45 protein-coding genes and 5 pseudogenes (1 of these 50 only partly in view) are annotated in these 42,911 nt (G+C 45.7%); 4 read left to right on the top strand and 46 right to left on the bottom strand.

Annotated features, from left to right (window positions below; translation table 11 throughout):
* Positions 1-75 precede the first annotated feature (75 nt).
* The 18 genes and pseudogenes from PGZ10_RS06770 to PGZ10_RS06685 form a co-directional block, all read right to left on the bottom strand.
* Positions 76-348, bottom strand: a pseudogene (locus tag PGZ10_RS06770) (cupin domain-containing protein); the annotation flags it as partial.
* Between the two features lie 127 nt (positions 349-475).
* Positions 476-790: pseudogene (locus PGZ10_RS06765) on the bottom strand (carboxymuconolactone decarboxylase family protein); the annotation flags it as partial.
* A gap of 25 nt (positions 791-815) precedes the next feature.
* Complete coding sequence (locus tag PGZ10_RS06760) at positions 816-1,238, bottom strand: cupin domain-containing protein (RefSeq protein ID WP_008400007.1); 423 nt, start codon at positions 1,236-1,238, stop codon at positions 816-818.
* Between the two features lie 286 nt (positions 1,239-1,524).
* Positions 1,525-1,908 (bottom strand): DUF6262 family protein, encoded by a 384-nt coding sequence (locus PGZ10_RS06755; RefSeq protein ID WP_015533403.1) that lies wholly within the window; start codon positions 1,906-1,908, stop codon positions 1,525-1,527.
* Positions 1,874-3,391: a tyrosine-type recombinase/integrase gene (locus PGZ10_RS06750; protein WP_117638859.1), complete on the bottom strand. Its 1,518-nt coding sequence runs from the start codon at positions 3,389-3,391 to the stop codon at positions 1,874-1,876. Before PGZ10_RS06750 ends, PGZ10_RS06755 begins: the two co-directional genes overlap by 35 nt.
* Positions 3,384-5,135 carry a tyrosine-type recombinase/integrase gene (locus PGZ10_RS06745; protein WP_055153009.1) on the bottom strand — a complete coding sequence of 584 codons (1,752 nt, stop codon included), beginning with the start codon at positions 5,133-5,135 and terminating at the stop codon, positions 3,384-3,386. The genes PGZ10_RS06750 and PGZ10_RS06745 overlap by 8 nt, the downstream gene beginning before the upstream one ends.
* A gap of 12 nt (positions 5,136-5,147) precedes the next feature.
* Positions 5,148-6,266 (bottom strand): tyrosine-type recombinase/integrase, encoded by a 1,119-nt coding sequence (locus PGZ10_RS06740; RefSeq protein WP_117638858.1) that lies wholly within the window; start codon positions 6,264-6,266, stop codon positions 5,148-5,150.
* A 169-nt stretch (positions 6,267-6,435) separates the two neighbouring features.
* Positions 6,436-8,412 (bottom strand): ATP-dependent DNA helicase, encoded by a 1,977-nt coding sequence (locus PGZ10_RS06735; RefSeq protein WP_117638857.1) that lies wholly within the window; start codon positions 8,410-8,412, stop codon positions 6,436-6,438.
* 21 nt (positions 8,413-8,433) lie between these two features.
* Positions 8,434-9,159, bottom strand: coding sequence for a DUF4240 domain-containing protein (locus PGZ10_RS06730; RefSeq protein ID WP_055057434.1), 726 nt, complete (start codon positions 9,157-9,159; stop codon positions 8,434-8,436).
* A gap of 524 nt (positions 9,160-9,683) precedes the next feature.
* Complete coding sequence (locus PGZ10_RS06725; protein WP_025577040.1) at positions 9,684-10,184, bottom strand: DUF3846 domain-containing protein; 501 nt, start codon at positions 10,182-10,184, stop codon at positions 9,684-9,686.
* A 56-nt stretch (positions 10,185-10,240) separates the two neighbouring features.
* A complete protein-coding gene (locus PGZ10_RS06720; protein ID WP_055057436.1) occupies positions 10,241-10,681 on the bottom strand; it encodes an ECF-type sigma factor in 441 nt (146 codons plus the stop codon).
* A 272-nt stretch (positions 10,682-10,953) separates the two neighbouring features.
* On the bottom strand, positions 10,954-11,208 hold the full coding sequence (locus PGZ10_RS16800; RefSeq protein ID WP_227231715.1) for a winged helix-turn-helix domain-containing protein: 255 nt from the start codon (positions 11,206-11,208) through the stop codon (positions 10,954-10,956).
* The gene (locus tag PGZ10_RS06710; protein WP_015533395.1) at positions 11,159-11,395 is read right to left on the bottom strand and encodes a helix-turn-helix domain-containing protein; all 237 of its coding nucleotides are present in this window, start codon (positions 11,393-11,395) and stop codon (positions 11,159-11,161) included. The genes PGZ10_RS16800 and PGZ10_RS06710 overlap by 50 nt, the downstream gene beginning before the upstream one ends.
* A 685-nt stretch (positions 11,396-12,080) precedes the next feature.
* Positions 12,081-12,995 carry a sensor histidine kinase gene (locus PGZ10_RS06705; protein WP_014081148.1) on the bottom strand — a complete coding sequence of 305 codons (915 nt, stop codon included), beginning with the start codon at positions 12,993-12,995 and terminating at the stop codon, positions 12,081-12,083.
* A 14-nt stretch (positions 12,996-13,009) separates the two neighbouring features.
* On the bottom strand, positions 13,010-13,816 hold the full coding sequence (locus PGZ10_RS06700) for an ABC transporter permease (RefSeq protein WP_055057437.1): 807 nt from the start codon (positions 13,814-13,816) through the stop codon (positions 13,010-13,012).
* The gene (locus PGZ10_RS06695; protein ID WP_117638856.1) at positions 13,809-14,729 is read right to left on the bottom strand and encodes an ATP-binding cassette domain-containing protein; all 921 of its coding nucleotides are present in this window, start codon (positions 14,727-14,729) and stop codon (positions 13,809-13,811) included. The genes PGZ10_RS06700 and PGZ10_RS06695 overlap by 8 nt, the downstream gene beginning before the upstream one ends.
* Before the next feature lie 84 nt (positions 14,730-14,813).
* Complete coding sequence (locus PGZ10_RS06690; RefSeq protein ID WP_014081151.1) at positions 14,814-15,479, bottom strand: response regulator transcription factor; 666 nt, start codon at positions 15,477-15,479, stop codon at positions 14,814-14,816.
* The gene (locus PGZ10_RS06685) at positions 15,472-15,651 is read right to left on the bottom strand and encodes a helix-turn-helix domain-containing protein (protein WP_015533991.1); all 180 of its coding nucleotides are present in this window, start codon (positions 15,649-15,651) and stop codon (positions 15,472-15,474) included. Before PGZ10_RS06685 ends, PGZ10_RS06690 begins: the two co-directional genes overlap by 8 nt.
* Positions 15,652-15,811: 160 nt before the next feature.
* Between PGZ10_RS06685 and PGZ10_RS06680 the strand changes: the two genes are divergently transcribed.
* The 3 genes and pseudogenes from PGZ10_RS06680 to PGZ10_RS06670 all read left to right on the top strand — a co-directional run.
* Positions 15,812-16,165: a helix-turn-helix domain-containing protein gene (locus PGZ10_RS06680; RefSeq protein WP_055057438.1), complete on the top strand. Its 354-nt coding sequence runs from the start codon at positions 15,812-15,814 to the stop codon at positions 16,163-16,165.
* Positions 16,166-16,367: 202 nt separating this feature from the next.
* A pseudogene (locus PGZ10_RS06675) lies at positions 16,368-16,538 on the top strand (plasmid mobilization protein); the annotation flags it as partial.
* A 33-nt stretch (positions 16,539-16,571) separates the two neighbouring features.
* Positions 16,572-16,769: pseudogene (locus PGZ10_RS06670) on the top strand (relaxase/mobilization nuclease); the annotation flags it as partial.
* Here the strand turns inward: PGZ10_RS06670 and PGZ10_RS06665 are convergent.
* The 11 genes and pseudogenes from PGZ10_RS06665 to PGZ10_RS06615 form a co-directional block, all read right to left on the bottom strand.
* A pseudogene (locus PGZ10_RS06665) lies at positions 16,746-17,159 on the bottom strand (PcfB family protein); the annotation flags it as partial. The pseudogenes PGZ10_RS06670 and PGZ10_RS06665 overlap by 24 nt on opposite strands.
* A 71-nt stretch (positions 17,160-17,230) precedes the next feature.
* Positions 17,231-17,455, bottom strand: a complete 225-nt coding sequence (locus PGZ10_RS06660) for a DUF5348 domain-containing protein (protein ID WP_002584988.1) — start codon at positions 17,453-17,455, stop codon at positions 17,231-17,233.
* Positions 17,456-17,469: 14 nt separating this feature from the next.
* Positions 17,470-18,375: a DUF6017 domain-containing protein gene (locus tag PGZ10_RS06655; RefSeq protein ID WP_055057439.1), complete on the bottom strand. Its 906-nt coding sequence runs from the start codon at positions 18,373-18,375 to the stop codon at positions 17,470-17,472.
* A gap of 210 nt (positions 18,376-18,585) precedes the next feature.
* Positions 18,586-18,948: a hypothetical protein gene (locus tag PGZ10_RS06650; protein WP_002584990.1), complete on the bottom strand. Its 363-nt coding sequence runs from the start codon at positions 18,946-18,948 to the stop codon at positions 18,586-18,588.
* A 167-nt stretch (positions 18,949-19,115) separates the two neighbouring features.
* On the bottom strand, positions 19,116-19,619 hold the full coding sequence (locus PGZ10_RS06645; protein ID WP_243000663.1) for a hypothetical protein: 504 nt from the start codon (positions 19,617-19,619) through the stop codon (positions 19,116-19,118).
* A gap of 145 nt (positions 19,620-19,764) precedes the next feature.
* Positions 19,765-21,501, bottom strand: coding sequence for an ABC transporter ATP-binding protein (locus tag PGZ10_RS06640; protein WP_181975148.1), 1,737 nt, complete (start codon positions 21,499-21,501; stop codon positions 19,765-19,767).
* Positions 21,498-23,237 carry an ABC transporter ATP-binding protein gene (locus PGZ10_RS06635; protein WP_117638854.1) on the bottom strand — a complete coding sequence of 580 codons (1,740 nt, stop codon included), beginning with the start codon at positions 23,235-23,237 and terminating at the stop codon, positions 21,498-21,500. Before PGZ10_RS06635 ends, PGZ10_RS06640 begins: the two co-directional genes overlap by 4 nt.
* A complete protein-coding gene (locus PGZ10_RS06630) occupies positions 23,230-23,883 on the bottom strand; it encodes a hypothetical protein (RefSeq protein WP_117638853.1) in 654 nt (217 codons plus the stop codon). The genes PGZ10_RS06635 and PGZ10_RS06630 overlap by 8 nt, the downstream gene beginning before the upstream one ends.
* Positions 23,873-25,366, bottom strand: coding sequence for an ABC transporter ATP-binding protein (locus PGZ10_RS06625; protein WP_117638852.1), 1,494 nt, complete (start codon positions 25,364-25,366; stop codon positions 23,873-23,875). The genes PGZ10_RS06630 and PGZ10_RS06625 overlap by 11 nt, the downstream gene beginning before the upstream one ends.
* Positions 25,366-26,106, bottom strand: a complete 741-nt coding sequence (locus PGZ10_RS06620) for an energy-coupling factor transporter transmembrane component T (protein ID WP_117638851.1) — start codon at positions 26,104-26,106, stop codon at positions 25,366-25,368. The genes PGZ10_RS06625 and PGZ10_RS06620 overlap by 1 nt, the downstream gene beginning before the upstream one ends.
* A complete protein-coding gene (locus PGZ10_RS06615) occupies positions 26,106-26,711 on the bottom strand; it encodes an MptD family putative ECF transporter S component (protein WP_015533385.1) in 606 nt (201 codons plus the stop codon). Before PGZ10_RS06615 ends, PGZ10_RS06620 begins: the two co-directional genes overlap by 1 nt.
* 294 nt (positions 26,712-27,005) lie before the next feature.
* On the opposite strand from PGZ10_RS06615, the gene PGZ10_RS06610 reads away from it, so the two are divergent.
* Complete coding sequence (locus PGZ10_RS06610; RefSeq protein WP_117638850.1) at positions 27,006-28,004, top strand: helix-turn-helix transcriptional regulator; 999 nt, start codon at positions 27,006-27,008, stop codon at positions 28,002-28,004.
* A gap of 163 nt (positions 28,005-28,167) precedes the next feature.
* On the opposite strand, the gene PGZ10_RS06605 is transcribed toward PGZ10_RS06610, so the two are convergent.
* From PGZ10_RS06605 to PGZ10_RS06525, 17 genes are all read right to left on the bottom strand, one after another.
* Positions 28,168-30,099, bottom strand: a complete 1,932-nt coding sequence (locus PGZ10_RS06605; protein ID WP_270540968.1) for a lysozyme family protein — start codon at positions 30,097-30,099, stop codon at positions 28,168-28,170.
* 31 nt (positions 30,100-30,130) lie between these two features.
* On the bottom strand, positions 30,131-32,461 hold the full coding sequence (locus PGZ10_RS06600) for a VirB4-like conjugal transfer ATPase, CD1110 family (protein WP_330366308.1): 2,331 nt from the start codon (positions 32,459-32,461) through the stop codon (positions 30,131-30,133).
* Positions 32,454-32,888, bottom strand: coding sequence for a PrgI family protein (locus PGZ10_RS06595; RefSeq protein ID WP_117638847.1), 435 nt, complete (start codon positions 32,886-32,888; stop codon positions 32,454-32,456). The genes PGZ10_RS06600 and PGZ10_RS06595 overlap by 8 nt, the downstream gene beginning before the upstream one ends.
* 8 nt (positions 32,889-32,896) lie before the next feature.
* The gene (locus tag PGZ10_RS06590; RefSeq protein WP_015513380.1) at positions 32,897-33,334 is read right to left on the bottom strand and encodes a DUF4313 domain-containing protein; all 438 of its coding nucleotides are present in this window, start codon (positions 33,332-33,334) and stop codon (positions 32,897-32,899) included.
* 12 nt (positions 33,335-33,346) lie between these two features.
* The gene (locus PGZ10_RS06585; RefSeq protein ID WP_270540967.1) at positions 33,347-34,186 is read right to left on the bottom strand and encodes a hypothetical protein; all 840 of its coding nucleotides are present in this window, start codon (positions 34,184-34,186) and stop codon (positions 33,347-33,349) included.
* Positions 34,187-34,261: 75 nt separating this feature from the next.
* A complete protein-coding gene (locus PGZ10_RS06580) occupies positions 34,262-34,636 on the bottom strand; it encodes a hypothetical protein (protein ID WP_015533374.1) in 375 nt (124 codons plus the stop codon).
* Positions 34,636-36,366 carry a VirD4-like conjugal transfer protein, CD1115 family gene (locus PGZ10_RS06575; protein ID WP_431834994.1) on the bottom strand — a complete coding sequence of 577 codons (1,731 nt, stop codon included), beginning with the start codon at positions 36,364-36,366 and terminating at the stop codon, positions 34,636-34,638. The genes PGZ10_RS06580 and PGZ10_RS06575 overlap by 1 nt, the downstream gene beginning before the upstream one ends.
* A 26-nt stretch (positions 36,367-36,392) precedes the next feature.
* Positions 36,393-36,665: a DUF4314 domain-containing protein gene (locus PGZ10_RS06570; RefSeq protein WP_330371039.1), complete on the bottom strand. Its 273-nt coding sequence runs from the start codon at positions 36,663-36,665 to the stop codon at positions 36,393-36,395.
* A gap of 9 nt (positions 36,666-36,674) precedes the next feature.
* Positions 36,675-36,989, bottom strand: coding sequence for a hypothetical protein (locus PGZ10_RS06565; protein WP_015513376.1), 315 nt, complete (start codon positions 36,987-36,989; stop codon positions 36,675-36,677).
* A 96-nt stretch (positions 36,990-37,085) separates the two neighbouring features.
* Positions 37,086-38,024, bottom strand: coding sequence for an ArdC-like ssDNA-binding domain-containing protein (locus PGZ10_RS06560; protein WP_008400043.1), 939 nt, complete (start codon positions 38,022-38,024; stop codon positions 37,086-37,088).
* 3 nt (positions 38,025-38,027) lie between these two features.
* Positions 38,028-38,864: a PcfB family protein gene (locus tag PGZ10_RS06555; protein ID WP_117638845.1), complete on the bottom strand. Its 837-nt coding sequence runs from the start codon at positions 38,862-38,864 to the stop codon at positions 38,028-38,030.
* Positions 38,865-38,869: 5 nt separating this feature from the next.
* A complete protein-coding gene (locus tag PGZ10_RS06550) occupies positions 38,870-40,168 on the bottom strand; it encodes a relaxase/mobilization nuclease domain-containing protein (RefSeq protein WP_117638844.1) in 1,299 nt (432 codons plus the stop codon).
* Positions 40,169-40,171: 3 nt separating this feature from the next.
* Complete coding sequence (locus PGZ10_RS06545) at positions 40,172-40,480, bottom strand: plasmid mobilization protein (protein ID WP_055149041.1); 309 nt, start codon at positions 40,478-40,480, stop codon at positions 40,172-40,174.
* A 126-nt stretch (positions 40,481-40,606) separates the two neighbouring features.
* Entirely contained in the window at positions 40,607-40,984 is a 378-nt protein-coding gene (locus PGZ10_RS06540) for a DUF3789 domain-containing protein (protein WP_117638843.1), read from the bottom strand.
* 142 nt (positions 40,985-41,126) lie between these two features.
* Positions 41,127-41,450 (bottom strand): DUF7768 domain-containing protein, encoded by a 324-nt coding sequence (locus tag PGZ10_RS06535; RefSeq protein ID WP_019162195.1) that lies wholly within the window; start codon positions 41,448-41,450, stop codon positions 41,127-41,129.
* A 145-nt stretch (positions 41,451-41,595) separates the two neighbouring features.
* Positions 41,596-42,408, bottom strand: coding sequence for a DNA-methyltransferase (locus tag PGZ10_RS06530; RefSeq protein WP_242993077.1), 813 nt, complete (start codon positions 42,406-42,408; stop codon positions 41,596-41,598).
* A gap of 66 nt (positions 42,409-42,474) precedes the next feature.
* A protein-coding gene (locus PGZ10_RS06525) for a hypothetical protein (protein WP_227617220.1) crosses the window boundary here: on the bottom strand, positions 42,475-42,911 show its 3' portion. 337 nt of this gene lie beyond the right edge of the window; 437 of the gene's 774 nt are visible here — the last part of the coding sequence; the start codon falls outside the window, past its right edge; the stop codon is at positions 42,475-42,477.

The following is a 42,911-nucleotide window of genomic DNA, read 5'->3' as shown; positions in this document are numbered from 1 at the left end:
GGACTTTTATATTTCATTGTCCTATATGAAGGTAGCATATCAAATTGTCTTGTAAATATACTTTTTTCAACCTTCCTATTTTAGTTTTCTATATTCTTCATCACTTACCGGTTCAAGCCATTCATTAGAACCATTTTCGCCCGGAACCTCTATTGCCAGATGAGAAAACCATTCATCCGGTGCAGCACCATGCCAGTGTTTAACACCTGTAGGAATATTGATGCAGTCACCTGGCTTCATTTCTATAGCTTCTTTACCTTCTTCCTGATAATATCCTCTTCCGGCAACGCATACCAAAATCTGCCCGCCTCCACTTTTTGCATGATGGATATGCCAGTTATTTCTGCATAAAACTGGACTACCCCTCCGCAATCCCTTATAGTTACGGGCTTTAACGGCATACACGTCTGTGTTTTGTGCGACCCTTTCATGACGAGCAGTTTCTGCCAGGTTATTTCTCTGCTTCGTCCTCATTCCAAACCTCTTTTGCAAGATTAAAGACTGCCCAGCCTTTTGGCCAGCCTGCATAGAATGCTACGTGAGTGATGATTGCTGCGATCTCTTTCTGTGTTACCCCATGATCCTTTGCATTCTGTAAATGGAATTTCAAAGAGGAATCTGTGATTCCCTGTGCCATCAGTGCTACAACTGTGATGATACTTCTTGTTTTTAAATCAATATCTTCGTTATTCCAGTTCTCTCCGAAAAGAATGTCATCGTTAAAATGTGCAAAATCTGGTGCAAATGTTCCCAGAGCATTTCTTCCTGCTATCTGTGTGATCTTTGCCATGATATCAAACCTCCATCTTTCTTATTTATGGTAATTTGTTATACTCTTCTTCCGGTAAAAACTCCAGCCATTCGTTGGAAGCTCCCTCTGCTGGAACTTCAACAGCCAGATGCTGGAACCAGCTGTCTTTCGCTGCCCCGTGCCAGTGTTTTACTTCTGGTGAAATATTTACTACATCTCCAGCTTTCAATTCACGAGCTGGTTTTCCTTCTTCCTGGTACCATCCTCTTCCACCAGTAACCAGAAGGATCTGTCCACCTTTATGATGGATGTGGTATGCATTGATTGTTCCCGGAGCGAAAGTAACCAGACCAACTGGTACTCTCTCTGTTGTAAGCATATTCAAATAGCATTCACCTGTAAAATACTTTGCGAATGCTACGTTTTCTTCACCGATTGGAAATACGTTACCTCCACCTAAGTCTTTTTTCATCTGTTCGATATCCATAAAAAATTCCTCCTTGCTCTTTTTATTTTATGATACAACCTGAAGTAAGCTCTAGGTCAATAGATTTTGCAACTTTTTACATAAAGTTCATAATTTTTCTGTGACAGTTTGCATTTCAGGTACACTCTATTTCTTATCGGTATCATCATACTCCCATATTGCTTTCTATGTCCAATACCTATTATTATGGGTTGCTTAATGCCTTTTAAGCATAATCTGTTTCTATATCACAATGCAAAACAGATCTGCTGTATTCTGGCAGACCTACTTTGCATTATGATATAGCTTAAATCTGTTTGATAAGATTCAACTCTTTCTTGGATAATGCTTTTTTTAACTTCTGGTTTTCCTTTATTAGATTCTCATTTTCGCTTTTCAGTTTCTGTAGCTGTTGCCGGAGCAGATTCATTTCCGCTTCCATCGCCTGACTGATAATGTTTCTCCTTGGATCCACCATACCAGCCTGCTGTTCCATTGCTGCATCAATCTCACCTCTTACAATCGGATTCTTGTAAAAGAATCCTCTAGATAAACCAGTCTTTTGCATCAGTGCTGGTACGGACACCTTTTCTCTCTCCAACACCATTGTCCGTATTGTCAGGACTGCCCGTTCCACTTTTTCTTCGCTCTTTCTTTTATTCAATTCCAGCATCTTGTCGTATTTGCTCATATTCTTCTCCCCATCCGTCCAGACTTGCCAGTATAATCTGTGACATAGAATTTCTAACTTCTCTTGTTTCATCTGCCATCCGCTGATTGCTCATTTTTCGGTAATATTGGACACTTCGTACTCCCTTATGTCCCAGGAGCTTCGCTATCGTCCAGTCATCCACATGGAGTTCCGTTAATTTTACCCCATAGCAGTGCCGGAACATATGCGTTCCAAATCCGAATAAGTTTCCGCTGTCATCCCGGATATCTTTTTCATAAATCATTCGAAGCACTTTATCCTGCAAGGTTTGGTAACTGATTGGTCTCTCCGGTTTGTTCTCGTCCGCAAAGATATAAATGCTTTCAGGATAATGCTCATTTGCATAACTGACTGCCTTTCCAATCAGCTGTGCCAGCTCCCGGCTGATCGGTTTTTCATATCTTCTTGTTTTCGGCTGGTATATGATAATCATATCCTGACGGTCATGTTTATAAAGGCAGTCTTTCCGCAAGGTCAGCGTGTCGGAAATTCTGGTTCCAAGCATCTGGTGGATGATCATTGCCCTTGCTATCTGCTCTTCCATTTTTACAATCTGGGCATTCAGTCTTTTCAGCTCACTGTCCGAATAAGATTTGAATTCTGCTTTCCGTTCTGGCGGAAAATCAGATTTTAAAAACAGTTTTGTAAGATGTGGAAAATCATAAATTTTTCCGATTGTTTCCAGCACATTTCGAAGCTTTAGCAGGTCATCCCGGATGCCATTCCCTCCGTTTGATTCTACCTTGATGTTGATTAAAAATTGTTCTATGATCTCCCGGTCAATCTCTTCGCAGGTGCTGATCTTGGAATGCTTTTCATCCAAATACTTTGAAAATTTATTCATTGCGGACAGTTCACGTTTTATACTGCCAAGGGCTTCGGTTTTCAGATGATGGTAAATTGCTTTTTTTACTTCTTCCCGAATATCTGGTTGCCGGATTCCTCTGAAATTTAGTGTCTTATGGTTGACAATCGGATTTGTCCGCAGGATAAGCGGAAGCCTTTCCAGATGCCAGATATCCTTTGCCAGCTCATTGGTTTCTGATCGGTCCAGTGTAAATTCCAGAAGGCTTTCAAAATACCGGATCAGGGCAGCTTTTTCCACCGATTCAGTCTGAATGTTCGTCACTTTATGCTTCGTCAAAGCCCTACCGTTTTGTATCATCCACATTTTCAACTGCTTTATCCAGAAGTCTTTTTCTCTGTCAAGCAGGCTGTTTTCCTGATGGGATGACTTCTGAAAAAATTCACATAAGCTGTTAAAATAATGCCTTTCCCTTTTTATGGTCAGGATGGATACCTGCGTTCCACGGTAGTAAATGTATTCGACAAATTCTGTCTGAAGCTGGTTTTCCGGCAGTTTATCCAGATCAAAATATTGTTCCTTATTCAGCTTTTCCTTTTGCTCATCGGTAGCCAGCTTATAACATTCCAGTTGTTGGAATTTCAGTTTATTATCCATGCTTCTCTCCTTTCTGCATACAGGCAAGCAGGCTGTTTTCCTCTTCCTCAAAGTATGCGTCATTTTCTTTAGCAATTTTTCTTGGCATATAATCTATATACTGCATGGTCATTTCCTCAAACGTATGTCCCAGATAGTCCCGGATGCTTTGGATTGATACGCCATGCTCATAAAAATTGGTTGCTACGGTATGTCGGTAATCATGAGACTTAAAAATATATTCTCCATTCTGTATGCCTATCTGGGAGCAGTATTTTTTCATCTGCCCCATGAAGGTGCTTTTGGAAAATGCTCCACCTTTCCGATTCCGAAAAATGTATGCTTCTTTTTTGGTAGGGTGCTTTTTCAGATAAACCTGCATCAGACGATACAATGTTACCGGAATGGGAACCCTTTTATAATTTTTCATTTTCACCTGGTAGACCTTCATCCAGCAGTCACCATTCTGGATATAATACGCATCCCCTTTTAAGGTGCAGACCTCACTGATCCGGAGTCCCACACACCAGAGATGTAAAAACATCATTCTCAGGTGTTCAGGAAACTGTGAGAGGTTTTGGATAATTTCCATATACACATCCTCTTCCACACTTCTGTCATGGTGGACTGGGATCTGTTTTTCCAAGTAATACGATGCATAAAACGGAACCTTTTTTATATACCCCTTTACTTCCAGAAATTTCATAAAAAACTGTATTCCCGAAACATTGGTATTAAATGTCTTTGCTCCCATAGCACCATTCTGCAAATTCTTTAAATATACATCAATCAGGCTGGCATCACACTTGGTAACTTCCAGTTCGCTGATCTCCTGCAAAAAATTTCGAATGGTTCGGAATCTTTCGTACACCGTGCTGAGCGCCAGTTCTCCGATTCCAATTTCGTACTTCATATATTCCTGAAGCAGCAATCGATTCTTGGGCTGTAGAACTTCCTGAAATGATATTTTTTCTATACTGTCACTCTGGTTTATTCTTTCTTTGGCAATACGAAACCGCTCTAAATACCAGATGGTAGCATCCCATCTTGTTTCATCAGTTTCTATAAAAATCACTTTACGGGCAGTTTCCACAATGCTCTTCAGTCGTTTTCGCCGTTGCTCTTTCTCGACTTTCTGCTTCAGGTAGTCCTGAAATGCTGTTTCCTGTTCCAGCTCCAGAAGCTGGATATCTGTAATCTGCTCCCGGATGCAAAATTCGTAAAAAAGCTGTAGCCCGGTCAGTTTATATTCCCTCAGTCTGGAAATTTCATAATTCTTCAGAATATATTCCAGCACGGTAAAAATCTGACGTTTCAGTTTCTCACTGGCTGCCGCTTTAAAATTCCAGACCATGTTGCTCCGACACCGTACCGTTTCCACACTCTTTACGATTACAGGATCTGAGTGGTATGGAACAAAAAGTATTTCATTTTTATATTTCCATTCACATTCCCTCTGTCCAGCCGGAGTTTTCATCCGTTCCCGGATGTACGCCTGCCGTATCCGGTCGAACGTTCCGGTATATCGGTAAATGTAATTTCGCTTTATCAGCGGTGTTATGTATAATTCAAATTTCATTCGCAGTTCATAATCTATTTCCGAAAGATGTTCTACCATCTCATCTGCCAGAAACAGCAGAATCTGTTCTGTAATGGAACTTCCTGCTTCCTCTTTTGCAAACTCCCGGATTTCTTTTCGTAGCTGCTCAATCCGCCTGCTCCGTTCTTGTTCTGCCTCTATAAAAGACTGTAAAAACGCAGGCATAAAAACCACCTCCTATAGCAATTCCTCAATCCCATACAGGGAGGAGTGTTTCTCGTAGAATTCCTGGCTGGCATCCAGCAGTTCATCATCCACAATGTCCAGATAATTGATGGTTGTCTGGATGTGGCGGTGTCCATAGGCCAGCTGTATCAGTTCCAGCGACCATCCTGCTTTTCTCCGCTCATTTCCAAAGTAATGCCGGAGCATATGAGGCGTGATCTTAATCCCTGTTTTCTTATCCATTCTTTTTAGCATGGAGTATACTGCTTCCACGTTCATTGGTTTTCCGATATTATCCCCGGAAATATTCACAAACAGGCTTGTCTGGTGCTGAAGTAGTTTTCGGTACTCTGTGATATACAGATTTAAAAAGCCGAAGGTATCTTTGCTGATCTTCGCACTTCGGTATTCTGCATTCTTTGCTCTCGCTCCATTTTCATTGTCCTCACGGAAATATACCCGGATTATGTGGTTCTGATAATCAATGTCCTTACTGTAATCAATTCCTAAGATCTCACCGATTCGGTAGCCTGTCTCTGCCAGAAGCAGCATGAGAAGCCGATCTCTTATATTGGTACACGCTTTCAAGATTTCCACAATTTCATCTTTCTTTGCTGCTCTCGCCTTATGCTCTTCCTCTTTTAAATAGCCTTTGAAACTCTTTGATCGTATGCTTTTCTTTACGCCTACTGCATCCACGGCTACAAAATAATTATAGGACAGGACTTTCAGCTCCCCGAACTGCTGGTACTCTTCTTCTATAAAAAGATAGAACCTGAACACATCTCTTAAGTATGCGTTGCAGGTTCCATTGTTTGGAGATCTGTGATTTTTATCTCTGGTATGCTTCCCGGCTTTCAGCCAGTATAAAAATTCCACAAAGTGATTTGTCTGTTCAACATAAGGCATTTGATATACGTCTGTCAATTCCTTTTTCTTTTCATGGATGTATTCCAGATAGTACAGGATTGCAAGTGCGGAGCGCCGCACCGTATTCGGTGAACATTTACTCCGTATCTTGTGCATCAGATATTTGGTTGGAAGCAGGACGATATCCAGTGTTTCCACATCTCTGATAAAGAAATAAACGGTGGAACCCTCTCTTTCTTTTTCCAGTTCATATCGTCTCATTCCTGCTCACTTCCTTTCCTCTAACGCTATACACAGTATACCCAACTCATGCCGATAAAGCTATCACAAATACCACCAATTCGGTCAAAACCGCTCCTGAAATACCACTAAACTTTTTGTCTTATTTTCTGTCCAGATCTGGGCAGAACCAACAACACCACGGATGTTATCAGCTGTAGTAACGCTCCACTTTCCGGCTTCGGATAAAGTCCTCTACTTCATCGATTTTTTCTGCCATCTGGCACTTTGGCAGGGCGTCCAGAACATCTCCCCGGTACTTTCCTTTCTTTGCCGCTCGGTGGTCTAAAATGGACACTACACAGGTGTCCTGCTCCGTCCGGATCGCCCGTCCGAATCCCTGGCGCAGTTTCTTCTGCATATCTGGAACAACAACATTTTGAATGTAGGATTCCAGTGATCGGTATTGTTCCCTTTGTGCTTCATGGATGGGGTCCGGTACAGCAAACGGCAATTTTACAATGATCAGGGACGATACCATATCCCCCGGAAAATCCACACCTTCCCAACAGGAGCCGGCTGCAAACAGAACGGCATTTTCCATCTTCTTAAACCGTGCGATTTCTTCCTGTGAGTTTCTCCATACCTGCACCATCGGGAACGGGATCTGATCCCGCAGGAGCTGCTGCACATTTCCCATCAGGGTATAAGATGTAAACAGTACCAGTGTATGCCCGTAAGTGGAACACACCAGATCACGGATCTGGCCTGCAAGTTGCTCGGCCTCTTCCCGGCTTCCCTTGAGCGTCGCTTTTAAATTCTCAGGAATATAAAGCAGACAGTTCTCTCTGTAACAAAATGGGGATTCTGCTACACACTCCCGGACTCTGCTTTTCTTTTCCAGCCCGGTCATCTGTCTGGTCCTTACAAACCCATTTCCGGCTTTTAAAGTTCCACTGGTGAGAATCGAGGGAAATCCCCTGTCCCATAAGGAATCATGGAGAAACCTTGGAATCTCTCTGCTAACAGCCATAAACACAGGATCTCCCCTGCCGTCTGGCTGAAGAAATAAAACGTATCTGGTATCCTTCTTCAGAAACCAGCCGAACAGCTCTTCCATCTCTTCCAGCCGCCGGAAGATCCAGTAAGGGACATTTCCAGCAAGTCTTTTAAGCATAAGACTGAGATTCCCCCTTACCTGCTCCAGAGAAGATCGGCACTTTGCCGGAAAATAGAAATTTTCTTTTCCAGCTATGTCATCTCCCATCCCGGCCTGATCCTTACGGATTTCCATTGAAAGTGTATTAAACCAATCCTGTAGTCTCTTACCTTCCGAACTTTTATGCTCCCTGTTTAAGAAATACGAGATTTCCTGCACATCCTCTCTTCCAATACTTCTCCCATCCATCTGGCTGGCAGCTTCTGGGAGCTTATGTGCTTCATCTACTACCAATGCTCTGTAATCTGCCAGCAGAGGCCGGTATTCATTCATCCGGTGCATGGCGTCTGCCAGAAGATAATTGTGATTGCATATCTGTATAAAAACTTCCTCTTTTTTGGAAACATCCAAATATTTCTGATAACGGCATCCTGCTTTCCCCGGACACTCCCTGGGGCAGAATTTCGGTACGCACACCAGCCTGCGGTCAAAACCGCTCAGGTTATGTACGGAATCTAAATCAAAGTTATGCCGGAGGGACTTCAATGCCTCCATCTGTGCCTGATTTTTATTCTTATCCCGGACTGCCTCCAGTCTTTGGGCCAGCCTGTAATCGCACACAAAATGTTCCTTTCCCTTGCGGACAACTGCCTTTAATTCTCCCTGAAGCAGATCTGCTTTTAACAGTACATCCGATAAAAAAGGAACATATTCCTCTATGATGGCTTTCTGTAAGGCGATACTGGAAGTGGATACCACTACAGACCGCCTGTCACATCCCGAATAACCGGAATGCAGTACACTATATTTCCGCATCAGGATGCAGGCTGTCAGATAGGCATAGGTCTTTCCGATGCCGACTCCTGCATCACAGAGCGTGATTTCGTTTTTCATAAGGGCATCCAGCATTTCATGGCAGAGACGGATCTGTTCTTCCCTTACATGAAGCCCGGCTTCCGGGAGAAGCTCCCGAAAGATCTGTTCCACTTCGCCATGTGCCCTTTTCTGATATTCATTTTTATAACACATTACTTCTCCTTGCCAGAAAGCTTATCTTACCGTACCCTTACGGACGAGTCTGGTCGCTTCCGGTGTATTCTGTCCCTGTTCCTGCATTTTCTTTATGGCAGCATTCCCTCTTGCCATCATCCTTCGGATATCCGTCCGGGAAACATTCCATGTCCTTACTTTCTGAGGAGCTTTCCTTACCTGCTCGGACAAATGGCATTCACAGAGTTTCGGATATACCACCATTGCTTCCGGTAATTCCAGCGGATACTCGATCATGGGATGGTACACAATATCCCGGATCACCTGCTCATAACATTCCATCTGCATTCTTGCCGTACTGTCCTGATAGATATTTTTCCCTTTCATGGCACTGTAGACCTGCGATGAGATGTATCCCAACGCTTCAAAACTACAGTACCCATACGGAGTCACGCCGGAAAGGGAATCCGGATCTTTTAAGGCATTCAGATAAACTTCTTTTCCCTGGGCGATCAGCCACATCCGAAAATCGGAAAAACTGTCATCACTGCACCCTGCTTCCATCATAATACCTGCCGCTGTCCATAAGCCGTACTTATAAGCCGCATCCCGGTAACTGTAAACAAGATTGTGGAATTGGAGGACATCCTCCGGTGTCATATAGAAGAGCTGCTGCTTGATCCACACTGCCGAAGCATCCAGATCGGTGCCGCACACTTCCTTTGCTTTTTCAATCAGATTCCAGAATTGATCCTTGCTCATTCCACTTCTTTTTGTTTCTTCCATCTGTTCTCTCCCCTTGATGTGACGTTAATACCACAAGAATACGGCTGTAGTCTCCCACAGCCGCATGGTATCTGATATCAACGACACACTTCTTCATTGATTTCTTTTTATCTTGCTGTTCCGCATTTGACCTCGCACCCCCGGAACCATCCCTGTTTTTCTTCTGGGAAAGGGGACACTACAGGCGGGCGGCTGGCCTGCCGCCGCTCACAGATGTCCTGGGGGTCTTTCTGATTACAACCCGGAGTCCATCTTCCGCTCTCTGGCTGGTAACGTGTATCATTATCCCCCATCCGTGATCCTGGCGAAAGGCTGCCACCGCCTTATTCACAGCTATGCTTTCTCGCTCCAAGTCTAAGAATCTTTACCCTATACTTAATCATGGCGCTCATACTGTCACGCTTCTACGGTTGGGAACGTACCTGTAGTGCCGATATTCACTTGCCAAAGAACAGCCGAGGGATGTCCCTCTGCTTACTAGCCGATGGCAGTGTATTTTTTTATTCACTTCACAGAAAAATTTTTTATCGTGCTTCCCCGGATCTGTTTTTCTTTTTTCCTTTTGCCGGATTCTTCTGCTGTGCATCCTTCTTCCGACTTTCCTTCTGCTCTTTTTGTTCCTGCGGTGGCATCTTCATCACATGAAGTTCCCCGTTAAACAGGGTGAAAACTTCCGGTGACTGATATTTTTCTTTAAACTTTTCAATCTGCTCCGGTGTCAGCGAAGTAAAATCATCTTCTGTCAGTCCTACCACAAGGAATGTTCCGGCAATGGCATCATAGACCTGTCCTCGGTCATCGTACAATGCCCGATTTAACGGCAACCCCTCAAATTTTCCATTGCCGTTTAAAAGAATTCCAACCTCATCCTCAAACGGATAAGTCATCTCAATGTCACCGCCTACTGCCTGCTGCAGATCTTCCAGCTCATTGGGGATGCTTTTGACATAGGGTGCTTTCATCGGCTCGACTACCAGTACCGTCATCATTTCTTCCTGCATTTCGGACACTTCTTTCTCATCCATCGTATCAATCCTCCTGTCTATTCGTTCTGATAATCAGCCGATGAGAGCCTTTTGTTTTATTCAAATTTCATGGACTTTTTGATTTTCTCCCGTAACCTCCGCAGTCTTGTATAAACAGTCTGCTCCGGCAGTTCCATGTGATGGCTGATCTCCTTTGGTGCATATCCCATCATCTTCAGAACAACCATCTGAAGAGTTTTCTTGTCAGTCGATAACAGGATCTGGAGCAATTCCTCATTCTCCACGGTATCGAGCAGGGCTTCCACACTCTCTGGCTGAGACTCTCCTGATTCTTTTTCTTCCAGAAGCAGTTCCATACAGTCCAGAAGTGAGGTCTGATGTTCCCGGAATCTCCGCTCTGCGTTAAAATCGTTCCAGTCATACTCCCGGAGCTTCTGGATCGTCTCTTCATCCACACCCTGCTCACGCAGGATCTTCTCTTCCTCTGCTTTCCACTGGTTCCATCTATATTCTTCTTTTGCTTTGTTATAAGCCACTTATCTTTTCCTCCGATCTGAATTTTTGTGAAATCAAATCGGAGTGTGGCGGTGATCTGGCTCGTTCTTCCTGTCCACAGGAATGGCCGGCATCTCTGCTGTTTCCCTGCAAACACGGATCTCCTTTGTAATCATATCTTTACAAAAGCACAGTGTATCGGATGCACCTGTCAGTTAACGGTCAGAAACCTGTCAATTGACGGTCAATTTTTATCACCTTCTTTCCAGCACAAATAAAATAAGACGAACAATCTTTTTACGGATTATTCGCCTTACTGCTGTTCGTTTTCATTATTCAATTCAAATTTGTAACCTATATCCCTGACACTGACAATGCAATTCCCGGCACCGTCTTCAACGACATTCAACTTTTTTCTCAATCGCTTTACCAGACACCAGATGATATTTTTAATATCACCAACAGAATAATCTTTCCATACAAGCTGGTAAATCTGTTCAAATGTGTATAGCCATAGCTTAACCTCCCTGTCGTGCTGGGGGCTTCGCTGTCGTCTTTGCCCTGTGATACCAGTCCCAGATTGCAGCGTCAGCTATCAAACGGCGGTTTCCATTCTGTATATATTCAAGCTCGCCGCTATCCATAAGCTCGCGCAGCTTATTTTCCCCGATACCGCTAATCTTGCTCATTTGCTCAACGGTCTTTAACATAGGGAATACAGGGATAGCGGGGCTTGTTGTTTCCTTTTTTGCCATAGGAAAATACCCCCTTTCATAAATGGCTAAAAAGTCAAGTTACAAAAAGTGGGCTTTAACCGGGCGGCTGTTAGCACACCCTCGCGGGAATTGCACCCCTGCTCATTTAAGGCAGCTTTACCCATTGCCTGCGACGCTCTGAACGCTCGGACTGTGGATGTAAAGGCTTATCTTCCCTCAATGCGTGTCGTCGCCCGCAAGCTGCTAACTTGCTTCCCGTCGCGGTGTTTTTCGCTCGGCTTTTCCCGATAAGGAAATAGCGTCATGGCGCACCCTCTGTATGGCTCGGCGCAAAAAGGACGTACCCGGTTTGCCCTATACTGCGTCGCCGTTATCTTGCGTCGCTTTCTTTGTCAAGGAACATACGGGGCTGCTGCGGATTGATACGAAACGGAAAAGGGGTTAGATGATTTGACAGTTCATATATGAGGGTAGAAGTGTCCCCGGCGGTGGACGAGCTTTTTTTGATAAGCTGAAATGTGCCGTACTTTGTCGATACGCTCTATATATCATGGCGGCTACCTCCATTAGCCGCCGTTTTTACGGTGTTAGGGTCGTCGTAGACTTGCCGATAGGCAAAAAGAAGCGGCGGCTCTGAAAATCAAAGCCGCCGTAATTTAGAAATGGCGCGTGAAAATACCTCTGCTTTGCGACGGCTTTTTTTCTTTTGCCGTCGTCCGGCAGATTATTTTTTTATGAGTAAGGGCGAAAAATCAATCGTAATCATAAAATTATGGTCATGTATTTCAATTATTGGATTTGTACAATTCATCATAAGTAATAGCTTTTTCACAATGTAAAGTCCTTGTCCAGACGTACCATTACTTCTTGAAACATCTGCTACATAAAAGCGTTCCAACAGTTTTGAATATTCTTCTGTAGGAATAGATGCAACAGGATTTTTAATACAGAGTTGTACAGAATCTGCAATATTAATTAGTTGAATTACAACATTATTTGTAGTGGATGTTACCGCATTGAATATAAGATTTTGTATAATGCGAATACACGCCTTTCTGTCAGCATTAAGATAGATGTCCATATTAGGTATTTCTATTTGGGGTTCAATTCCATTAACGCTGAAAATCGAATAATTGTCTAGCAGGATTTCAGTAAGCAATGAGCATAGCTCAACCTTTTCATAGTAAAATGGATATTGTCCTGCTTCTAAAAGAGAGATTTGATAAAAGTCATCTATGAGACGTTCTAATCTCAATGCTTTTCCGGATAATGCTGAAATATATTCCGCTCTTTTTTCATCAGGCGCACTTGATAGAAGTTGCAAATATCCGCGAATGGAAGTTAGTGGTGTCCGTAAATCATGAGAAAGGCAAGAAATATTCTCTTTTAATTCATTCTCCTTTTTTTGAATTTCGCCCAGATAAATATTATCTTTTGATACAATCTGATTTATGATTTCAACCAAATGCTCTAACCGCCTATCAGATAAAGACACTGTAACTAACTTTTTCGTTTTTCTATTCAGAATAGCATTTAGTTGGACGATTACTTTATATATCTGTATTTTCCAGTTAATTAAAGAAATTGAAAGGATAATGACCAATGCTATCAGAACAAGAAACATAATCGCCCAACCCATATTCTACCTCCCTTTTACTTGATTTCTTTTCTAATCATAATAAGACCGCCAACAATCAAAAGAGAAATGCACCCTATGAAATAGAATGGTAAATGCTCAATAATACCCATTGTGCGACAAGAGCTGAAATTCATCCAATAGTACATAGGATTTCCATATACAAAAAATTTTAAGGGTATTGAAACCGTCTCCATATCACTCCATAGCATTAAGTAAACAGACGCTCCACTGAATACATATAAGCAGCAAATCCCTGTTACAATCCCTGTATTTTGAATAACGACACATAAAAAAATAGAAATGCTTTCTAATGCTAATAAAACCGTTCCGCAAGCAAGAGCCCATCCCAAAAGGTTTATTACTTCACTCGCAGTTGGAATGTAACCGGATTGTATGATTTCAATAACGAAAAATGTAGCTACAAAAATCAGATACGTTATCAGAGACACCACCAATATTGTAATCGCTTTGGTGTAGTAGAGAATAGTTCGTTTAGTGCCGTATGCAACAGATAATTTGATTGTACCCGTATTATATTCTTTTGTAAAAAATATGGTTGCAAATAAAATGCCAATAATCCAGAAAAAGGCTGTATATGCAAGAGATGAGCGGGCAACAGTTTGAAACGTTGGTATTTCACTAGATAGATAACACTTAGCTTGAAATCCGATTACACTTTCTGTTCCATCTCCGGCTCCAAAAAAAGTCATGTCACCAAGTGCAAAAGAGACCATTATAACCGCCGCACATACGCCTAATATAGTTATCAATATCTTTGAGTGACGCAATTTATAAAATTCAGCTTTAAAATGGTTAATCATTTTGGCACCCTCCTATCAAATTAGTGTAATAAGTTTCAAGACTATCTCCAGATTGTGCTAACTGATAAATCGTAATATTATTTGCACTTAGCAACGCTGATACTTTTCCGGCATTTTCAACATAATCATATAGATGAATACTTTTGTCTGGCATAACAGAAAAATTTGAAGTATTCAGTTTGCTTTCCAATAAAACACTAGCAGCAGCTACATCATTCACTTGCAACAACAAATGCTTTTTGCAGCGTTTGTCTAACTCTGTAGCGGTAATTTCCTGTAAAAGTTTCCCCTCATGTAAGATACCATATTTATTTGCTAATTGATGAAGTTCCGTGAGAATGTGACTTGAAATCAAAATAGTGATTCCACGTTCTTTATTTAGTCTTTTGAGTAAGTTTCTTAATTCGATAATTCCAGTAGGGTCTAGTCCGTTAATTGGTTCATCTAGTACGAGAAATTCAGGATTCCCAAGCAAAGCGATTGCGAGAGCTAGTCTCTGCCGCATACCCAAAGAGAAATCTTTTGCTTTTTTCTTTCCGGTATCTTTCAAACCAACTAATGCTAAAGCATTATCAATGCAACCTTTTCCTGGAATACCGCGTTGCAAACGTTGTACCTCCAAATTTTCATAGGCTGTCATATCAAGATAAAGAGAAGGGCTTTCAATAATACAGCCAATGCGCTCACGCTGCTTTGCAAGTTTCTTATTGCTTTCACCGAATAAAGCAATTTTGCCAGTAGTAGGTTCTGCCAGTCCGGTTAGTAAACGAATCATTGTTGTTTTACCGGCACCGTTTTCTCCGATAAACCCATAAATATCTCCTTGCATTACAGACATAGATACTTGATTTAGGGCTAGTGTATTGCGATACTTTTTTGTGATGTTGATAGCTTCAAAAACTGTTACGTTCATTTTTTCACAGCTCCTTTCTTGTTATTTAGTATCGCAGACAATTCCTTGAATAATCTAAAGGTAAAGCTAAAGATTATCTAAAGCTCACTTTGCAAATCGGTAACCCAAGCCCCATATGGTCTTAATTCGGCAGCCTTCGCCCTTTAATTTTTTTCGTAAGTTACTTATATGTGTGTTAATGACATCATTATCCCTTGCAAATGGTTCTTGCCAAATACTTTCATAAAGATTTTGCTTAGAAAAAACTTTATCAGGATATTTCGCCAGTAGTTCTACAAGTTGATACTCTTTTGCTGTAAGCACAATAATTTCGTCTGCAACAGTAACTATTTTTGAAGATGTATTAATGGAAAGTTCTCCAAAGGTCAAACAAAGATTGGGAGTATCTTTTTGACTTCTTAGCAAATTGCGTTCAATTCGCGCTAGTAATTCGTCCAAATCAAACGGCTTTGTTAAATAGTCATCAGCACCCAAGCGTAGCAGTTCGACTTTGTTGAATGTTAAACTTTTTGCAGAAACAACAATTACAGGTACGTCTGAAAATTTTCTGATATTTCTAATTAACTCATCTCCACTGATAAAAGGAAGCATTAAATCTAAAATAATTAAATCTGGGGATAATTCTTTTATACGTTCAATCGCATTTGCACCAGTAAGTGTGAAGAAGACTTGATAATTGTACTTTTCCAGATGGTCTTTTATCATAACGCAAATTTCTTTATCATCTTCGATAATTAAAACATTATTCATGTTGAAACTCCTTTCTGCGTCTATCAGTTGGCTTTTCCACGTCTTTTGGTATCAGCCACATACTACCAAATTTTGAAACGCCCGGTATGCGCTCCCCCTCACAAAGTTTCTGCACCCGTCTTTCTGAAATGCCCCATTTGCCCGCTGCTTCTGCACAAGACATATATTCCATAAGCCACCCGTCCTTTCTTCAAAGTTTATCAGTATAATTATATACGGTATGGCGAATAATAGCAAGTGCGGAAATAGGCATTATTTAGGTTCGTTATAGGAAGTATATAGACATATCCAAGAAGAAAGGGGAACAGTAAAATGTAACTGGGTGAATGAATATGGCAAAAAGACCAGTAGAAAAGTACGACTTCAAGGCTTTTGGGCAAGCAATAAAGAACGCGCGGAAAGAGCGCAAAGAGAGCCGCAAGAAAGTAAGCGACGAAATGTATATTTCCCCGCGTTACCTTGCAAACATTGAGAACAACGGGCAGCACCCAAGTTTACAGATTTTCTTTGAGCTTATGCTGCGCTATCATATATCCGTAGACCAGTTTCTTTTAGATACGCAGCCGGAGAAAGACACAAAGCGGCGGCAGCTTGACGCGCTTCTTGATGATATGAGCGATACAGGCATACGGATTGTCACCGCAACGGCAAAAGAGATTTCCGAAGTCGAAAAAGAGGGCGAATAGGAATGTCCGGCCTAAAACTGAATAGGATTTAGGAAGCGTTGTAATCTTTTTTGAGATTGCAGCGTTTTTCTTTTGCGTAAGTTTGGCAAAACGGGGCTTTCTGTTGTAATAGGGAGTAAGAAAAAACTTTCATAGCAAGCATAGGAAGCGGGTACCCACTTCCGTATTTTCGCCCTCCTGCGCTGCGACGCGTCGGTTGAAAATGGCTTATTGGGAAGTATCCCAAACCCTCGGAATGGAAAGGAGCGAAAGCATGGACGGACGCAAAAGAACGGTACAAATCAAATTTAGAGTAACAGAAGCGGAACGGGATTTAATTCTTGAAAAAATGAAGCTCGTCCCCACCCGGAACATGGCGGCATATCTTAGGAAGATTGCCATTGACGGATACATTATCCAAGTAGACCATGAAGCTGCGGCAAAGGCACTCAAAACGGCGGGCATTACAAAGCTCCCCAATCCCGCCACGCTGCAAAAGGAATATGAAGCACTCCAAGCGCAGAAAGAAGCCCTTTACGCCGATTATGGCAAGCTGAAAAAGAAAGTCCGGGAATATGACGTTATCAAGCAGAACATAGACAGCATTTTGCAGACAGGAAAGCAGCTTGCGGATAGAGGGCTTTTTCTCCTGCGTCAGCTTCTTTGCGGAAAATTCCTTAAAAGCTGCGGTCAGCACGTCAGCGTCGCGCCCTTTGAAAAACACAAGGTAGCGGGGCGGGCTTTCCGTCGTGTCCTTTTTCAGCGCAAAGTCGATACCGTACTTTTTCGCCGTACTCTCAAAGGCTTTGATATTGCCCTCGGTAATCTCAATGTTGGAAACGCCCGCGTTCTGCTTCATAAGCTGCTTCAAAGTCTGTTTGCCCTGCGGCGTTTTGTCTTTCTGCTTCTTCATCTGTGCAAGCAGCGTTTTCATAGCCTTTTGAAGCGTCTGCGCGGTCAGTTTCCCGGTCTTGATGTAAAGGGCTATGGTCTTTTCGTTGATTTCATCTTGCATTTACCGTCCTCCTTTCGCGGTAGTCTGATAATGTTAGGGTGGTACGCCGCTGCGGTAGCCGCCCATAGGCTTTAGATACGGACGCGCAAGCCGTTCAAATCCTCGGCGCGGATACCCACAAGGTACCATTCCTGCGCCGCGCTCATTTCAATACGGGTCGGCTTCCATTTGCCGCCTGTGAATACGTCGAAACACTCCCCGCAATGCAAGCCGCCGTAATAGTCGGCAATGTCAAAGCGAATGTCGTAGCGGTCGGTCTGTTCGTCAAAAATCAAAGCTCCTGTTTTCTGTGCCATGTGGTAATCCTCCTTTAGATTTTGCCTGTCGCCATATCGTGTGCGACAAGGGCGGTATAGTAGCTGTCAATGGTATTCGGCGCATTGAACAGCACCGCTTTAAGGTACTGTTTAATGTTGCGGATTTTGGTGGTATTCTCTTTCATGCAGTCAAAGACAAATTCAATGTGGCTGCTGTTGAGCTTCATAAACTTTGCCTTGACAAGCTCTGCCGGGTAATCGTCCCCGGCGATACGGATTGTCTTTCTCTTGCTGCATACCGTTTCAAGGATAATCGAAACAATTTCGTCTAAGCGGTCTTTGTCTACCTGCCCGTAGCGTACAAAATGGTCGTACTCGATATTGTCCTTGATGATTTCCTCATAAACGCTGTATGCGTCTGTCGCTTCCTTTCGTTTCCGTTCCGGCGGCGTAGCCGCTTCCCCGTCGTAAGGCAAGGGATTTAGGGAATGGATAGGAATGGAATCGGTACTTGATAAATCCGTATTTGATTTTTCTTTTTTTGGTAAGTCAGTCTTTTGTATATCTTTATTTAATTGCGTTGGATTTTCCAACGTAGGTTTTTCCTGCGTAGGTTTTTCCAACGTTGGATTATCCAATGTAGGTAAATCCGATACAGGCGAGGTCTGCGGCTGCTCAAAGATTACATAGTCTGTGCCGCGCAAGCGTCCTTTCTCGTCGCGCTCCCTTGAACGCACGATATACCCGGCGCGTTCCAGTTCCTTAATGGCTTCCCGGATAGCGTCGATTTTCTCCCGGTTGATAAAGGACAGCCCCGCAAGGGTGTAGTCCCAATCCTCCGGCAAGGACAGCATTTGCGATAACAGCCCTTTTGCCTTTAGGGATAGCTCCTTATTGCGTAAGTGGTGGTTGCTCATAACCGTATAGCCTTTGTTGCGCTCCACTCTGAAAACTGCCATAGCTTCATCACTCCTTTGCTGCATACCTGTTACGCAATAGAAACGCGATTTTGAGGGTTTAGGTATCAATCCCTTATCCGCTGAAAACCGCGCCCGCAAAGCCGCATAAATCAAGGGCTTTTTCCTGCCTACTGCGTAACAAAGGGCATGAAAAAAGCGGCGTTCCTGTTCTTCCTTGTGGGAAGTGAGAAACGCCGCCTGTGCGGTGCGTTATTCTGCTTCTTCGGCTATGAGGTCTTGTATGACTTCGCCAAAGTCTGCCGTAAAGGAAAAAATGAAGTATTCCAAAACGGCGGGGTCTGCGTCCATAGGCTCGGCTTCCTCGGAAAAGGGCAAGCCCATAAGCCCATAGAGCATTTTTATGATTTTGAACAGCTTTCCCCGGTCGGCGGGGGTGTTCATGGTAACAAGTACGTCGGTCAAGCGGTTTACGGTTTCCATGTCGCCGCCTGTCGTTACCCATACCATTTCTGCGAATGGCTGCGTGATTGCTCCGGTTACAAGGTTTACCTTATCCTTGCTGATTTCGCCGGACGGGAGTATAATACCCTTGTCTAAAAGTACGTTTTTCATGTCGTCCTCCTATAATCTGTGGTGCCAAAATGGTGCCCGGTCTTACAAAATCATCTTATGCGGAGATACGGCAAGATAAATGACAATACGCGGAAAACCTTGATTTTAAGCCATTTTTGCAAGGTTTTATAAACACTTGCGCGGGCTTATAAGAAGATTTCCGTCTATCAAATCAATAAAAAATTATATTCTTGTCGTGTTAAATGTAACGCTACATTATTCCAAAATACTTTATGTTTCTTATGATCCATTACAAGTTTTCCCTTATTAATCATCGTTTCGGATTGCTTTTGAGTTATTTTTTGTTTATTATTTCGTCGTGCCAATGAAAAAATCTGCAGATCTACTTCTTCTATAGTGCTATTTATATCCATTACACAATCTGCACCAGCGTATATTAATTCTTTTTTCCATGACATACACAATAAAGAGGAAGCATCCGTCAAAATAATAATTGGTATCTGCGTTATTTTTCTAATAGCAGATATAATATTACTTATGTTCTCTTTATAAAGGATCACTCCTATTATAAGCACATCATAAGAAAATAAACTCAAATTATGCAGTAAAATTTGTAGATTTTCTGCATAATCTGAGTTTACCTCATTGAATAGTTTTTGATATGATTGATTGTCAAAATATGCTAATATTTTGTATTTTGTGTCTTTCATATTTCTATTTTAAAAAAGCAACACTTTCTATTTCTTCACAGGAAAATCATCAAATGCATTGTCATCTTTTGCAAAGCACACTTTCTTGCCGCATGCTCTGATATTCGCATGTGATCAGGTACAAATGTGGGGCATTCATATTGCCCTATAATTTCCAACTTTTAATGGATTTTTCTTTTTCCCACATAGTTTTATAAAGAGGCACTGATTGTAATAATTCATCATGTTTTCCGCAGCCCTGCAAAAAACCGTCAGATAAAACAAGTATCTGATCTGCATTTTGGATATAGGACAAAGTGTGTGATACAAGGAACACCGTCTTGCCCTTAATCATTTCTTCTATGCCCTTCTGTATTGCTACGGCATTTTCGGCATCCAGACTGGAAAGTGCCTCATCCAAAAGAATGATCGGAGAATCTTTCAAAATTGCCCTCGCAATAGCGACGCGCTGACGCTCACCGCCAGAAAGACTTGCGCCGCCCTCGCTGATAACCGTTTGATAGCCCTGTGGGAGCTTTTCTATAAATTCGTGACAGTGAGCCTTTTTTGCCGCCTCTATTACCTGCTCATCCGTTGTGCTCTGGTTTCCCATCCGGATATTATTCATCATGGTATCCTGAAAAAGATATACTTCCTGAAAAACGACACTCACATGACGCACCAGATCACTATGCTTTAATGCTGCCGCATCTTTCCCATTCAACAGAATCCGCCCGTTTTTCGGCGTTATAAATCCCGGAATTAAATTAAGCAGAGTGGATTTGCCGCTTCCAGAAGGGCCAACCAATGCGGTGATCGTTCCGGGTTTAGCTGAAAAACTTACATGGCTAACTGCTTCACGCTTTCCATCATAGCTAAACGATACATTTTCAAACCGTACATCGGCTTGTGTATCGGTAAACTGTGTAATTCCCTGTTTTTCATTTTCAGTCGGCAGGTTGTTGATTTCTGCTATGTTATCCAACGATGCGTTTGCAAGATTCATCATGGCAAAGGAACCCATCAGAGCTTCCAGCGGACGGTAAAAAATAATACCCATGATTGCAAAAAACAAATAGGTTGCCGGGGCTAATGAACCAGAACGAATCATTGTAATGCCAACACCCAAGCTCAAAAACAGTCCCAGATTCAGACAAATCTTATAACCCATACTCCAATTCGTCAGCGTCGATTCATATCGGTCAGAAGCCGTGCAATATCCGTCCACCTGATTCTCCATGAGCTTACCAGATTGCTCCAGCCGGTATGCCTTGATCGTTTCCATGCCCTGTACATATTCCAGCGTGGAATCAATCATTGCCACCTGTGCATTTTTCTTATGCTCTCCCAGTTGAACCATGCCCTTTTGAAACTGCTGGTAGAGGATATAGCCGGGGATGATTCCCACAAACAGAAGAAGCGCCATACGCCAGTCCACACTAAGCAGCATCAGAGCAAATACAACCGTCATTATCATGCTGGAAACGAAACCGGCAATAATCTCCATGATATTCATTTCCACGAAACTCAAATCAGTTGTAAACAAAGATGTAAGCTGGCTGATCTTGTCTTTTGTAAAGTAGTAGAGCGGAAACTGTTTGATTTTCGCCGCAATCGAAAGACGTTCATCCCGCATCATGGCATAAGATACCGGACGCTGTTTTGCAATCGTAAAGTAATAAAAAACAAAATGCAGGACAGTATAAACCAGAAACATAAGGCTATACTGTATCAGTTTTTCCCTTGTAAACGAGCCGTCCAAAATATCTTTTATCGCAAGGAACAGCATGAAATATATCGCGCCCTCACAAATTGAGGTCAACGCCTGAAACAGCCACGCAAGATAAAGCTGCTTTTTGCGCTCGCCTGCAAGGTCTAAGAATTTCCGTATCATAGCAATCATGCGTTTACACCTCCCATTTTCCATTGATCGGATTGCTCAAAGGCCGCCCACATATCCCGATACGGGGAGCAACGGTTTATCAATTCATCATGTGTGCCGCAGTCAATCACTTCGCCCTGTTCCAGAACCACAATCGAATCAGCTTCCTTGATACTGGAAAGACGGTGCGCTATTACGAGTACGGTTTTTTCCTCAGATAATTTAGCCAGCGCCTTTTGCAGTAAATCTTCATTATCGGCGTCAATGTAAGCCGTTGCCTCGTCAAGAATTACAACCGGCGCATTTTTCAGAATCGCCCTTGCCAATGTGATTCTCTGTTTTTCGCCGCCGCTCAACTTGGTTTCCTTGTCTATCACTGTGTCATAGCCCTTTGGAAGTCGCATAATAAAGTCGTGACATATGGCATCCTTGGCTGCCTGCATCATTTCTTTCTCCGTGGCCTCTGGGTTTCCCATCATAATGTTTTCCCTGATGCTCTTTTTGAACAGGAACGTATTCTGGGTCACAAAGGAAATCTGGGACATCAGATCGGATAGCGGGATCTGGTTCAGCGGTACGCCTCCCAGGCAAATCTGTCCCTCGGTTATATCCCAAAACCGACAGATCAGGCTGGCCGCTGTACTTTTGCCGCTGCCGGAAACACCGGCGAGCGCCGTTACTTTTCCGTCAGGAACAGTAAATGAGACATCTTTTAATACCAGCTGTTCTTCCCCATAGGAAAATGTAACGTGTTCAAACGCAATCGTGTGGTCGGCAAGTTCTGCCTTCGAGGCCGTATCCGCCATTTCATCCAGCTTCAGAATTTCGTCTATCTTTTTCGCAACAGAAGCGTTCATACCGATATAATCAAAGTTATTAGAAACGGTTTCCAGCGGGATCAGCATGGCAAGCCCCATGAACAGATACATAATGTAGCTGGCCGCTGTCACGCTGCCGGAGAGATACATCAAACCGGCAAGCGGAAACAGGAACACAAGGTTGCTGTTTAAGTCGGCATGATTGAACGCAACATATTTCAGGCAGCTTTGGAACCACTCTGTTACAACGGTGCTGTAAGTACGGATGCTTTCCGACAGGCGGCTATAAGTGGATTCGTCGGCGGCAAATATCTTCAGTTCTTTCATGCCGTTGACATATTCCACTGTCTTAACGCTGACGTCAGAAAACGCCTGATTAAATTCGTCCATTTTTTTCATCTGAACGATAATCATAAGAATACCGACAAGAATAAACAGAACGACCGGAATCAGCATGATACCGGCTACTCTGATGTCCAATATCACCAGCAGGATTTCCATACATAGCGGTACAGCAAGACCAGAAATAATCTCTGGAATGTTATGGGCGTAAAATGTTTCCAACTGCTCCATATTGTCCATAATGATTGTTTTGACCTGCCCGGATGCCGTTGTTTTCACATAGCCCATTGGTAAACGGGCAATTTTACGGAACAGCTTTTTACGGGTTTCCCCCAATGTCTGGTAGGCTACCTTGTGAGAGATTTTTGTGCCGGTTCCAAACAGCAGATGTTTCAAAATGATTGCTGCGGCAATCAGGCACACATATTGAAAAAGATTCTCTGTCCGTTCATTCAGAAAACAGGTCACAATGCCCCAAACGCCCAAATAGGGCAGGATGCCGCACAAAACAGACAGGACGCAGCAGATTACCGCGCCGATCAGGCGACGCTTATTTTTCTTATCAATTAGTCCAAACAGAGCTTTTACATCACTCATTACAATTCATCTCCTCCTTGCGGAATAGTGAAATTCCAAAATCTGTCCGATACTCCATTTTGCCAACCAGGTATAGCAATAGTTCCATGACTTTAATACGCATAAGGTAATTGCGGTACTGTTCCGGCAGCAAGAGCAGTTCGGTAAAAATATGCTCCACGTTTTTTGTCGCTGGTGCTATAAAACAGCCGCCCGCTGTAAAAAGCCCTTGAAAATCCATGTCCTCGTCAAACGCGATTGTCCCCAGCATGATATTCAGGCTGTTTATAATCTGCGGCAGATAAGCCACCACTGAAACACCAACAAAAGGGTTTTTCCCAAAATCACAGCTTTTCAGGTGGCTTGCACCATTGAAAACAGAAATATAATGGTCGCTCATAACCATCTCCGGCTGGTTGCTGAACAGCATATTCACTCGCCCATGAAAGCAATAGGTGACTTCAATAAAACGATCCTTACATTGGATGTTCTTTTGAATTGGAGTTGTGATATGAACATTGCTATAAACAATTTCAGCACCAGGCATCACTTCAAAGCTCTGCATGGTGCCTTTCCCAAATTTTGGAGAAATTGTATATATCTTTGAATCCTTTTCAACGGAACAGTTACCGATCAGCTCATGGAAGAACAGGAGGTCATTTTCCATTCTCCTCAAGGTTCTGCCTCCTTTCTGACCGCAAGAAAAAATCGCGTAGTCGATGCAGATTGTCGTAGGAAAGTGGGTAATCTTCCTGCTGTTTTCCGTTATCTAAATGAATCACTCTTGTACAGGCTGCCGCTAAAAATTCGTAATCATGGGTTACAACAAAAATCACCTTTCCCATTTTAGAAAGCGTTTGAAATAACCCCGCAACCTGAATCATGCTGTCATAATCAAGTCCGCTAGTCGGTTCATCAAAAATCAAAACATCCTTACGGCATACCATACTGACTGCCACGGCCGCACGCTGCTTCTGGCCCCCGGAAAGTGTATTGGGATGGTGAGTACGGTACTCATAAATACCCAGCCGTTCCATTGCCTGTTTTGCTGCGTCCAAATCAGGATGCTTAATTCCAAATACACATTCCTTTTCCAACGTATCGGCAAATAACTGATAGCTTACGTCCTGCATCACCATATAGGAGTGTTTTAATCGGCTCTTTGCGTTCAGTTCTTTACCATCCCAAAGAATCTGTCCCGTACAGTTTGTGTGTAGGCCGCATAGTGTTCTGGAAAATGTAGATTTTCCGGCTCCGTTATGGCCGATAATTCCTATGATTTCTCCCGGTGCCGCATTCAAATTCAAATCGTCCAGAACCAGCTTTTTCTTATAGAACAAGGATAAGTTCCTGACTTCCAAAATCGGCTTTTGAGAATTTTCAGCAAAGGCTCTTGGCTGTACCTTTGACAAATCTAAAGCGCGAAGTCCCATACTGTGCCGCTGTTCCTCAGGAATAGAAAGAAACTGGCTCGGAGAAAACACAGCAGATATAGCCCCGTTTTCCATATACACAATGCGGTCAACTAATTCCCTCAGATAATAAATCCTATGTTCTGCAATTAGAATGGTCTTGCCTTGTTTCTTTAGGAGTTCAAGTGTACGCCGCAAATCCTCAATAGCATCCATATCCAGATTGGAAGATGGTTCATCTAACAAGTAAATACTCGGAGACATAGCATAGATGGACGCAAACGCCACCTTTTGTTTTTCACCGCCAGACAATTCAAATATGCTTCTCCCCGTCAGATGTGCTATATCTAAATCCGCAACTGTCTTTGAAATGCGTTCTTTCATTTTTTCCCTTGGATAAGTCAGATTTTCCATTCCAAAGGAGATTTCACTGTCTGTATCTACATTAAAAAATTGAGAGCGTGGATTTTGGAATACAGACCCCACATACTCGGACACTTCGTATATGGGATAATCCTGTATATCTTTACCGTCAACATAGGTTGTGCCGGTGACTTCTCCCGGATAAAAGTATGGAATCAGGCCATTCACAAGACGGGTCAATGTAGTTTTTCCACAGCCGCTTCGCCCACACAACAGCACACACTCACCTTTGTTGATTGTCAAATCAACATCGCGCAGTCCGCCATTTTGTAATGATTCCTGATAGGTAAAAGAAACCTTGTCAAAACGGATCATTAGCCTGCACCTCCTTTCAATTTCAGCCAGATTGACACCGACATAAACAAAGTGAACAGGATAAAACATACGGCATCCGCAACACTAAAGTGGATTTCCTGCAAGCAGGTTCGGGGCTTCGGATTTTCCAGCCCCCTTGTAACAGCCGCCGCCGACAATTCATCCGCCACTTTCAGTGCTGACATCATCATCGGAACATAGATACATTCCACTGTTCGGGCCGGATGGGTCAGCAGACTTTTGACGGTTGGAGCTACATCGCGCATCCGCATGGCGTCGCTGATATAGCCCCAATCCTCATGCACCATAGGAAAATAGCGGAGCATGACCGTCAGAGGAATAACCATTGCTTTTGGCATATGAATACGGTTCATGGCCGCCATAAATTCATTTACCCTTGTCGTGCTGACTAAAATACCTCCGAGCATGGCACAAGGAAAGATTTTACGGATAAATACGGTAAATGTTACAATCGCAATCTGCAAAGTCCCTGTCAAATAATTTGTTCCAATGATATGCAGAACAACCATTCCCGCATAGACAGCAGCCATTCTTACCGTAAACCGCTTTGCTCCTACAAGGATGCCGAGAATCACAACGCATACAACCAGCGCAATCTCATAGAGTAAAGAGGGCGCAAGGAACAACGCAACATTTCCGACGATCAACAGATATAGTTTTGTGCGAGGATCTAAATATAATGTGGCAAGTGTGTCTTTTGTTTGCAGTTGCATCTCCATTACACTACTCCGGCCTTTTCAAAATGCTTTTTCAATAGTTTCTGGCCTACAAGACCGCTGATAGCAGCACAGATCAACACGCCGATAATCATTGCCGGGAGCATCCAGTTTTGCGCGGTTGAAACCATTGTGTCCATATAGGTCTGTTCTGTTCCCTTTTCTACCAAATATTGCACATAGGCGTCGCGGTCAAACCAAAGCATACCGTAGGAGAAAACTGGGCTGAGAACAAAAATCATGTAGGACAACAGGTTACGCCCTTTGTTTCTAAAGTTCCCGGAACCGGCCAGCAGATCGGCCACAACGCCGAGAATACAATATGCCAAACACATAGACCAGTACATACCGAGTACGAACAGTACACCTCCTACCAAAATACCGGTGACAATGATTGGGCCATGCTTCGGCACCTTCGCCAGTATCAGCATATAAACCGGGCCGCACAGCAGCGCAATAGACAGCGGGCAAAGGAAAGTCAGTACAGGGAAGAACCCAAAGATAGCCTCGCCAATCATGGCACATACCATGTACAAAGCAGCAAGGATGCCGGTGGTAATCAAATCACGCACAGACAGCCCTTTTTTCATTTGTTGTGAATTAGACATTTTCAACGTCCTCCTATTTATTATTTGCTGGCAGAAGCCTCATTGACCTACGCACAAAATCGTGATAGAATTGCTGTGATTAGAGTCAGCTAACCAGCCAGTAATGCCATTCTACTCAGTGATTTTTTTGGTGTCAAATCCGGCAAAAAAGGTCAAAACAGGAGTTAAAAGTGGAAAAACAACCGGATATATCAGTGCTTTTTGTGGTTTTGCTGACAGCCTTTGCGACATTTTGGAGCATAAAAAAAGATACTGCGGATTATTCCGACTACATAAGAAACGGGGGTGAGCAGGATGCAGACCGATTCTACACAGGCCGCGCACGAATTAGGGGATGCTTCTTTTTATCTGCATGATTATCATTTTCGACAGGATAATCATAATGGAATCTGCACCTTGCAGCCGCAAAACAGACAAGGCTATGGAAATATCTATCAGGTTCAACCGACAGATGGATTATTCCTGTCAACCGGAAGCTGGATACCATACGCCTCAATGGAACGCAAATATGAGATCAATCAAAAGCTGGTGAAAATTTATTATTTGGAATCCGGCGGTGTTACCCTGATCCAGAATGGGCGGAAAGCCCAACCTATCACAGAGGGAATCCACCTTTATCTAAATAAGCCGTCACAGGGGCGAGTATTATATCAACCCAATATACCAATCAGCTATGCGTCAGTTTTGCTGTTTGAAGATTACATAGAGAAAAATCTGCAAGACCGTTTTACCCCGGACGATTTTGACTATGCAGAGGTTTATGATTGGAAAGCTTTTGATTATAATACCCCGGAAATTGGAACCCTGTTTTTGCAGATACGGGATAAACTGATTGCTGGCGAAACCTCCCGTCTTTACTACGAAAGCAAAGTAGGTGAACTGCTTTCTATTGTGGCAGGCAACTTTCATAAACAGCGACAGGAGATAGCATCTAAACACCAGTCTCTTTCCAAACAAGAGAAAAAGGCGCTGGAATCTGTACGTCTGGCTATTGAACAGAATATTTTGAACCCGCCAGAACTCTCGCAGCTTTGCAAAATAGCAGCAATGGGACAAACTAAACTTCGAGAATCATTCAAAAAAATGTATGGTGTTCCTATTGGGACATACATTCGACAATCCAAAATGAAATATGCTTCACTGTTACTTAAAAAGAATGAATTATCAATTTCATCTATAGCCAAACATTTAGGGTATCAAAACGCAAGTAAATTTTCTAGCGCTTTTAAAAACTATTTTAATCAATCGCCTGAAATTTACCGAAAAAATAATTATAATATGCGTAAAGATTAGAATCACTTGCCATTTTTTTAGAAATTTTTTAATTATATTATCACAAAAAAGAGGCGCTAAGTTTGCACCTCTTTTTATTGTAAAATTCATACTCATTCTCTAATTTGTTTTTTTAAGGTAATCTAAACTATTGAAGACGCTCTAAAAATCAACATATTAATTTTCAAAGTATGCCGTATCCCATGATCGTTCCGTTATTGATATCATAGCTTCTCTTGTTCACGGCATCACTGGAGTTTCCCTCTACCGTATATACGGTACTTCCCTCAATTTTCTCCACGATTCCCACATGGTCTGAGGTTCCGTCCCCGTTCCAGTCAAAGAAGATCAGGGTTCCGGGTGCTGGCGAATATCCTCTGCTCTTCCATTTTCCCTTGCCCTGAAACCACGCGATCCCATCATCGCATAGGGAGAACTTCGGCATCTTGCCGCTCTCGATCAGTCCTGCCTGATCCCCACACCAGCTGGCAAAGCAGGCACACCACGCCACATGGCTGTCAAATCCATACCATGACCAGAACTTCTGGCCTCCTTCATTTCCAAGCTGGGTAAGTGCCACGGATACGATCTGGCCGTTGCCTCCAAACAGGCCGGCAAACAATCCGCCGCTGGAATAATACCTCAGGACGTGAGGGACGTATTCTGGATCGCCATAGGCACTCCAGCCATGCGAAGCAGCCTGATCATTGGAAAACTGCAGAGCATTTTCTGCACTGTAGCCCCCGTAGTTTCGGAGCGCCCACGTTATGTATCCGTTGCCGTAGTTATACCCTTGCAGGGACAGCTTCAGCTTATCCATGTCCTGGGGGCTGGTGCATCCGGCTTCCTTCAGGCAGTCCGCATAATACTGGATTCCTACATGTATGGAATAGTCGGCATCCTGGATGGCATTCGGGCTGTTGGAATACCGGGTGTTGTATGGGCACTCACTGCTCTGCATGGGATCGGTCCCCCGGCCGCCAGATTCCTGCATCATGATTGCCTGTATCACGGAAACGTATTCGAGGATTCCATACTGGTTGGCGTATTTCTGGATGGTTGCCGTATAGGAAAGTACTTCCTGGCTGAGTGCTTCGTTGCTCTCTGAGCTTCCAGAGAATGCCGCACCGCCAATGATCCCGACCATGATAACCAGAAGCAGAACCATGACCGCTCCGGCGGCTCCCAGTGCATCCATCATGGACTGCACCGTTTTCGCTGCCGCTTCTACAGCGGCCTTAGCTGCCTTGAAGGTATTCTCTCCTGCCCTTGCCGTTTTCTGTATCCGGCGGACTCCATCGGAAGTCTGCAAGGCGGCTTTCTTCGCCGCCTGCTTCGCTGCCCTTCGTTCCATCTGCTTCTGCATCCGGGCTGTCAGGGCGTTGGAGCTGGCCGCACGGAGCTTCTGCTCTGGCTGGACGCTGATCTTCGCAGACTGGGGAGCCGTCTTGATGATACGCTTCTGTATGGTTTTCGGCTCCGGCTGTTTCCTTGGTTTTTCTTTAATCCGAATGGTTTCCGGCTGTTTCTGTCGGATGGCGGTCTGCCTTACTGTATCTTTTGCTTCCTTCTTCCGGCTCTGTTCTCGGATGGAGAGCTGCTTCATTTCTGCTATTTCCTGTCTGTTCTGGATTCTTGGTGTCTCCCTGGCAGCCCGGATCTTCTGCTCTTTCGTTTTGACGGCATCTGAAACCACCTTTTGCCGCTGGGCTTCCTGGATCTGTACTTCCCGGATCTGTGCTTCCTGAGCTTCCCGGCTGGCAGGATTGGCGGTCTGTGTGTCCCCTGTTCCTCTGGCGGTTTCTTTCTCCGCTTCTTTTTTGCCAGCGGCTCTCTGTTTGATCTTCTCGTAGGAAGTCTGTGCGGCTGTCTTTCCGGCTCTGGTTACAGTTCTGCCTGTCTTTCTTGCAGCCCATTCCTCTGCGGATGTGACTTTCCCACTGGCATATTCGGATGGGGACTGTTCTCCCATGTCATTGTCCCTGGCATTTGCGATGGTCTGGGATTTTTCCTTGCTCTCCAGTATGGCCGTCCGCATCAGCTCCTTGGGGATTCTGGAGGCAGGATTTTTGGTCTTTGGTTTTGTTGTAACTTCTTTGGTTTTGATATCCTTCATCTCTCACCTCCAGTCTCGGCTTGTCCCGCTCTTACGCTTCGCCCGGCTTGGTCGTCATCAGGCGGTACAGTTTTGTATTTCTTGGAAACGAATTTTCAAATGGCACCAGATTTCCGGAACAGCGGATCAGACCATGGCCGGCACCCACATTGGTGATGTAGGATAACTGGTTGTCTGAAATATTCAGAAGTGCCGCCAGCTCGTCCCGGTCGGTGGTGGCCTGATTCAAAAGGATCAGGAACTCACTGTTCGCCAGCATCAGGCGGGCGGTATCGGATTTCAGAAGTTCCTCTACGTTCTGGGTAAGCCCGGTGACAAATCCGGAATACTTACGGATACGCTTGTACAGGCGGTAGAAAAAGTCCGCACTGTATTCGTAGCGGAACAGCAGATAAAACTCATCCGCAAAGATCCATGTCGTTTTTCCCTTCTTCCAGTTCTGGATCACACGGTTGAAAATAGAATCCAGTGTGACCAGCATGCCAAGGGGCATCAGCTGTTCGCCCAGCTCCCGGATGTCATAGTCGATGATACGGCTCTTCGTGTTGACATTGGTTTCCTGGGCAAAGGTGTTCAGACTGCCATTGATAAACAGTTCCGAAGACAGAGCCAGCCCTCTGGCTTCTTCCTCCGGCTGGAGCATGAGTTGTCGGTACAGGTCCTTTAAGGTCGGCACCTGCCCTTTGTAACCGCCCCTCATATAATCCCGGTACACATCTGCGGTGCAGCGGTCAAGGATGGATTTCTCCTTTGCCGAAAGGTTTCCGGCTCCTACGAGCTGCTCAAACAGGGAAAGGATAAATTCTGACTTCTCAATCAGAGGATTTCGGTCATTGCCATAGGCAGAATCCATATCCAGTGCATTCAGATGGGTATCCGAGGTTGCCGAGATCCGGATGACCTCTCCGTTTAAGGCTTCCACCAGAGAAGCAAACTCCGACTCCGGATCGAGGATGAGGATGTCATCTTCCGTGGAAAGGGCAAGGTCTACGATCTCCTCTTTTGCCGAGAAGCTCTTGCCGGAGCCGCTGACACCCAGTCGGAAAGAGTTGCCGTTTAACAGCTTCCTTCGGTCTGCCACCAGCATATTTTTGCTGACGGCATTCTGCCCATAATAGATGCCTCCCGGCTGCATGATTTCCTGCGTATGGAACGGGATCAGGACGGCGGTGGATTCTGTAGTAAGGGTACGCACTGCATCGATTTTCCGCAGGCCATACGGCAGGACGGTATTCAGTCCATCGACCTGTTGCCACTTCAAAGTTGCCATCTGGCAGAGGTGTTTTCTCGCAATGGAATACAGGGTTTCCGTATCGGAGTCCAGTTGTTTCTTGCTGTCTGCCATATGTACCATTGTCAGGATGCCGAACATCATCCTCTGATCCCTGGTGGTCAGATCGTCCAGCATTTCCTTGGTCTCTTTTCTCTGCAGCTCCATGTCATAGGGAACTACGGCTGAAAAGTTATTGTTGGCATTCTGGCGTCTCTGCCAGTTGGTGACGTTTGTCTCCACGCCCAGCAGTCGGTTCTGGATCTCACGCACCGCTTCGTCTGTCGGTACGGGGATGATATCAATGGACAGCATCAGGTTCCTGCCAAGGCTGCACAGTTCGGAGATCATCTCATCCTTTACATAGCTGGCGTAATCTTCCATAAAAAGGACTCTGCCGTACTGCTCGCCCAGCTTGAAATGGTCGTTATGGAATTCCATCGTGTCCGGGCAGATCCAGTCTTTGAAGCTGTGTCCTTTTTTCGCAAAGGCTTTCATGTCAAATGGAAAACTCTGTGGAACGTCTGCCTTGAAAAAGTCCCGGAAGATCTGTAGCCTCTGCTCTGCATCCAGCTCTTCCCCAATAGAGGACAGCTTGGCCAGATGGGTGATGATGTCCGTTCCCACACGTGCGAAATAGGTTCTGGCTTCATCGATGTTTTTCTTGTGGACGCTGATGGTCAGATAGCGTTCTTGGTAGATACTGTTGTTGGTACCGGAGATCTTGGAAAGGAGCATGTCATTGTACTCTTTCCGGTACTCGTCCAGACCGTCCCCTTTCATCGGGATCAGCAGGGACTGCTCAAACTCTTCCTTGTTGATCTTACGATTGTTCAGGGTGATCTTCGCCGTACAGCCAGAATCCAGTGCATTTAAAAGTTCAGAGTAGTCCAGGAACATTTCCGTCTTGTCCGCTTTACTGGCAATGGAATAGTTGATATCCGTAAACCGGAATGTCCTAGAATACTTGCTCTCCACCTGAAAAATACCATCTGGCCAGATCTTGCGAATCGGGATGGCCTGCTGGACAGACTTCGGTACTTTAAATTTTTCCTTGTCCTGTTTCAGTGTCTGACTCAGGGTTTTAATCAAAGGCATCACCCCTTCCTCTTCGCTTCTTTGGTTTCTTCTGTTTCGTCCGCTTCTTTTCCAGAAGTTCCGCTCCGTTTCCCATCATTTTCTCACCCAGCCGCAGGCTCTCTTCCATGCAGGAAAAGTACAGGTTCTCCGACTTAAATACCAGCCGCTTCGGGTACAGCAGTTCGGATTTAATGACTACCCATGCAAACTGTTCTGCCGTCATGCCGTGGTAACGAAAAAAGCCGCAGGCTGCAAAGGGAGCCGTCCCAAGGATGCACAGCCATCCGGTTACCTGTTCCCCGGCATATTTCCGGGTGACAAAATAGATTCCAAGGGCTGCCAGGATCGCCAGTACCGAAAATAAGCACTGCCGGAAGCTTAAGCCCCAGAACATTGACTCCTGATAGTCTCGGATTTCTTTATTCATTTTCACTTCCATGTTGTTTTCTACCTTTCTCTTTGTAATCTCTGTTTTTTCTTTTGTTTCTGTTTTGGTACATCCCTTTGCCGGATGCCATTTCTTTCCATAAATCTTTTTGTTCCTTCCGGATCAAGCTCTGCCAGTTTTTTCAGGTCGAATGCAACCCTCTGGAAGATGCAGTAACCGGAGGATGCGGTATCCGGCTGTATCGTTCCCAGCTTATGCTGCTTTATAAAACGAAGCTTTTCTTTGCTGAAATTGTGGTCGATATAGGCTTCATTGATACCGCCCAGCGGAGCAAAAGGCAGGTTTACCGTAAGGTCTGCAAAGCTTTCCGGGTATCCATCTTCCATATGGTAAAGCCCGATATAGAGATTGTCATCGCTCATGTAACTGTCTACCCTGAGAAATAATTCCTCCCGGCCATACTGCCAGTCGTAGCTCAGTGTCTTTGGTTCTTCCATTTTTTTCGCCTCCTATAATCCCATGATTTCTTTTACGATACGGTCGGATGCCTTGACTGCCCCGACCAGTACCAGCAGGTTAAATACCAGTTCCCCGACGTAATTCCAGACAATGGTCACGGCGGACAGGCTGGTGTCCCCGATGGCCGGCGGACTTGATGCAAACACCGAAAAGATGATGCAGGCCAGTGCGATGATGGCTCCTTCCAGACATACCCCGGCGTAGGAACGGATAAAGTTCTTTCCTACAGACTGGGTTGGCTCCCCGGCAAAGGTTGCCAATGGAATCGGTGCGATGGCTGTGTACATATACAGCTTGAACATTCTTCCATATACAGTCAGGATCATCACAAAGGAAAGCACGGTAATTAACAAGCTGCCTAACAGGGTTACGATCCACAAAGGGATGGATTCCAGCATCCCGACTGCTTCGATCTTGTCCACAATCTCTGAGGGCAGTTCCGTCACCGTTCCACCTGCCATCCCGGAATGGGACATAATATTTGCCACGATTCCCTGCACAATGGAAAAAATTGCCGTCAGAAGCTCCATGCCGGACATGACGGCTCCCTGTGCCAGTGCGAAACGGATAAAGGCTTTCACTACGTGTTCCGGCTTCTTCATATCCGTGAAGCTCCCACAGGTTTTCACCAGCCCTGCCGCAAAAAATAAGACCAGCAGGCCGTACCCGATGGCTCGGAGCCCTCCGTTGATGTTCGTCATCACGCTCCAGATCGCCCCGCCCTTGAAATTCTCCGGGCTTTGCGTCAGCAGTGTCCAGATCTCAGCCAGCTTGTCGCTCCAGGTCTGCAAGGCAGAATTTAGATTCTGTACGATCCAGTTATCACTCAAACAGTTTCACCTCCCATCCTGCAAAAGTGAGCAGGGAGCCGGCATTTCGCATGGCTCCCCTTCTGGTCTCTTCTCCTATCCCATGATCAGGTCCAGGATCTCTTTTGCAAAAGTAATGATGATACCGCCTGCCAGTGTCAGAAATCCGTTTGCCCTCTGGCTCGGATCGTGGCTCTTTAAGGACAGGCCGACCTGCACGATACCAAATCCCAGCAGGATCAGGCCAATGGCACGGATTAGGGAAAAGATAAACGTGGACAGGTTATTGACTACGGTCAGCGGATCGCCTGCGGCATAAACGCAGGTCGCCCCAATGCAGATCGACAGTACCATGACTGCATACAGAGCAAACAGTTTCTTCTGCCCTCTCTTCATCTTCAGCGGTGCGGTCTCTTTCCTGGTTTCTGTGTGTTTCTTATTTTTCAGTAAATTCATTGGCATTCCTCCCATCAAAAAAGCTCCCCGATGATGTCCTCATCCAGAAGCAGTTCGTAATCGTCATATCTTGTTTCATCAAACACAAAATCGTCATGTGCCAGCGGTGCTTTCGCATAGTTGAACGGGCCGGCACCGCCGTCCTCGGTATACCGGATGTTGGGATGCTTCATCAGGTCATACTTGGCATCCAGTATGGGCCGTTCCCCACGGATAAACAGAAGGGCATTCTGGTTGTCCAGCATACGGACTTCATCCGGCTGCAGCAGCTCCCTTCCGCTCTGCTGGAAGTTGGTGGAGTAGCTGCCGGATTTGCCCTTGGTCTGCCCGTAGGTGTTGGTGTCTATGGTTTCTTTCCCCAGTAATTCTGATACATATTTGTGTGTCTCTTTTTCGTTGCCGCCCAGGTATAAAAACTCATCGCAGTTGCCCACCAGACTCTCCCAGGAGTCTTTGAACAGAGCTTTTAACTGGCTCATGTTCTGGATGATGATGCTGCAGTAAATGGAACGGGATCGGCAGGTTGCCAGGATCTTCTCAAACTCATTTGGCAGGGATACGTTTGGAAATTCATCCATGATGCAGTTGACCGGAACCAGGAGGGCACCGCCATGCACACGGTCTGCCATGTAATAAAGCGTCTGGAAAAGCTGGCTGTAGATCATGCCTACCAGATAATTCAAAGAAGTATCCGCATCCGGGATACAGCAGAAAAGGGCTACTTTCTTCTCGCCCATGCTAGAAAGATCCAGCTCATCGGTATTGGTCAGTTTGGCGATCTGCGGCAGGTTGAAGGCTGCCAGACGGACACCGACACTGATCAGGATGGACTTGGCGGTCTTTCCTGCCGCCTGCTTGTAGATGTGGTACTGCTTCACGGCAATGCTGTCCGGGTCCCGCATCTCCAAACGGTCAAACAAAATGTCCAGAGGGGACTCGTAGTCCTCGTCCTCTTCTTTTACCTGGGCAGAACCTAACATCTCCATAATCATGGCAAAGTTCTGTTCTTCCGGCGGAGCTTCGTGGAGCAGGTACAGCATCAGTGCCTGAAGCAGTGCGGTTTCGCTCTTCTCCCAGAAGGGATCGGAGGACTGGGAACCTTTAGGTGTGGTGTTTTGTATCAGATTGGAAATGAGACGGAGTACGTCTTTATCATCGTGAACGTACTCGAATGGATTGTAGCAAAAAGATGTGTCGGGATTGATGAGGTCAAAGACACGCACCTCATATCCCTTTTTCTCCAGCAAGCCCCCTGTCTTTCGGAGCAGCTCCGCTTTGGGGTCTGTAATGACCATCGAACAGCAGCACTGCATGATGTTTGGCAGGGCAAAGCCTCTGGATTTTCCTGCACCGGAGCCTCCCACTACGAGAATGTTGAGACATCTGCGGTGCTTGTGGGTGTCAAGGCTAATGCGGAAGTTCTGTGTCAGCAGGATGTTCTGGGAGTACGGCTTCTTGCTATATTTCTTACAGATCTGCCGGGCATCGCCCCATCTGGCAGAGCCATGTTCTTCCCCTCTGCGGTAGTTCTTCTGACTGGAATAAAAAATGCCGATCCCGGCTGCGTAAAGTAACGTGCAGACCAGCATCGACTTGATGGTGTATTCCGTATAATGAAACTGGAAGGGATGGTTCAGCTTTTCTGTGAGAACCTCCATCAGCTCGAAAAGATTCCTGCCCGGCTGGATGGCATCCGCAAGCAGGATTGCTACCCACCAGATGACAGGCAGTCCGGCAAGCCAAATCACCCAGTCTGACTTCCGGCTGTTTGTTACCGGGATGGCTGCTGTTTGGGCCTCTCTGCTCTTGGCAGGTCCGTAATGTGGAAGCTGTCCACTCCCGGAACGAGGGCAAGGCTGCTTCCATTCTCCCAGTTTACGTGGATCTGCCCTGCATCGTCTACCATATCCACCTTACCTTTTAAGCCGGGTGGCATGTGGCTCTCCCCCTCCATGCTGTTAAGCGTGACCTCGGTTCCCGGCGGATATCTTCTCCGCATGGCTTCTATTCTTTCTTGTGTCATATTTCTGTATATTTGTACCACATCCTTTCTTCATCTTCCCCTTCCACGGTATGGGCGGTATCTGGATTTCATGATCTTTAACAGGACGCTGTCGATCCCATCGGAATAGCGTCCGTTTTTCAGGTATGTGTCCCGGAGCTGGTTTAAGGCTTCCACGGATTTGCTGTGTTCGGCTTCTGTCAGGTAGAGCTTTCCCTCTTCCTGCTCTGCCAGCTTCAGAACCAGATCCCGTGTGGTATCCACCGGAAGCCCCTGTTCTTTTTCCTGCCGGAACACTTCCCGGAGTGCATGGATCAGCATGTGGTTCATGATCCGGTCCATCTTTACATATCGCATTCTTGTCATAGGCGAGCCTCCTTATTTCCTCTTTTTTCTCAACCACAACATACCACACTTCCTCCCGGAAAGCTACTGCAAAAGAGCCGGAAAAGCCCCTTTTTATCAGCGTTCCGGAGACTTTTTACTCTTGGCAGGTTTCTCCGTTTTTTCCTCCGGGATGGCAAATTCATCGGTCATAAATTCCTGCTCGCTTTTGCCAAGGTTGCGGTCTACCTGCTTGCCAATGGAATAGGCTGCACTCTTTACATCCTGGATAAAGGAGCGGAGTTCTTTCGGATCTTTCTGTCCGAATGCCTGCATCTGGCATACCTTGTCAAAGGAAAAACCGGAGACATCCACGCCGTATTTCTGTGCTGTCACATACGCCGCACAATAGGCCTGTGCCGATACCCCTGCCCGGCTGTAGCTTCCATCGTGATGGTCAAGGGATGCACAGGCCAACTCCCGGCTGATGGAATGGAACGTTGCATTTTCGCTCATGCCATTTCGGACATAGATCGTCCGCTTGTTCGGGATGTACTGTGCCTGTACCTTATCCGGCAGATTGTCTGCGATCTGAATCCGTACCTCGCTGTCGGTCAGCAGTGCTTCCATCAGCTGGTCCATCGGCTTTGGCTCTGCCTCTTCCGGCTGCTTGGTACGGATCTGGCTGATGTCATAGGCTTTCTGGATGGAGTACCCCTGCTGGATGACACCGTCCTTTTCATATTCCTGTCCGACAATGAAGTTGTATCCCTTGCTTCCGGTCTTGACTACCTTGCCTTCTTCCTTCCATTTTTCAAAGGTCTTGACCTGCCGGATCTCCGGATTCTGTGCATAAAGCAGGAACAGGTTGTCTGTCCTCTGCGGCTTGCACTGTCCCATAAAATCAAGGAATCCTTTTAAGGAGTCCCCATTCTGGAAGACCTCCTGTGCCTTTCCATCGATCATACCCCAGATTTCTTCCCTCTCCTGCTTTTTCTGTGCGGCATATTCTTCTTTCGATAACCGCTGGGCGGACTGCTCCTGCGAGTCCTGCCCTAAAAATTTTGTCAGGTCCATCTCCTACCTCGCTTTCACCTTTCGTTTATTTCTTGCTTTCTTCTGCGTTTTCCTTGGTCCACGGTTCTTTTCCCGGCTCCGCTTCTGGGATTCCTCTGCTTTTTCCCGTTTGATGTTCTCCAGCTCCCGGCGGACACTGGGACGCTCCTGTTCCCTCTGCCCTGCATCAGTCCCTTTTTCCTGCCCGGTAGAAATATTTCTGCTGTGCAAGGAAGAGCCGGACAGATTCTCTTCCCCCTCTTCCTGCACCGGGATAAAATTTTCCGGTTCGGAAAACTCCTTTTCGGGATGATTCTGGTTCTTTTCCTCTTCAGAAAAGTCCATGTCACCGACCTGGAATGCTTCGTCCAGATCGCTGATTTCAAACTGCACCTCGCCCTCCGGCATCTGCACAGTTTCCTGTACTGCTTCGGTTTCCGGTGCTTCCATTCCGGCGGTTACCTCATGGACAGCTTCCCCGACTTCGCTCCTTACAAAATCAAGGTTCATCTTATCCATGACACGGTTGACTTTGGCTGCATCATCGGCAAAGACCATGACCTCGCTCATCTCCGGGTTCTTTTTATCCCGGATGATCACATAGAGCAGTCCTCGTTTCCTGCCCTCACTGCAGAATTCACGCAGGCGGTCAGATGGCACAGTGAAGAACTTCAATGGCTTGTTCTCCTTTAACATCCGCACCATTCTGGTCTTGCCCCTCGTTTTCTTCTGGTCTTTTAATACGGCGGCAACAAATACCGCCAGATGCTTTGCCAGCGTACCCGAAAGCCTGAGCCCGTGGTCCACGCCGTCCAGGGAATACCGGACGATCTGGTCCGCCGCATCGCCTCCATAATTCATATCGTTCACCTGCTTTCTGTTTCCTTTTGTCTGGTTTTCTCCGTCTTATCTTCTTCCTGTTCTGCCTGTCTCTGGATCTGCTCTGCCAGACGCATCCGCTCTTCCATCTCTCTGGACTGCTGTTCGATCCGGATACAAATGCGGATATCCTTCCGAAGCGGCTTCAGTACTTTGTTGATCTGACCGATCCTGACACCGTCCGGTTCGCTCCGGTAGAGCCGCTTCCGTTCTTTCGTGAGTGCCTGCACCTGTTCTTCCAACGGGGTACGGTAGGCGAGCAGTTCTTCACGGGTGGTGATTTGATGCTTCTGGAGAAATTCCATCTGCTCGATCCTGGCATCCAGTTTCCGGATATCTGCCCGGAGCACCGGGGAGATCCTTTTCGGCTTCTGCTTTAGAACACCCATCTGATACAGATAGGAATAGTACAGGGCCTGTATCCCCTTTAGCTTCTTTTTCGGGGTTCGGGAAATTCCTTCTTTCCCAGCAGGTGTCCTGCTCTTTGGCTGTAAGATCCACTGCCGGATACTCTCTTCTGAGTAATGCTTCCCCAGGCTCCGCAGACGGATATACCGTTCCATCCCCGGTGCTTTTAATGCAATGTACTTCCGGTTCAGCTTCCACTGGTATCCCCTCTGCTTCATCTGGTCCAGAAACTGTTTCCATGTGAAGCTTTCTGCCACCGCATCCCGGATATCCAGACGGATCGAGGTTCTCCAGGTCGGCTTTCCGTCCTGTTCTGCCATCCACTGGGCATAGGACTTCCCTTTGCCGTTTTTCGGCTCGATGACAGATAAGCCGTATTTCAGGCATAAGGCATCCGAAGCTTTCCGCACATCCTCATAGTAACTCCTGCTGTTGCTGTGGTACTTTTTCCCATCTTCCATGCTAACGGAATTAAACACGATGTGGTTGTGGTAATGCTCCGTGTTCAGATGGGTGGTGATGACTGCTTCGTATTTTCTCTGAAGGAGCCTTTCTGCCAGCTCCATGCCGATCTGGTGTGCCAGTTCCGGGGTGACTTCCCCTTTGGCAAAGCTCTGCACCAGATGGTAGCCCTGTACCCCGTCCATCTTGTGGTAGCGTTTCTTCGTTTCTACCATATCTTGATAGGCAGTCTCGCAGACACAGCCGATGGCATCCTCAAAAACGGAACGCTCTGTCTTGTCCCGGTTCATGGCGTAATCAATGGCTTCTTCCAGAGAGCCGGCACTCTGCCCTTTCTTTGTGGTCTTATCCTTATTTCGGATGTAAGTGATGGAATTGTCCAGACGGCTGACCGGGATGATACTGGTGTATGCCATCGGCTACCATTCCTCTTTGACCAGCCTCCATGTCTCTTTCGTCATGCGGAGCATTTCCCGGATACTCTCTTCCCCGGCCATCCCACAGCCGTTGGCTACATGGGCAAGCTGGTTGGCATTGTTGCACAGACCGGATATTTTCCGTAAAAGCTCTGCATGATGCTCACAGGGTCTTGCCCGGACTTCGCCGCCCATGACGATGGAACGGATATATTCCTCACGGGACAGGCCGCTTTTTTCTACCTGTTCTTCCAGAAAACGCAGCTCCTTTGCATTGAGGCGGACTGGTATCACATGGTTTCTTTTTCTCATCTCTTCACCTGCTTTCCAACGGGTTATTGATTACTCCATTACATTTCACGGTTTTTCCAGATCAGGAATCCTGTCAGCACGCCAATGGCTACGGCTGCAGCAATGATCTTTTTCTTCATATAGGCCTCACCCCCTTTCCGGTACCTGGCACAGCTCCATCGGGGCAAGCATGATTCCCCTCTTTTCCATCTCTTTTGCAAATTCCAGAAGGTTCCATTTCTTCCCATCGATCATAGCAGAATCGGCATCCAGATAGTGGCAGGTGGATACGTTCCGCTCTCCATTTGGGGCATTCTGCACAAGGCTCTCCCCGTCTGCCAGACGGAACAGTTCCTCTCCCTGGCTGTTTACAAAACAGATGCACACGCCGTGGTCGATGATCTCTTTCCGTTTTATCCGGCACCGCTCCAGCGCCTCGTCCTCCCGCTTTCCAGCTATGAAAAGACACATTGCAAAAACGCCCATTACTCCTCCAGTCATTGTGCCAAGTATAAATCCCAACATTTTTTCGTTCTCCTTTCGTCTGTTTACGGCTCGGTATGGGGGATTGGGGTTCTCCCCAAAGTGCGCTTGGATATCCAAACGCTATGCTTGCAAAACCAGTCGCATCCGGTTTCGTCCCCTCTGAACCAGTCGTTTTTCTGAATCATTCATTTTCCTTGATTTTGCTCAACCCATCCAGTGTGGTACAGATGATATGGAGTCTGTCAGCCATGCTGATCTCCGTGTTCATCGTCCCGGTGGTCTCTTTTCCGCAGACGACCACCATCCTGCACCGCCTTAAGATCTGGTGGGACATTCTCCGCATGGCCTGCATATCCTCTGCGTCCCCATCATCAAGGAATGGGGAAAAGCTGTACTGCGGGCAGATCGGCACATATCCCAATTCGTAGATCTTCCTGCAGTACCGCTGTACTTTGGTCTTTCCCTCTTCTGCAGAACAGCAGACATAAGCAAGTGCCTGTTCCAATACGACCATCTCCTTTCCTGACCGGACAGTTTACCTCTATCCGGCATGATCTAAAAAACACCCACAAAGCATTCTGGCTCTGTGGATGTCTTGTGGACATCTGGATTCTTTTCTTTCTTTTTTCAGATGTCTGGCAGACATCCGGTTACTGCGATTCTTCGTTTTCCGCTTCTTCCAATGCTTCCAGTGCAATGCGAACACGGTCGCTTCCCAGCTTATAATACACATCCGTCACTTCGATGCCGACCGCCTGATAGCCTGACTCTGCCGCCGCAAGGATGGTAGTACCAGCTCCGGCAAACGGATCTAAGATCAGGCCGCCCGGCTCGCAGATCTGGATGACATCCTTCATCAGCTGGAGCGGCTTCTCTGTCACATGGATGCGGTTCTGTGGATTTCCATAACGGAACACACCCGGAAGGCAGGACACCGGGCGGTTGATCGGCATCGGGCCGTTGCTTCCCCATACAATATACTCTGCCTGCTGGCGGAACCTGCCTTTCTGCGGACGGGAGTTTCCCTTGTCCCAGACTGCGGTTCCTCTCCAGATCCAGCCTGCCCACTGAAGGGCATCGGTAATGGACGGGTACTGTCTCCAGTCAATAAAGAGGCAGATCGGAGCCCCTCTCTTGCAGGCTTTCCGCACATCGTACAGCCATTCTGCCATCCAGTGGGTCCAGGAACGCTGGTCCTTATTATCCCCATCAAAATCCGGCAGGGCGTTTTCCGCTTTCATACTGCTGTACTTCTGGTTAGTGGTACGGTTGCGTTCATTCTGCTTGGTTCCCCCAGACGCATAAGGCGGATCGGTCACGACTGCATCAAAAATTCCCGGCTGGAATCCTTTTACCAGCTTTAAGGTATCCCCATGCAGGATACGCCAGTTCGCCCCTCCGGCAGACTCATCCGGCAGGCAGTCCGGTTTTAAAAGATCTTCAAGTTTCAGGGTATTTCCCATAGGCATCATCCTTTCGGTCGCTTATTTTCCAGATTTCTCTGGAAGTGCTTTTCTTTAGGGAACTGCTCATCGGCAGGTATCCTCTTTTTTCGGTATTTCTTTTCTCGGCGTTCTGGGCGGTTCATGGTGATCCGACAGTTCGGTTTCCACATATTCGCTGATGATTCCCAGTGCTTCATAATAATTGCCACTCTTGTGGACACGGTCTGCCATCTCGTTGGCCTGTTCGGACATCCCGGCACATCTGAGCAATCTTGAGGCATCGCCAAGGATTGAGAAAATATTTCCGTCATGCCCTAAGAGTTTCAGCTTCAGATGGGACGGCTTTGGTTTCGATTGCTTTTCCTGCATCTCGTTTTCTGGTGCTTTCACCTGTATCTGGAAATCCGAGCCGGCACCAACATAGAAATGTAAGTATAATTCACCACCGTCTACCTTGATCTCCCGCTGTTCCAGACTTTCTCCCCAGCCATCGCTGTACTGCCCTCTCAGATACTGCCCCA

This window comes from Coprococcus sp. AF102-57 (genome assembly GCF_027686195.1).
In the GTDB taxonomy this organism is placed as follows: domain Bacteria; phylum Bacillota; class Clostridia; order Lachnospirales; family Lachnospiraceae; genus Allocoprococcus; species Allocoprococcus comes.
This window is presented reverse-complemented; position numbering and strand designations above follow the sequence as displayed.

What these genes read in the sequence shown, in the direction of transcription:
- PGZ10_RS06760 (WP_008400007.1), bottom strand. Translation starts at nt 1,238, where the DNA reads ATGGATATCGAACAGATGAAAAAAGACTTAGGTGGAGGTAACGTATTT.
- PGZ10_RS06755 (WP_015533403.1), bottom strand. Translation starts at nt 1,908, where the DNA reads ATGAGCAAATACGACAAGATGCTGGAATTGAATAAAAGAAAGAGCGAA.
- PGZ10_RS06750 (WP_117638859.1), bottom strand. Translation starts at nt 3,391, where the DNA reads ATGGATAATAAACTGAAATTCCAACAACTGGAATGTTATAAGCTGGCT.
- PGZ10_RS06745 (WP_055153009.1), bottom strand. Translation starts at nt 5,135, where the DNA reads ATGCCTGCGTTTTTACAGTCTTTTATAGAGGCAGAACAAGAACGGAGC.
- PGZ10_RS06740 (WP_117638858.1), bottom strand. Translation starts at nt 6,266, where the DNA reads ATGAGACGATATGAACTGGAAAAAGAAAGAGAGGGTTCCACCGTTTAT.
- PGZ10_RS06735 (WP_117638857.1), bottom strand. Translation starts at nt 8,412, where the DNA reads ATGTGTTATAAAAATGAATATCAGAAAAGGGCACATGGCGAAGTGGAA.
- PGZ10_RS06730 (WP_055057434.1), bottom strand. Translation starts at nt 9,159, where the DNA reads ATGGAAGAAACAAAAAGAAGTGGAATGAGCAAGGATCAATTCTGGAAT.
- PGZ10_RS06725 (WP_025577040.1), bottom strand. Translation starts at nt 10,184, where the DNA reads ATGGATGAGAAAGAAGTGTCCGAAATGCAGGAAGAAATGATGACGGTA.
- PGZ10_RS06710 (WP_015533395.1), bottom strand. Translation starts at nt 11,395, where the DNA reads ATGGCAAAAAAGGAAACAACAAGCCCCGCTATCCCTGTATTCCCTATG.
- PGZ10_RS06705 (WP_014081148.1), bottom strand. Translation starts at nt 12,995, where the DNA reads ATGGGTTGGGCGATTATGTTTCTTGTTCTGATAGCATTGGTCATTATC.
- PGZ10_RS06700 (WP_055057437.1), bottom strand. Translation starts at nt 13,816, where the DNA reads ATGATTAACCATTTTAAAGCTGAATTTTATAAATTGCGTCACTCAAAG.
- PGZ10_RS06695 (WP_117638856.1), bottom strand. Translation starts at nt 14,729, where the DNA reads ATGAACGTAACAGTTTTTGAAGCTATCAACATCACAAAAAAGTATCGC.
- PGZ10_RS06690 (WP_014081151.1), bottom strand. Translation starts at nt 15,479, where the DNA reads ATGAATAATGTTTTAATTATCGAAGATGATAAAGAAATTTGCGTTATG.
- PGZ10_RS06685 (WP_015533991.1), bottom strand. Translation starts at nt 15,651, where the DNA reads ATGGAATATATGTCTTGTGCAGAAGCAGCGGGCAAATGGGGCATTTCA.
- PGZ10_RS06680 (WP_055057438.1), top strand. Translation starts at nt 15,812, where the DNA reads ATGGCAAAAAGACCAGTAGAAAAGTACGACTTCAAGGCTTTTGGGCAA.
- PGZ10_RS06660 (WP_002584988.1), bottom strand. Translation starts at nt 17,455, where the DNA reads ATGGCACAGAAAACAGGAGCTTTGATTTTTGACGAACAGACCGACCGC.
- PGZ10_RS06655 (WP_055057439.1), bottom strand. Translation starts at nt 18,375, where the DNA reads ATGGCAGTTTTCAGAGTGGAGCGCAACAAAGGCTATACGGTTATGAGC.
- PGZ10_RS06650 (WP_002584990.1), bottom strand. Translation starts at nt 18,948, where the DNA reads ATGAAAAACGTACTTTTAGACAAGGGTATTATACTCCCGTCCGGCGAA.
- PGZ10_RS06645 (WP_243000663.1), bottom strand. Translation starts at nt 19,619, where the DNA reads ATGAAAGACACAAAATACAAAATATTAGCATATTTTGACAATCAATCA.
- PGZ10_RS06640 (WP_181975148.1), bottom strand. Translation starts at nt 21,501, where the DNA reads ATGATTGCTATGATACGGAAATTCTTAGACCTTGCAGGCGAGCGCAAA.
- PGZ10_RS06635 (WP_117638854.1), bottom strand. Translation starts at nt 23,237, where the DNA reads ATGAGTGATGTAAAAGCTCTGTTTGGACTAATTGATAAGAAAAATAAG.
- PGZ10_RS06630 (WP_117638853.1), bottom strand. Translation starts at nt 23,883, where the DNA reads ATGGAAAATGACCTCCTGTTCTTCCATGAGCTGATCGGTAACTGTTCC.
- PGZ10_RS06625 (WP_117638852.1), bottom strand. Translation starts at nt 25,366, where the DNA reads ATGATCCGTTTTGACAAGGTTTCTTTTACCTATCAGGAATCATTACAA.
- PGZ10_RS06620 (WP_117638851.1), bottom strand. Translation starts at nt 26,106, where the DNA reads ATGGAGATGCAACTGCAAACAAAAGACACACTTGCCACATTATATTTA.
- PGZ10_RS06615 (WP_015533385.1), bottom strand. Translation starts at nt 26,711, where the DNA reads ATGTCTAATTCACAACAAATGAAAAAAGGGCTGTCTGTGCGTGATTTG.
- PGZ10_RS06610 (WP_117638850.1), top strand. Translation starts at nt 27,006, where the DNA reads ATGCAGACCGATTCTACACAGGCCGCGCACGAATTAGGGGATGCTTCT.
- PGZ10_RS06605 (WP_270540968.1), bottom strand. Translation starts at nt 30,099, where the DNA reads ATGAAGGATATCAAAACCAAAGAAGTTACAACAAAACCAAAGACCAAA.
- PGZ10_RS06595 (WP_117638847.1), bottom strand. Translation starts at nt 32,888, where the DNA reads ATGGAAGTGAAAATGAATAAAGAAATCCGAGACTATCAGGAGTCAATG.
- PGZ10_RS06590 (WP_015513380.1), bottom strand. Translation starts at nt 33,334, where the DNA reads ATGGAAGAACCAAAGACACTGAGCTACGACTGGCAGTATGGCCGGGAG.
- PGZ10_RS06580 (WP_015533374.1), bottom strand. Translation starts at nt 34,636, where the DNA reads ATGGGAGGAATGCCAATGAATTTACTGAAAAATAAGAAACACACAGAA.
- PGZ10_RS06565 (WP_015513376.1), bottom strand. Translation starts at nt 36,989, where the DNA reads ATGACAAGAATGCGATATGTAAAGATGGACCGGATCATGAACCACATG.
- PGZ10_RS06560 (WP_008400043.1), bottom strand. Translation starts at nt 38,024, where the DNA reads ATGGACCTGACAAAATTTTTAGGGCAGGACTCGCAGGAGCAGTCCGCC.
- PGZ10_RS06555 (WP_117638845.1), bottom strand. Translation starts at nt 38,864, where the DNA reads ATGAATTATGGAGGCGATGCGGCGGACCAGATCGTCCGGTATTCCCTG.
- PGZ10_RS06550 (WP_117638844.1), bottom strand. Translation starts at nt 40,168, where the DNA reads ATGGCATACACCAGTATCATCCCGGTCAGCCGTCTGGACAATTCCATC.
- PGZ10_RS06545 (WP_055149041.1), bottom strand. Translation starts at nt 40,480, where the DNA reads ATGAGAAAAAGAAACCATGTGATACCAGTCCGCCTCAATGCAAAGGAG.
- PGZ10_RS06540 (WP_117638843.1), bottom strand. Translation starts at nt 40,984, where the DNA reads ATGTTGGGATTTATACTTGGCACAATGACTGGAGGAGTAATGGGCGTT.
- PGZ10_RS06530 (WP_242993077.1), bottom strand. Translation starts at nt 42,408, where the DNA reads ATGGGAAATACCCTGAAACTTGAAGATCTTTTAAAACCGGACTGCCTG.